The sequence below is a fragment of the [Mycobacterium] fortunisiensis genome, assembly GCF_019050325.1.
GTDB lineage: Bacteria > Actinomycetota > Actinomycetes > Mycobacteriales > Mycobacteriaceae > Mycobacterium > Mycobacterium fortunisiensis.
Window position 1 is genome coordinate 114,451 of sequence record NZ_VOMB01000004.1, and the last position, 57,485, is coordinate 171,935.

The following is a 57,485-nucleotide window of genomic DNA, read 5'->3' on the forward strand; positions in this document are numbered from 1 at the left end:
TGTGGCCGCGCAGTACATGGCGTTGGGCGAGGTGGCGGACAGCCCGGCCGCCGCAGCGGCACCGGCCGTGTCGGCGTTGTACTCACGGCAATTCGAACTCGGCGACAGCCCAGACGTCGCTGCCACGGCAGCCCAGGTGCGGAGCACGATCCAGTCATGGAACTGAGATGGTGGTGGATCGTCATCGTCGGCCTGGCGGCGCTCGTCGTCATCGTGCTGGCCGCGTTCCTGTGGCCGCTGCGTCAGCAACCGCGACGGCTGCGTCCACTGGCCTGGGTCAACCGCCTCACCGAGCTGCCCGAGTACGCGCGGGCATACCGGCGGTACCGAATCCTGTTGGCGGCCATCGCCGCAACGACGGTCGCCGTGTTGATCTGCGCGATCGTCGCGACCGCCCGCCCGGTCAGCACGCAGGCCACGGCCGCGGAGATCAACCGCGCACATCCCGAGGATGTGATGCTGTGCCTGCAGGACGATCCGGCCTCCCACGACGCCTCGGTGCTACTGTCCTACTTCGGTGAGCAGGCCGCCGAGTTCGAGTCGCAACGCCTCGGCCTCACCGCGCTCACCAGTCGGGTGATCCCGCTGACCCGCGACTACCCGTTCCTCCAAGACGAACTCGGCCGGTACGCCAGTCTGGAGCGGTTGGTGGCCACCGAGAATCCCACGCCGGAAGACACCGCCGTGCTGCGACGTGCCCAGCACGAATTCGGCAGGACGGTCAACTACTCGGACTACCAACTGACCGTGAACGACGCACTTGCCATGTGCATGAAGGGCTTTCCGGGCGTGGGGACGCCCTCGGACGCCAGGCGGTCGGTGATCTACCTGGGTCCGGCCGGCAAGTCGGAATCGCCGATCTTCTCCGATGACGCGCTCACAGCGCTGGCGAGATCGTCGGGGATTCAGGTCAATGTGCTGACCCGCACGACACTCGATGCCGCCGGTGGGCTCAACGCAGTCGCCACGGCCAGCGGCGGGCGGTTCATCAGCTACGCCGCGGCCGCCGGCGCGGGCGCTGACGGCGGCAAAGACGGCGGCAAAGACGGCGGCGACGCCGGTGGCAAAGACGACGGTGCGGAGCAGGCCAACCAGGACACCCTGGACAACGCCCTGCGCACTCACCTCGACGGCATCCGCTCGCACCCGCCCGCATTGACGAAACCTGACGGCACGATCCTGGTGGAGCAAGTGCGTGACCGGCCCAATCTGGTGCTCACCATCGGACTGCTGATCGTGATCGTCTTCTCGATCGCCCTCGCGGGGGTGCGGCGATGACATTCGAGCCGATCCTGCCCTGGTGGGCGTTCCTGTTGCTGGCCGGGCTGACCCTGGTGCTGCGGATGTACACGCTCTACCGCGTGCTCGTGGTGGTGGGCAAGGGCAGCCAGCGCAAGGTCGTGGTGCGGTGGAGCCTGCTGACGCTGGTGATCGTGTGCCTGTTCGCGGCGGCGGTGCGGCCGGGGATCGAGGCAGACCAGCAGCGGGCGAACCAGCCGGCCGCCGAGGTCGCCGCCGACAGCAACGTCAACGTCTTCTTCGTGGTCGACCGCTCGTTGAACTCCCGGGCAGAAGACTTCGGCAACAACCAGTTCCGGATGGCCGGGATCCGCGCCGACATGCAGTCGATCGTCGACCAGTATCCCGACGGACGCTTCGCAATCACCTCGTTTGCCACCAAGCCCAGGGTCGATTGGCCGCTGTCCGACGACATCTGGAGCCTGCGGGCCCTGCTCAAGGACTATTCGGCCTACGAATCGGACTTCGACTCGGTGTACCAGGTGGATGTCGGTGCGGCCGCTGACCCACTGAAGCGGCAACTGGAGCTCGCCGCCCAGCAGTATCCGGGGTCGAACAACCTGGTCTTCTATCTGGGCGAGGGGGCCGGGGTCTCGAAGCAGGCGGCCACCACGTTCGACGTCCCCGCCGAGTTGGTGGCAGGCGGCGCGGTGCTCGGCTACGGCACGACTACCGGCGGTCGGGTGGCCAGCCGGCTGGGTGACAACGGGGAACTCACCTACTTCCCGGACCCGGCAGGTGGTGGGGGAGAGTTCCTTTCGGTGCTCGACGAAGCCTCGTTGCGGACCGTGGCCGAGCAGTTGCACGTGCCGTACTTCCACCGCGGACTCGGCGACTCGACGTCCACGATCATCCCGCCGCTGGAGCCGAACTCGTCGACAGCGGTAGAGCAGGAAGTGTCGCTGCCAGGGAATCGCACCGAGTTCTACTGGATTTTCACGGCAATTGCGATGCTGTTGATGTTCTATGAGCTCTTCGCGATGGCGCGGGAGTACCGGGTTTCCCGGATGACCGGGGCGCGAGGCACATGATGGTGAAAGACCGCAGTATCAAAGAGCACGGTGTGGCGGTGTTCCGGTTGGCCGTCGCGGCGGTTCGTGCGTTCTTCTCGCAGGGGCCGAGCCGGAAAGTGCTGCGGCGACGGCTGATCCTGTTCTCCATCCTGCCCGCCGTGCTGCTGCTGGCGGTCGCCGCCAAATTGGTGACGATGGTGCACTACGGCGACTCGGCCAGGTCCCACTACCTCAGCTACGACTCTTACAGCTTGGCCGACGACGTGCGGCGGCTCAAGTCGTTCAACGTGATCGACTCCTACAAGCCATATTTCGCCGACGGCGACCGCTACGTGCTGGAAGGTAAACTCGCCGAGGCCGAATCGGAGTTCAAGAAGTCGCTGTCGCTGGTCAGCCAGGGGCGATCCTGCCCGGTGCGCATCAACCTCGAGGTGGTGCTGGAAACCCTGGGTGATCTCAAGAATGCCGACGGCCACCGGGACGAGGCGAAGACGTTCTGGACGCAGGCCCTGAAGGTGACGCAGGAGGCGCCCGGCGGCTGCTTCGACACCACCACCGAGCCCGACGAGGAGCGCCGCACGCACCTCAACGAAACCGAACAGCGACTCGAAGACAAGCTGAAGGACCCGGAGCCGCAGGAGGGTGGCGGCGGCGGTGGCGGTGGTGGCGGCGAGGGCGGCCAAGGCGGTGGCGGCGACCAGGGCGGCGGCGGCGAAGGTGGTGGCGATCAAGGCCAGGGCGGTCAGGGTGACCAAGGCCAAGGCCAGGGCGACCAGGGCCAGAACCAGGGTCAGCCGGACCAAGGCCAGGGTGGCCAGGGCCAACCCGACCAAGGCCAGCAGGGCCAGGGCCAACCCGACCAGGGGCAAGGCCAGCAAGGCCAGGGCGAGCAAGGCCAGGGCCAGCCAGACCAAGGCCAGGCGGGTCAGGCCCCCGGCGAGCCCCAAGACGAGACCACGCCGGACACCGTCGGCGCGGACCGCATCGCCACCGATTCCGGTGGTGTGGCCACCCACCAGTTGAATCCGGGGCAGGGCGACCCGGACGACGTCCTCAAACGGCTGCTGGAAGATTCCAACGCCAGCGGCACTGACCGGGAGTGATGTTTTTCGTGTCGAGTGGCCAGTTATGGCACGCGTGGGCGCCAGATGCGTGCCATAACTGGCCACTCGGCACAGCCAGCTGGCCAGCGAGCCAGCGAGCTGGCGTCAATTCTCCGACAGGACGATGCAGTCGCTTTCGCATGAGCCGGCCGGCCCTGTCGGCCCGGGACGTGACGCCTTACGGTGCAGCACCGCGCGGCTCGGCACGATGTGGTGGGTGTCCTCGTCGGATTTGCCGGCCTGGCCGCGGCCGTCCACGATCAGCGAGTATCCGCCGGGGCTACTCGGGGGCCAGACCAGGGTGACGTCTTCGTGTGCGGCGAGATTTCTACGGGTGTGCCCGCCGACCGGACCGACGTCGATGACGCCGTCGACCAGGTGTGGCTCCACCGTCACCGTGTGTGCGTGGTAGCTGTCGTCGACCGTGACGAGGTAGGCGAACGTGTAGTCCGTCAGCTTGTCGGCCAGCTGGTTGAGGTCCACTTTCACGCTCATGACGTGAGGATAGGCCGGTTGGATGTCCGGCGTGCCGGACTACCCAGACAGCCCGGACTCGCGTCACGGTGGGTGGTGTGGGTGGGGGTTGACAAGTGTGGGCGGTTCGGCCAGATTCGCCAAAGATTCTTGAGATCGCTCCGGCGCGGGGTGCTCACCGATGTGTATTCGGCTCGTGTCGAGGTGGTGCAGCGGAACGGGCGGGTCGCGGTGCTGCCGGTGCAGGACGGGGCGCGTTGATGGACGTGATGTTGTTGGGTACCGGCAGTGCCGACGGCTGGCCCAGCCCGTTCTGCCGGTGCCGGTCATGTCGGTGGGCGTTGGCGGCCGGTGAGATCCGTGGGCAGACCGCGGCGCTCGTCGATGACACCCTGATGATCGACTGCGGCCCCGAAGCGCCTCGGGCCGCGTTGCGCGCCGGGCGGTCGCTGGCCGCGGTGCGGCACATCCTGCTGACCCACGGCCATTTCGACCACGTCGGACCGGCAGCGTTGGTGATGCGGCACTGGGTGGGGCGGTCCGAGCCGCTCGACGTGCTGGGCCCACCCGGGGCGCTGGATCAGTGCCGGGACTGGGTCGGGCCGGATGACCCGATCCGGTTTCGCCCGGTACATCCGGGTGACGAGGTGGTCCTGCCGGCGCCCGCGGGCGAGTACACCGTCCGGGTGGTGGAGGCCGCGCACTCCGACGGGCTCGTCGAGGATGCGGTGCTCTACGACGTATCCCGTCGCGGGGTCAGGCTGCTGTGGGCCACCGACACCGGGCCGCTGCCGGCCGGTACGCAGTCGGCGATCGCCGGCGCCGGGTTCGACGCGGTGTTCCTCGAGGAGACTTTCGGTACCTACATCGCGCACGGCACCGACCATCACGACCTGCCGTCGTTCGCGCGGACGCTTGCCCAGTTGCGGGAATCCGGTGCGGTCCAAGGTCACACCGATGTCATCGCCGTGCACCTGAGCCATTTCAACCCGCCGGGCCCCGAACTGGCGCCGATGCTGGGGCGATACGGCGCGCGGGCCGGCCGGGACGGCGAGCTGGTGCGGTTGGGTGCTCACCGGGTCCCGGTCACCGACTCACCCTCGCGCACATTGGTTCTCGGCGGTGTGCGGTCGGGGAAGTCGGTGCATGCGGAGGCGGTGCTTGCCGGGCACGCGCAGGTGCGGTATCTGGCGGCCGGGGGTCCGCGGGAGGGCGACCCGGAATGGGATCAACGGGTCCGGCAGCACCGGGCGCGTCGACCGCCGGAATGGCAGACCATCGAAACCTCTGATGTTGCAGCGCAATTGCGTACCGCCGAGGTTCCGGTGCTGCTGGATTGCCTGGGCACCTGGCTGGCTGCGCGGATGGATCGGCACCGCTGCTGGGACGGCGGCCCGCAGGCCGCCGTGGACGAGGACATCGATGAGCTGGTAGCGGCCTGGCGCCAGTGCGCTGTCCCGGCGGTGGCGGTGAGCAACGAGGTCGGCAGCGGCGTGGTGCCAGACACCTTCTCGGGACGACTTTTCCGTGATCTGCTCGGCACGGTGAACACCCGGATCGCCGTGGAATGCGACGACGTCGTGCTCATGGTGGCGGGTGTCGCTATGCCGGTGCGCTCTGCCGCCCGCGAACCAACCGGCCCGGCCGCGCCGACGTCGGGACCCCGTTCTCGGCGATGATCTCGCCGGAGACTACGGTGGCCACGTAGCCGTCGGCGGCCTGGTCGAGTCGACGTCCGCCGCCGGGCAGGTCGTAGGCGACCACCGGCCGGTGCAGCCGCAGCGCCGCGGGGTCGATGACGTTGAGATCGGCCTTGTAGCCCACGGCAATTCGGCCGCGGTCGGCGAGCCCGGCGACCCTGGCCGGCACTGAGGTCAGCTCCCGTATGGCATCCTGGATGCTCAGCGTCCCGGCGGCCCGGTCGCGCACCCAGTGGGTCAGCAGATAGGTGGGGAAGCTGGCGTCGCAGATCATCCCGTAGTGCGCTCCGCCGTCACCGAGGCCGAGCACCACGTCGTCACGGCGGATCAGCTCGGCGACGGTGTCCAGGGAGTTGTCCCGGAAGTTGGCCAGCGTGACCAGCAGCATGGCGTGCCCGTCGTCGTCGAGCAGGCGGTCGTAGGCCTCCTCCAGTGGGCTGACATCGCGGGCCCGGGCTCGGGCGGCGATGGAGTTCGACGGATCGGGCTCGTAGTCGGGCGTTTCCCCCAGCGGGTACATGTAGTCCCAGGCCTGCACCGCGAACATCAGGGGATGCCCGTCGCTGGCCGCGGAATCGTTCAGGATCCGTTGCCGCACTTCGGGTTTACACATCTCGGTGACACGCTCGGCCAGCGGCAGGTGGGCGATCTCGCGGTAGCTGGGGTAGAGGATGAACGGATTGCCGGACAGCTCCAGGCCGAGCACGAGCCCGATCGGCCGGGGGAAGATCTGCGCAGTGATCTCACCGCCGTTGGAGTTGGCCTTTTCCACCATCCGCAATGCGTCCTCGAAGAACGCCGGACCGGCGTTGCCGATCGCCAACGTGAACGTCACCGGCAGTCCGACGTCGGCGGCCACGTCGAACACCGTCTGCAACGCCGGTTCGTAATCCCCGGCGACCAGGTCCGGCACGAACTGGATCAGGCCGCCGCCGGCATCGTCGACCCCGCGGGCGATGGCCTCGATCTCGGCGTGGCCGGCGTCGTAACTGGGGATGGGACGGCCACTCTCGGTCTTGTGGATCGTCAGCCGCGACGAGGCGAACCCCAATGCCCCGCAGTGCACGGCCTCGGCCGCGAGCTTGCGCATCAGGGCCAGATCCTCGGTGTTGGCGGGCTCTCGATCGACGCCGCGCTGTCCCATCACATACACCCGCAGTGGGGAGTGCGGCAGAAACGCGGCGACATCGATATCCCGCTGTCGCGACGAAACCGCGTCGAGGAATTCGGGGAACGTCTCCCACGTCCACGGCAGGCCGTCGACCATCACCACCCCCGGAATGTCCTCCACCCCGGCCATCACGTCGACCAGCACGTCGTGATCGGCCGCGCGGCACGGTGCGAAGCCGACGCCGCAGTTGCCCATCACGGCGGTGGTGACCCCGTGTGCCGAGGACGGGGTGAGCCGGTCCGACCAGATCGCCTGCCCGTCGTAATGCGTGTGCAGATCCACGAAGCCGGGGGTGACCAGCAGCCCGGTGGCGTCGATCTCGCGGGTGGCGGGGCCGGTGACGGACCCGACTTCGGCGATCACTCCGTCACGGACGGCGATGTCGCCGACGTAAGGTTCGCCGCCCAGGCCGTCGACAATGGTGCCGCCGCGGATACACAGGTCGTAACTCATGTCACCAACGTACGACGGCTGTCGGTGGGGCATGCCAGGATCGGGCGCGTGATCGATCACTTCGGCATCAACTGCTCCGACTTCGCCAGGGCCACCGAGTTCTATGACACCGTGCTGGGCGTCCTGGGCTACACCCGCCAGCTCGACCATGGGGTGGCCATCGGCTACGGCACCGCCGGGCACCCGGATTTCTGGATCGCCGATGCCGGTGCGGGTGAGGCGCGCGGGCCCAACCGGGAGATCCACGTGGCATTTCAGGCCGCCGATACCGACGCCGTCACCGCGTTCTACGACGCCGCGCTGAAGCTGGGCGCCGAATCACTGCACGCACCGCGGCTGTGGCCCGAGTACCACCCCGGCTATTTCGGGGCGTTCGTCCGGGATCCGGACGGCAACAATGTCGAGGCGGTGTTCCACGGGGCCGCACCGCAATAATCGTTACAGCGGCTCCAGTTCGGAGATCAGCCAGTTGCCGTCGAGGCGGGTCAGGGTGACGCGATACGCCAGCGCGTCCTTGGTTTCGGAGCCGTCGGCGGCTTCGGAGGTTTTGTCGATGAAGGCCACGACCTTGGCCTCGCCGGCGGTCAACGACTCCACCCCGGTGTTGCGGATCCGCGCGCTCTGGGTGACACCGTCGGGCTTGGTGCGAATGGTCTTGTGGTATTCGTCGTCGGCGGCGCCGGTCAGCAGCTGCGCCACCTCGTCGATGTCGCTGCGGCTGGTGGTGGGGGTGTAGCTGAGCATCTTGCCGACGTTGGCGGTGACGAATTGGGTGACCTGCTCGCGGGCCTGGTCCTCATCGGCGACGGGGACGGGCGCCGGCTGACTTTTGACCGACAACTGCCAGGAGCCGAGCCCGATCGCCACGACGATCCCGACGGCCAGCGCGATCACCGACACCAGCCAGCCGCGTGTGCGTGTCCCCATCAGTTGACGAACTCCAGTTTCGAGACCTTGTAGCTGCCGTCGACATGTTCGACGGTGACCCGGACCCGTTGCAGCGACACCACGCCGACGCGGTTGGTCGTGACGGTGACCTTGGTGTCGACGGCGACCAGCACGACCGCCTCGTCGGAGAACAGCTTTTCGAGGCCGGCTCCGGTGACGGTGCCGTCGGTCTTGACGCCCAACTCCCGGGCCTTGCGTTTGATCTGATCTGCCTGATTTTCCAGGTCGGCCCGGAACTCGTCGGTGGCGGCGTCCATGATCAGCGCGAGATCGGTGTCGGCGGTCTCCGCGTTCACCGTCACCGAGTGCAGGGCGAAGCTGCGGGCGGCTTCGACATACGGTTGCCACGCCGGAGTGCTGCGCGGCACCGGCGCGGCGCGGACAAACTGGCTGATCGCGAAGCCCACCGCAAACACGAGCAGGACGGCCAGCACGCTGGGCACCAGAACCCTTGCGGTACTGGGCTTCTGCGGGCGTAGCGGCTGGGGGACGGGTGTCGGCCCGGACCATCCTGGCGTGGCTGGGCCGGCGCTGAGCACCGGGGGAGGGGCGGTGGTGAACGTCGGCGCCGCGATCACCCGCGGCGGCTGCGTCGATATCGGCGACGGCGGCAGCGGGGCCGCAGGTCGCTGCGGCACCGGCGTGGGGGCCGCGGGTGTGGGCTGGGCGGTGGCGAGCGCCTTGGCGAAATCGCTGCATCGCGGGTAGCGGCCACCGGCGTCCTTGGCCATGCCCTTGAGCATCACGTCGTCGAGATAGGCCAGCTCCGGCCGCACGGTACGCAGGCTCGGGGGCGGCTCGTTGAGTTGCTTGCTGATGACGACGGCCGGGTTGGAGTGGTGGAACGGCGAGTGCCCGGCCAGCAGCTGAAAAGCGCTGGCCGCCAACGAGTATTGGTCGGCCCGTCCGTCCATGGACTGGCCCAGCAGTTGCTCGGGAGCTGAATAGGCCATCGATCCCACCGCCATGTTCGTGGCGGTGATGCCGCTGACGTCGTCGATGCGCCGGGCAACACCGAAGTCGGCCAACAGGATTCGGCGGCGGGCCGTCTCCGGGCCGGTCAAAAGGATGTTCGCCGGTTTGACATCGCGATGCAGCAGGTTGCGTTCGTGGGCGTAGTCGAGCGCCTCGGCGATCGCGGTGATGATCTCGACGGTTTCGGGCAGCGGCAGCCCGCCGGGATGGTGCTCGCGGACGTATCGCGCGGCGTCGGTGCCGTCGACGTAATCCATCGCGATCCACAGCTGGCCCTCGTGCTCGCCACGGTCATGCAGACCGACAATGTGGGGATGCCACAGCGAGGAGGCGATATCGGCCTCGCGGTTGAACCGGTCGCGGTACTGGGCGTCACCGGTCAACGAGGCCGGCATGATCTTCAGCGCGTCCTGGCGGGGAAGCCGGGGATGTTGGGCCAGATAGACCTCACCCATGCCGCCAGAGCCGAGTAGACGTTGAATCGTGTACCCGGCGAACACGTCACCGGTATTCAACGGCATGCCGATGATGTTAGTCGGGGCTCCGGCGGGCCGGGTGGCGAGTAGCGTCGGGGCCATGACTGTCGCTGATTCTGCTGCCGTCCGGGAATTGCTGCGCGACGCATTCACCAGGCTCATCGAACATGTCGACGATCTCACCGACGGCCTGACCGAGGAGGTCTCGAGCTACCGCCCGACCCCGCAGGCCAACAGCATCGCCTGGCTGATCTGGCACAGCGCCCGCGGCCAGGACCTGCAGTTGTGCGACATTGCCGGGGTGGAGCAGGTGTGGACCCGCGACGGCTGGGTGGAGCGGTTCGGTCTGGACCTGCCGCCCCACGACATGGGTTACGGCCACAGTCCCGAGGACGTCGCGAAGGTGCACGCCCCGGCCGACCTGCTGGCCGGGTACTACCTGGCGGTGCACAAGGCGACGCTGGCCTACATCGCCGGCGTCACCACCGAGGAGCTCGGGCGCATCGTCGACACCAACTGGAACCCGCCGGTGACGGCCAGTGCCCGGTTGGTCAGCATCGTCGATGATTGCGCTCAGCACCTGGGCCAGGCGGCGTACCTGCGCGGCATCATCCCTTGATCCTTCGGTGCTGGCCGCCGATCGGCCTCGCCGCGATGGTGCTGTTGGGCTGGGCGGTGCGCACCGGGCCGGCGCCGATCGATGACTGGTTTCAGCAGCTGGGCAGCGACATGGGGCGCTTCCGGAGTGTCTTCCTGCTGTTCAGCACGCCGATCGCGGTGGCTGTCGCATTGCTCGTCGGAGTGATCGTGGCGGTGCGGCAACACCGTCGGCAGTTGGCGCTGGCGCTGACGCTGTGCCCGCTGCTGGCCATCGGGATCGTGCGGATCTGCAAGCCCCTGTTCGGCCGGGAGAAAGGCGGTGCGCTGGCCTACCCCAGCGGCCACACCACGTTTCTCGTGACGGTGGCGAGCCTGCTGGTGGTGGTGGCCGGTGCGGCCGTGTGGGCGACTGTGCTCGCCGTCAGCCTCAGCCTGCTCGGCATGTTCGGGCAGGCCATCACCTACCACTACTTCACCGACACGATCGGCGCGGCGCTGCTGAGCACGGCCATTGCGTGTGGTGTCGCCCTGGCATGTGGGGATTCGAAAACTGAGCCGGTGGGCGGCACCGTCGGCGAACTTCGCTGAGTGATCTTGTTCCGGGCGCGGGGCGTTCGCGGCGTGGCAACGGGAATGACGGCTTCGGTGTGGACGCCGTTGGGGCTGGCGAGGCTCTAACCATCAACTAGCACTTGATGGTTCGTGCCGGTTTCAGCATTTTCACTGTTGCGTGCGGCAACACTTTTACGCCTGGTGGCGCGGCGCAGCAAACTTTCATCGGCGTCACGAGCAGCGCGAACAGCTACTCGCAGGGCTTTGCGGCAACGGCGTCGAGCCACAAGGTTGTTGCGTATGCAAATACTGCTCGAACAAACCCTGAGAAAAACCTTAGATCTTGATGAGTGCAGGGTAATTTTGCTGCGCAGGCCAACAAGCGTCCCAGCCCAAACAGCAAGACAATCAGGGAGTTTCATGAACAGTCGTGTGTCCAGCGGTCTGACCGCGTGCGTCGCGCTGGCCAGCGCCGGCGTCATCGCCATCACTCCGGTGGCGTCCCCGCCGACGCCGCCGCGCGTGGTGGAAGCGTCGGCCCAGTTGATGGCGGACTTCAGCGGCATGAACCAAGCCGAGTTGGTCGCCGAGTTCGGTAAGCGCCTTACTGAACAGGCTATTCAGGCGCCCTTGTTGCCGCTGGTGCTGGCGGCTCAACTTGCCGCCAACGACGGCAATCGGCGGCTGCAACTCCAGCTTCGGCAGATTGTCGACGCGCCGGTGTATGTGGCCGATCCCCTGATCGAGGCGATTGCCATCACGTTGCCGGAGCAGTTCGGGGGTGGATCGGACCACGTCACCAACACCACGGATGACGGCGCGTTCATGCAGTTCCGTAACAACGAACTCCTTGGTCTCCGGGACGGCATCAATGCGCAGATCGCTGACCTTCTCGGGGTGACCAACCCGTTGCCCGATCAGAACTACAACTGGGACCTCGTACAGGGTCTGATGGAATCCTCGGCCAATATTGCCAGCTTGGCGGTCCGCGCACCGCTCGGTCTGATTCCGATTGCGCAGGCTATCGCGGAAGGTAACAACGCCGCTTTGTACAGCGCCATCCGTGCGTACATCGATGGGCCGCAGTGGGCGATCGATCCAGCGATCGAAGGATTGGCGCGGGCACTGCCTGAATCGTTGGGCGGCGGCACTGACGGCAACTTCCGCGGGGACAACGGCGAAGACGGTGCGCTCATGAAGTTCCGCAACAACCAATTGATTGGTGCCCGGGACAACGCCCACCATGTCGTCGCCGGCGCGCTCGGTGTGGAACTGGATTCCCAGGACAATCCGGTGGAGCCCGACACGGACAACGCGGACGTCCAGCGCAGCACCCTGCAGGCTGCCGCGCCTGAAGTCGGCTCGCAGAACACGCCGGAAACCCGCCAGCAGAAACCGAAGCTGAACGTGGCCAATCTCAAGCCGCACGTCACCAGCGTCACCAACGTCGGCACGTCGCTCGACGACGGCAAGGCCAGGGCCGAGAAGCGTCGGGACCGGGCCAGGGCCAACCTGGACCGGGTGGTGAACAAAGCCAAGGCAGCCGCGGACAACACGTCCAAGAAGCTCGGCTTGAAGAAGAAGTCGAACTCGGACGACTGAGTTTCGGGGGTAGGCGGCGTGTGGCGACTTGGGGGGTTGCCACACGCCGTTCTTTCGTTCGCCGCAGTGCACCGTCGGCGCAAAAAACGCCGGTCCCACTTGACAGGTGTCAACCCCGGTGCGACGTGCGTCACAAACCGTGATTAACATAGGCCCCATGACAGCGACGCCAGATGTTGATCTGACCGGAGGATTCACCGGTTCCGGCACTATCTACAACCCCGCGACCGGCGCCGTCGCCGGCCAGGTGACCTGGACCGACGCCGCCGACGTGCCGCGCATCGCGGCCGGTCTGCGGGAAGCCCAGAAGGAGTGGGAAGCCCGCGGCGCCAAGGGCCGCGCCAAGGTGCTGGCCCGCTATGCCGTCTGGCTCGGGGACCACCGCGACGAGATCGAAAAGCTGCTGATCGCCGAAACTGGCAAATCAGCCATGGATGCGGCGCAAGAGGTGCCGCTGCTGATCATGATCCTGTCCTACTACATCAAGGTCGTGGAGAAGGCTATGGCGCCGGATTCCCGGCCGGCTCCGCTGCCGTTCCTGTCGATCAAGAAGATCGCCGTGCATTACCGGCCACGTCCGGTCGTCGGGATCATCGCGCCGTGGAACTACCCGGTGGCCAACGCCATGATGGACGCCATCGGGGCCCTGGCCGCCGGCTGTGCGGTGCTGCTCAAGCCGTCCGAGCGCACCCCGCTGACCGCCGAGGTGCTGCTGCGTGGCTGGCTGGATTCCGGTGCGCCCGAGGTGTTCGCGCTGGCGCAAGGTGCGCGGGCGGTGTCCGAGGCCGTCATCGACAACTCCGACTACATCCAGTTCACCGGCTCCAGCGCGACGGGCGCCAAGGTGATGGAGCGCGCCGCGCGTCGTCTCACCCCGGTCAGCCTGGAACTCGGCGGCAAGGATCCGATGATCGTGCTCGAAGACGCCGACATCGAACTGGCTGCCAACGCCGCGGTGTGGGGCGCGATGTTCAACGCCGGGCAGACCTGTGTGTCCACCGAACGCGTCTACGTGCTTGAGCCGGTGTACGACCAGTTCGTCGCCGCCACCGTCAAAGCCGTCGAGAACCTCAAGATGGGCACCGGCGAGGGCTACCACTTCGGCGCCCAGATCGACGACAGTCAGGTCGCGATCACCGAACGGCACGTCAACGAGGCCGTCGCGGCCGGCGCCAAGGCCCTCACCGGCGGCAAGCGCCCCGAAGGTGGCGGCAGCTTCTTCGAGCCCACCGTGCTCGTCGACGTCGACCACTCGATGTCCTGCATGACCGAGGAGACCTTCGGGCCGACCCTGCCGATCATGAAGGTGGCCTCGGTCGAGGAGGCGGTCCGGCTGGCCAACGACAGCCCCTACGGGCTGAGCGCCGCGGTGTTCTCCAAAGACGTCGAGCGGGCCAAAGCGATTGCCCTGCAGCTCGATTGCGGTGCCGTCAACGTCAACGACGTCATCTCCAACCTGATGTGCACCACCGCCCCGATGGGCGGCTGGAAGACCTCTGGGATCGGCGCGCGTTTCGGCGGCATCGACGGGGTGCGCAAGTTCTGCAAGCAGGAGACCGTGGTGGTGCCCCGCACCAACGTCGGCGCCGGCGGCAGCTACTACAACAACTCCGAGAAGGCGCTGGCCCGGATGAACAAGATGATGACCAAGCTGTCGTTGGCGCGTCCGCGGCGCAGGGCCAAGTAGGGCACCGGGCGTTCACCCCGGCGACACGTCGGTGTTCGCCGGGGTGGATACCTTCGGCTGGTGACTCTCGACATCACCGGGTATGCGGTCCGTGACGACGACGATGACGACCCGGAACTGCTGCGGCTGCCCGACGGCGAAGTCGTCGACACGTGGCGCGAGGGCTACCCGTACGACGAGCGGATGGCCCGCATCGACTACGAGGAACAGAAGCGGCTGCTGCAGATCGAACTGCTCAAGCTGCAGAAGTGGAGCCAGGCCCACGGGCTGAGGCACGTCATCGTGTTCGAGGGCCGTGACGCCGCCGGCAAGGGCGGCACCATCAAACGGTTCATGGAGCACCTCAACCCGCGCGGGGCGCGAATTGTCGCGCTGGAGAAACCGACCGAAAAAGAACGCACCCAGTGGTATTTCCAGCGCTATGTGGAGCACCTGCCCGCCGGCGGTGAGATCGTGCTGTTCGACCGGTCCTGGTACAACCGCGCCGGGGTGGAGCGGGTGATGGGCTACTGCACGCCCAAGCAACACGCCGAATTCATCCGCCAGGCCCCGCTGTTCGAGCAGATGCTGGTCAACGATGGCATCAGCCTGACCAAGCTGTGGTTCTCCGTCACCCAATCCGAGCAGCGCACCCGGTTCACCATCCGTCAGGTGGACCCGGTGCGGCAGTGGAAACTATCCCCCACCGACCTGGCCTCGCTGGACAAATGGGACGAGTACACCGCCGCCAAAGAGGACATGTTCGCCTGGACCGACACCGAAATCGCGCCGTGGACCGTCGTCAAGAGCAACGACAAGAAACGCGCCCGCATCAACGCGATGCGTCACGTGCTCGGTAAGTTCGACTACGACAACAAGGATTTTGACGTGGTCGGCCACGCCGATCCGCTGATCGTGGGGCGCGCCTTGTCGGACTGAGTCCGACCGCCGCCCCGGAGTAGGAGGACGGCGTGCGCTTCGTCATGACGTTGTTCCTGTGGGTCCTCACGACGATCCTGGTGGCTGTCGCGGTGCCGTCGGCGTGGGTGCAGAAGAACATCATCGACCCGCAGGGCTATTCGTCCTTCGCCGAGTCCGCGGCCACCGATCCGCAGCTGCAGCAGGCGGTGGCCGGTGAATTGACCACGCAGGTGCAATCGCTGGCCGCGCAGAACGGGTCGCAGGTGGAACCCCGCCGAATTCGCGCCGTGGCGAATGCCTACACCGCAGGTTCGGCATTCCCCCGGCAGTTCGCCCTGGCCAATCAGGTCGCCCATACCTGGATGTTCACCAACCGGTTGTCGCGCAGTGAGGACGGCAGCTGGGTGATCGACCTGGCCCCGATGCTGTCGGACCCGTCGTTCGCCGAAACCCTGTCCGGCTTCGGAGTCGAAGTACCACAAACACTTACGGTTCCGATCGCATCGTCGGCACCGGACAGCCTGCGGCCCGGAATCTTACGGCCACTGGCGGTGTGGGGTCCGTGGGTCAGTGTCGCCGTGGCGGTGCTGGCCGGTGTGTTCGCGCTGCTGACCCTGGCCGTCGCCCGTGCCCGCGGTAAAGCCCTTGCCGCCCTGGGTATTTCAGGGTTGCTGGTGGGCGCAGCCGGCTGGGCCGGGTTGGAGGCCGGCCGACGCTACCTCAACGAGGCACTCAACCACACCAGCGGAGACATCCGCCAGATGGCCGACGCCATGGTGGGCCACGCCATCGACAGCCTGCACCAATGGCTCAACCTCACCCTGGCCGCCGGCGGCGGACTGGTGCTGTTCGGGATCGTCGTCGCGGTGCTGGGTGGGTTGCGCCGCCGTTCGGACTGATCGGCTTTTGCGCTAAACCGCCACCGCAAGGGTGCTCAGCGCATCGTTTGCCATCACACTGATGTGTTGCCAGTAGATCGCATCGGCCGTCGCCGCACGCAGCGCCTCGCCGTCAGCCGCGGTGTAGGCATCGTGTAATGCCAACTCCTGCAGATGATTTGCGTAGGCAATCAAAGCCGTCAAGTGCTGTGCGGCGCGGCCGGTATCCGAACTGAGCAGCGGCCGGAACACTTCCATCATGAGATCGAACCGGCGATCCTCGGGTGGCTGCGGATCCGCCGGTGCCGGCGGCAGCATGTCGACCAGCATCGCGTCGGTGACCGCTGACAGGCGGGCAGCCACCTGCGGCGCGAGCACCTCCAGCCGAGACCGACCCTCCATCCGGCCGTTCGTCGGCAGATCCTCGGGCTGCAGCAGCACTGTGGCCACGCCGGGATCGGAATCCCGGAACTGCTCCTCGAAGCCGATCACCGCACGCAACGTCGTATCGTGCGCCTGCGCCCAACCCTGCAGCGCCAGAACGGGATACGTGGTCCAGGAGGCGCGCTCCTTGATCGGAATGGACTCGTCCACACTGGCGAACTTGACCCGGTCCGGAAGCTGAACTCCCTGCGGGATATAGCCCAGGCCGTAGTTGTTCGCCACGACGATCGTTCCGTCGACGGTCAACCCGGTCAGCCAGGTGAAGTTCAGCTCGGCGACACCGACATTGAGCGCCGCGCCGATCCTGCGGGCCAACTCCAGCGGATCCGACCCCGAACGCCGCGACGCGCTCTGGGCAGCATCGCGTTCGGCGCGTGCCGCCGAGACCGGAACGGGCGCGACCTGCGCGCCACCGGGTGGCGGTGGCGCCGCAGCCGGCGGCGGCGCGGCCGGGGGAGCAGCCGGCGGCGGGGCGCCGGCTGGAGGAGGTGTCGGGGGTGCACCCAGCGGCATACCGCCGCCGCCCATGCCGCCACCCATACCGCCGCCTGGCGTCGCGCCCGCTCCTGGGGAGCTGACCGGCGGAGCCGAAGCCGTGGCGCCGGCGGTCGAGGCGGGTGTGGCGTGCGTGGAGGCCGGAGCCGGTGACGCCGGGTGCGGGTCCGCGACATGCGGCGAGCTCATCGACGGCGACGACGATGTATTGAACGCGTTTTGCAGCGGGGACACCGGTGCCTTGGCGGCCGCGTCGGTAGCCGGGCCGGCGGCTGCCGGTGACGTTGACGGCTGGGGTGTGGCCGGGCCGGTCGGACCGGCGCCACCGGGTGCTCCTGCGGGCGAGGCGGGGCTGGCCGGCGGACTGCCAGACGTGCCCGGCATGGCAGGTCCGGGTGTCGTGCTGCCGCTCGTTGAGGGGCGCGGAGCGGACGTCGGCGGCGGGGCGGCGCCGGGGACGCCGCCGCCCATGCCTGGTGGGGGGGCTTGGGCGAGCTCTGGGGCAGTCGGCACGCCGGATCCGCCTGCGTCGTCACCTCCTGGTGTCCAGGATTCACCCGAGGCAGGTGGTTCTCCGGGTGTCGGCGTCGGGGCAGTTGGTGCGACGGATCCGCCTGCGTCGTCGCCTTCTGGTGTCCAGGATTCACCCGAGGCAGGTGGTTCTTCGGGTGTCGGCGTCGGGGCAGTTGGTGCGGCGGATCCGCCTGCGTCGTCATCGTCAGTGAATCCGGAATGAGATGCGGTGACGAACGCAGGCCCTTGCGGAGGTCCAGGTGGCCCTCCTTGCGGTGCTGTCGGCGGACCCGCTGAAGGTATGGGCGCAGCCGGCATTTGTTGCTGGTTGAGTAACTGCTCAAGCGCCTTGGGCGGCGACTTCCACGTTTCAGCAGCCGGGATCTCTCCGCTCGTGGCGGTGACCTCGCCGACATTTCGTGCGAGATAGGTGGCCAGAATCTGGTTGATGGCCAGCAATTTGAAGAGGGCGCCACCGAACCCTAAGAACTGAAGGGATTCGACGATTCCGATGAGCTTTTGCGCTTCAGCGACGTTGTCGGAGATCGTCGACTTGGCTTGCACCACGAGGCCCGCCACGTGGTTGTTCCACGTCACGACGCTGACGAGGTTGTTCTGCTGTACGGCGAACTCATCCGAGTGTGTACTGCACTTACCGTCGGCGGTATCGGATGCTGTACCGCACCAGTTATGACCGTTAAAAGTCTCGGATCGCTCGCGCTGCCACGGACCGGCCGCGCCATATGTCAACTGGCGAAGTGCCTGCGTGGCGTCATCGGCAACTTTATAGAGCATGTCCTCATCGACATCAGGCCATCCGCCTGGCTCGGTCAGCTGCTCGACGTAGTCACCGCCGGGCTTGCCCATTCCCATCAGCTAATCTCCGCCGCCTTGCAGGCAGAGGCGACCATGCCCATGCCCCGCCAGGTCGTGTCGAAAAGATACTTGTCGGCAGGACGGTAGGTTGGTAATGCTTGAACAAATGCGCGGCGATATTGGGCTACCAATAGAGCAAAGTCTTGCAGAATAGGATTACCGCTGCGCTGGCCTAGGCTGGCGAATGTGTCGGCCGATTCGCGCATCACAGGCACCACTTCGTCAGTGAGTTTTTTCTGTTCGTCAGACCATTGTCCCGCCGGGACATCCGATGGGGTCCGACGCCAAGCGGCGGAGTGGGCGATGAACTCGTTCGCTGCTGATTCCCAGTCCGGGCATACCGAGTCTGGTTCGGTAAGGAAGCGTGTCGGCTGAGCTGGGTCGCCGGCCGGTGCAATATTCGATGGTGCGGGAGCCTCCGGTACGAGCGGTGCGCGAGCAGCGCCTGAACCATACTCCGCAGCCGTACACAGCCCGCTGAGTACCGCCGCTGTACTGCCAGCGGTTCTTGCGAATTGGTCGTGCGGAGAATTGTAGTTCGGAATCGCGTCGGCGTAGGCGCGGGCGTACGCGTTGAACTGTGTGTAAAGCTCTCGCACTACCCGATGCGGCGTCAGCTTCACCAGTGGTTCGGTTTGGTCGGCAGCCGCGGTCAGAGCCTGGCCTACCTCCTGATATTGCCTACGCAGCTCGGGACTCCAGGAAGTGGCGGGAATCGATGGGTCCCGATCAAGCCACCCGTTCTTCTGGGCGTCGGCCAACGTGTTGTTGATCGGTATCCATGCCGCACACGTCGGGTCTTCGGTGATGATCGTGACTGGCCCAGTGTCGTTGGCGCTGGCGAACTCTGAGTCCGAGCCAGATGCCGTGTTGCCCCCAGCGCCGCCGTTGCCGTTGTTGTCGCGGCCGCCGAGGGTGATGGTCAGCACGACGGTGACAGCGATGACCGCCAGCAGAGCAACTCCGCCGAGTATCCACTTCAGTGCCCCGCCCTTTTTCGGGGGTGGACCGGGGTAGGGCTGATGCATAGGGCCCCATCCCGGCGGTGGTTGCTGACCAGGGGGCGGCTGCCATCCGCCCTGGGGCGGGGGCGGCGGTTGGTTGCCCCATCCGTTGGGTGGCTGGGTCATATCGTCACCTGCTCGGCGGCGCGGAAAATCACAGCAATACCTCGGTGGGGGGCTTGGGGGTGGGCTCGGTGCGCGGGGGAGCCGGTGCCGGTTGCGGCGCGGCGTGAGATTCGGGGGCCCGCTCAGTGGCGGTGGAGCCCGCACCCGCATCGGTGCGGGGGCTTTCCGCTACCGGGGCGGCGGGTCGAGCCTGCGTCTCGTCGTGGCGTTCGTCGGAACGGTCTTTGCTCGCGTCAGCCGGCGCCGAGCCATCGGCATTCTCCGGGTCCTGGTCGTCCTTGTTGTCGTTGCCGGCCATTTGGACGGCCTGCTCGACGATCTGCGTCACGGTCTCGGGGATCGATGACGCCATCCCTGCCATCTGCATGGGGATCTGCATGGCTTGGCCGGCCATCTGCATCGGCATGCTGATCAATTGGCCGAACTGGCTCATCGCATCGGCGCCGCCGCCGGCACCGGATGTTCCGACGCCGCCCGCGCCGGCGCCTGACGATGTGCCGGTCTGGCTGGCACGGGAGGCCTGCCGATCGAGGTCCTCGCTCTTACGAGTGATGTCTTGGGCAGCCTGACCGCCGGTGCCGGCGTAGGTGCTGGCGGCTTGGCTCACCGAGGCGGCGTATTGGGCGGTCTGCGCTTTGAGTGCGGGCAGGCCGGTCTCGGATGGGGCCGTCACCTTGGGGGCATACCCGGCGATCGTCGCCGCCACAGCGTCCGAACCTCCTGGGATGAACGGTTTCGGGGCCTCGGGAATCGCCTCGGACGCGGCCAAAAAGTTCTGGCCAGCTTTGGCCAAGTGCGCGGTATCGACCCGCAAGGGTTTGGGTGTCGTCACAGGATCTCGTTTCTCCTACCGACCTCGACGGGTCGTGACACAGTCATCGGTACTCGGGCGCTTACGTGGTGATCAACACCTCGAGACGAAGGATCGGGGAACTCACGATCCTGCCGCGACGTGCTTCGTCCGACCGCAAGGAGGCGCGCGGCGCCGGCAGCCGACATCTCACCTGACGCCGAGCCCATCGCACACCCCTCCCCTTGCGAGAACACCGCAGCGTGCGTTGCACGGCGTCTCCGTCACGTCACTGTCGCGAAGTTTACCGGACCCCTACGGACCCACCTGTCACAAAATTGGGCCGCGGATGGACGGTGAAAATCCAGTGGCCTCCGGTTGGCAGAGCGGCCCGACGGCTTCCTCCGTTTGTTCGACACCTCAACGTTGTCGGTGTTCGTTGTCTTTGCGCCTTACCGGCGGCGGCTCGGACGGTCAGCGGTAGACACAGCGCCCAATCTGCGCCCCGCCGCTTTTGATGTACTCCTCACGTTCTCGGATGCGGCCTCTTTCGCGGTGGAGGCACTCGTCCTAGCGCCTGCAACAGGATGAAGGACGGGAACGACGCGCGGATGTAATACCAACCTTCCAGGTCGGGACTGTGGCGGTTACCGTGAATGTAGGTCGAAGAATTCATCACATTGAGCTTGCCACCGACACAGCGCGGATGTCCGAGTCGCAGTTGGCTGAAGAGATCCGGATCATCGCAGACCTCGCTCGTCAGTAGGTGCGATCAGATGTGCGCGAGTTTGCGGTGGAGGCTGCACGATTCACGGGCCTAGACCCGACGCCGATGGGGGAGAGTCTAGGCAGGATCGGCATGCCGACTCGGGCAGAATACGAAGCAGCGAGGTCACAGATATTTACTACGCGGTATTACGGTTCTCCTGAGTGATGGTCCGGTTTGGAAGTCCGCGCCCGGTCAGTTTTGCTGGAAGCGAGGGTCAATGAACGCGCAACCGGGGTGGTACCCGTCGCCCGACGGACAACCCGCCGATCGCAACTTCGACGGAGATCAGTGGACTGATCTCACACGTAATGGGCTACCGGACGCTGCGCAACGGAGCCACGCGTCGTCGAAACGGACGTGGATCGTGCGGGCTGCGTTGGGCCTGGTTCTTGTTGTGATCGCAGGTGTCGTAGCGTCGACGTTTGTTTACTTCGGCTCACGCACTTCTACCGACGGCACTGAGTCCGGACCGACAACCGCGTCATCGCAGTCATCTTTGGTTCCCGAATTGAACCTGCCGACTGGTTCAGAGTTGGCCGATCAACACGCAGGGCAGTGGGAGCAATGGGATGTCCCAACGGAGTTCGCCCGCACGGTCGAGGCGCTGCGCGACCAATTGCCTATTGGCAGAGATTACGACGGGTTGGCGTGGTGCTCCGAATATTCGCGGCCCACGGAAATTGATGGTGTGCGGTATGACTTGACGACGTGGAGTTGGGGGGGAGAAGCAGACCTCGTATCGGTGAGTATGAATCCGGCACCGTGGGCAAAGACCCACACCGAAGTCATGGTGAGCCGTGAACCGAGCGAATCGGGCTGCGTGAAGTGACGTGCGTGCGATAGCTGCCGCTACGTCCGTTGCTCGACCCTGTCCACGGGTTATCAAAGAGTGACGGTGGGCTGCTGCTTAACGCAGTGGCCGGCGTCTACACGAATCCCAGACCACCTTGCTTCAGTTCAGCAGTCGACGCCATCGTGTTTGAACTGCTGGTCTGCCCGGCAGTCCCGGTGGGGATACGCGCCAACCGCGATGACAGCCGTGCCGCCAAAGCAACCGCACCAGTACCCGTTGAAGGCGTGTAGTGAGTCCCCGAACCCGAGTCCACCCGGCCTCACTGTCGGGTTGGTGTGATCCGGGTTCAGCTTGACCCAAGTCGGGAGTCGCACGTCAGGATCGGCCTCCGAAACGGCCTGACCGAGGACGAGATCGCCGAGGTCATCTACCACGCCAGCGGCTCGGTAATGATGCAACCTCACGACCCCCGCACCGGGGCACGTGGGATTCCTGGCACCTCGGTAGCCCCGGTGCTGGGATACTGACGGTTAACTGTCGGGGATTCCTGTCGAGGGGGACATTTCTGTGAGCGCGCTTGACGGCTTCTATTCGACGTGGAACAAAGCGCGCGAAACCTTCGGTGTGGGCACGCCCGTCGATGGCTCTGGCCACGATGGCAGCTCGCAGCTGATGCGCATGAAGGGCATGATCGAATCGGCCGCGCCCGATCATCGCTGGCAAGGCTCCGGCTCACAGGCCTACGCCGCGGCCAACAAAGAACACGCCGGCGTATACGAGAAGCTGGCAGCACTCGACAAGAAGATGGCCGCCGAGGTCACCAACGCCGCCAACATCGTCACCAGTGGGCGACAGAATCTCGACCGAACTCGCGAGTGGGTGGCGTCGCTTGCAGCATCGATGCCGGACAATAATGCCGCCAAGGGAATCATGCTGGCGGTCACAAGCAAAGGCATCGAGCAGGTCAGCAGCACCATCCAGCAATCCACCGAAGCAATGACTGAAGTCGGTCGTCGGGTTACCGGACTCAAAGGCGAGTGGGAGGCGCTGCTAAATCAGAAATTCGGGCCTGGCTCCGATAAACCCGAGGGGAAGAACGACTCCGATGCCACGGACGATCAGGAAGCCCGCGAGCGCGCCGAGGAAGACGTCCGTAAAGCCCTCGCCGGCGACCGTGAGGCAGCGCGGCGTATCGACAACGTGCTCGAATCGCTCGACGCCGCTCAACGGTCTGGAACCAAAGATCTTTCGCCTGAGCAGGGCTCATATTTGAGCCAAATGAACGCCCAAACGCATGGAATGAGCCCGAAAGAACTCGCTATCGCCGAGGGTCGACTCGGCGACTATAAGAGAATAATGGGCGACTCATGGCAACTGATGAGCAACGACGACATCCGATTTCCAAAAACAGAGACTACAGTCGGCGCCTTGGACGATCCCACCCAGACAGTAAAGGGCGGGTTTGATCAACTCCCCCAAAGCGTTCAAGACGCGATAAGCAACAAATCTTCTTACGGCACCGGGTCAGACATGATGCAAGCCGCGAATTTGGATGCTATTTCTAGCATAGTCCACGACGGTCAGCCCAAATACCAGACTGGGACGGAACTGGACCGGGAGATGATTCGGGCCGCCGATCGCCTAATGGATTTTCCCGATATTAATTCCACATCCACCGTGCAAGGCATTTTTGAAGCGTCGGGACGAGACCATCAGATCGTTCACGATCACATCCTTGGGACACATGGCGACAACGGTGATGATTTCCTACATGACGTGAATAACACGAGATGGAGGGATGATGGAACAGCAGCCGGTTCCCTTTTCAGCTGGACGCACGACAATCATCTGGAAAGCGGCATAGCTGACGCGACCGCAAGCAAGTACGCAGAATATCTTGGGAGTCACAAAGACGACCTGATGCGAATGAGCAATCCCAGCAACCCCTTCGGGCATGTAACACTCGGGCAACTCAACCCAGAGCTTGTGAAAGCCTACGCTCACGGGTTGACGCCATACATGGATGATATCGCGGGTATTACCGGGGCCAATACTGACGGAGATGGCTTCAAGTCTCTTGATGGACTGAATTCGGAACGTCCGATCGCGAAGGGATTATTCTCCGTTCTCGGTACCCAACAAGACGCTTATGTCGAATTCAATGCTGCAGCCGACAAATTAGCACTCGAGCAGGCGCATTCGTACGCCAACGACGTCGGACAGCACGCAGACGTACGGAAAGACGACCCCCGTATGCTCAACGCGGCAGTGCTCCAGGGCCTCGTGGATTCGGGAACCCACGAAGGGTTGCGCGCGATCGGCATGAGCGAGAAAGATGCATACGACATGCGGAAATTGGCATATGGCGCCGGCGTCACCGCACTGAGCACGGCCGTAGGGGCGTCACCAGCCGGACCTGCGGGGGGCGCTGCAATGTCGGTGTTCGGTTCAGCGATGGAGAGCACTATTCTCGGAGATCCGCCCAATACGAACATGCCAGCCATTCCTGATATGACCGGCGACCGTTCCGCTCGCTTCGTTCTAAACTCGCTCTTGGCCCAAGGCGTGGACGTCGATCTAAGTGGGATCGATGAGAATTTCATCAGGCAAGATGGGGTCAACCAACAGGGTCAACCTGTATACAAAATTCTCTCGTACCAAGAGATGAGTGAACTAGGCCTGCAACTTCCAGCCGACACCGACTTTCAAGGGCAGTTCAACCAGACCCTGGAGAACACGCTCGGAGCCGACCGAAATCCGGCTGGTGAGTACGCACGAAAGTACGAGCAGATCACCAAGATTCCTGATGCGAAGAAGGACAATTAAACCCGTGACAAGTATGCGAATTCTGACATCCGTCGTGGCCGCGATCTCAGCAACATTGACATCCTGCAGTGGATCCGGCCCCGCGGATAACGTCCAAAGATGGAGTGGTTTGGTAAGCGAGTTGAGATTCGATTGGACTAGCGAAGCTGGGATCGATATCGCCAGTAGTCCCGCTGTCCCCATCCGCGCATACATCGAATCGGCCATGCTAGTGCAGTATTCCGGGGACCTGAAGTTTGCATACCCGGGCTTTGCCAAGGCAGTCCCACTCGACGCTCCATCCGATAACACCGATGCAGGTAAGCGAAGCCTTCGCCCGAACACTAATTACCCACTAGAGCACCAACTGGCAGGAACTAGCCGATATCACATATTGTCAGTCGACCGCAACGAAAGCTCACAAACGGTGACGTTATGCAACTACAACTATGCAGTGGCAGCAGAGAAGACCCCGGGTGTATTCACTAGCGTTGCACAGACCGGGTATGGCGATACCGCTGGGATCTACGCAATGCGGATAACACTTACCCCTCCAACCGAGAAAATAGCCGCGCTGCCGCCACAAGTCGGACCACTTCCCGCTCCCACCGATGACGTGTTCAACGGCTGGAAGATTTCCAGCTCTTCCGGCGCACTTTCGGCGGGAAATCCTGGTTTCAACAAAGTCTGGCCGACAAACCAAGCCGACTACGCCAGCTGCGTGGCGAAGGCTCCAGATTCACCGGAACAGCGCGCATTTTTCACTAACGGTGAGCACATTCGTGACGACTTTCCCACGTCCGCCCCAACTCCCGGGTGGCCCGAGTCGTCGAGCTAGTCAACACAGCAGCCTTATTCGTATGTGAACAGCCAAGGGTGCTCAGCCCAGCGGCCGAGCACCCTCGTAAGGAACGACGCCGTCACCCGACAGTCCATCTGCACTCGGCACCGATGTCGACAATTCTGATGTCAAGTTCGACATCCAGGTTGACCGTAAGCCAATGGTGTAGTCAGACAGCTATCCCAGAGGGGAATCACAAATGGAAATCAAGGATATCGGTATGCCTCGAAAGCTGGCTGCTTCCATGCTTGCGATGACGGCGCTGCTTGGAGCATGTTCTGCGAGCGTGGAAGTCGGCAAGACGGCTGCGGTATCGAAAGAGCAATTGGACAAGACGGTCAAGGAAAAGCTGGAGGCCCAGGTGGGCGCGAAGGCGGATTCGGTCGATTGCGACGGTGACCTCGAGGGCAAGGTGGGGGCTACGCAGAGGTGTGTGCTGACTGCCGGTGGCACAAAAATGGGTGTCACGGTCACTGCCACCTCTGTAGAAGGCGACAACGTGAAGTTCGACGTCAAAGTCGACGACAAACCCATGTCTTGAGCCGAACTGATGGGTTTTCGTGACTTCTTCGGCAGCGGCAGTCGGAAGCCGGAGCCTGACGTCGTAGTTGTGGCTCCACACGAGTTATGGCAGCGGTTGATGGATTTGAACAATGCCGCTGCGCCGTGGCGTCTGAGACAGGGCACGCCTGAAGGTGTTGATCTGGTGGCGGAGTGGCGGACCGGTGATTCGCGGTGGCAGCCGATCTTTGACGAGATCAACGTCAACGAAAGCTTCATGATCCACATGCGGTTCGACCCCGAGAAGTCTGAGGTTCGGGCTAAAGATCACATGTGGGAGTGGCGGCGCGACGATGATGATCGCTTCCGGAAAATCCGGGTGGACTCAAGCGGCAACCTGCAGGTCACTGCCTCGGGGGTAGTCAACGGTTACCACTACAAATTCGACACCAACGATATAAAAAATCCGGTGAGAGACACCGTCACGGCGTCGGGTTGGACATATCGGGGTCTCTTGTACCGGAGTGTGTGACACGGTCTGGACCAACCTTCCGCGCCGACTCCGTGCGCGGCGATGCATGCACGCCGTGGATGCACCTGATCGCGCTCGCTGAAATTCCTCACCTGCCTGAAAATGCGGCTGCAGCGTCAACATCTCAAGCACCGCAAGCCCCCTCATTCCGGCCTTACCGTTCCCAGAGAGCGCGGCGTCTGACGATATGATCTTGATTTCGTGGGCGCCAGTCAGTCCCATCAGCCCGCTGCCTCACAAGCTCGGCGGATCATCCCGACTGGGATAATTCCCACGTCGTAGAGATACCTATCGGCCTTCGAATACGTCGGTAGTGCTTGCGCATAGGCGCGGCGGTACTGAGCAGCTAACTGGGCAAAGTCGTGGAACACGGGGTTTTCGCTGCGTTGACCTAGATTCTCCATCGTGTCAGCCGATTGGCGCATTAGTGGCAACACCGCGTCTGTGGCGGCTTTCTGCTCTGGCGTCCACTCGCTGATGGGGATGTTCACGTTGGTCACCTGTCGCCAGTCCGCGGTGTCGGATTCGAACTGATCTGCTGCTGCCACCCAATCTGGGCACACCGGATCCGGGCTGGTGAGAAATCGCTCAGGGTTGCTAGCGCCGCTGACCGCTGCGACGTTCGCTGGTGAGGGCGCCGCTGGCACTAGCGGAGCGCGCGAAGCGGCCGATCTGTAGGTTATCGCGTCGCAGATTGCTGTGAGAGTGTTGCTGGCTTGAGCTGAAGTCCGGGCTAGTGCATTGTCAGGCTCGGTGTATGTGGGGATCTTGTCGACGTAGGCGCTGGTGTAAGCGATGAACTGTTCGTATAGCTGGCACATGACTCTGTGCGTAGTCACTTTGATCAGTGGTTCGACTTGGTCGGTCGCGGCGCGCATAGCGTCGCCGACCTCCTGAAACTGCCTGCGCTGTTCGGGGCTCCACGCACTGGCGGGCACAGATGCGTTTCGCTCGCTCCACCCGTTCCGCTTCGAATTATCAGAGAGGGTATTGACGACGGGGCTCCACGCCGCGCACGAAGGATCTTCGGTGATGATGGTGATGGGTCCGGTGTCGTTGGCGCTGGCGAATTCTGCGTCTGAGCCTGAGGCTGTGTTGCCGCCTGCGCTGCCGTTGCCGTTGTTGTCGTGGCCGCTGAGGGTGATGGTGAGCACGACGGTGAGGGCGATGATGGCCAGCAGGGCGATGCCGCCGAGTATCCACTTGAGTGCACCGCCCTTTTTCGGGGGTGGCCCGGGGTAGGGCTGATGCATAGGGCCCCATCCCGGCGGTGGTTGCTGTCCAGGGGGTGGCTGCCATCCGCCGTGGGGCGGCGGTGGTTGGTTGCGCCATCCGTTGGGTGGCTGGGTCATGTCGTCACCTGCTCGGCGGCGCGGAAAATCACAGCAATACCTCGGTGGGGGGCTTAGGGGTGGACTCGGTGCGTGGGGAGCCGGTGCCGGTGGCGGCGCGGCGTGAGATTCGGGGGCCCGCTCGGTGGCGGTGGAGCCCGCACCCGCATCGGTGGGGGCTTTCCTGTTGGACCATCTGCATGGTTCGGCCGGCCATCTGCATTGGCATACTGATCTGCCTCCCGAACTGAAGCCTCATTGGCGTTGGAACCACCTTCGTCGGCATAGTCACTCCTCTTGCGCCGACTCGTTAGTTACTTCCAGCAGCTTCGCACGCGGCCAAGATGAAACCGGTAGTACGCCAGCCTGCTTCGTATAGATGGTTATCAGCGACGGTGTAGGTAGGTATTGCCTCGGCGAAGGCGTGACGGTACTGGGCAGCGAGCACCGCGAAATCTTGGAAGGTGGTGTTTTCAGTGCGCTGACCCAATCGCTCAAGTGAGTCGGCCGAGTCGCGCATGACCGGTACCACCGCGGCGCTAATTGCCTTCTGTGCCGGTGACCACTGACCGGCCGGAATGTCAGCGGGTATATCTCGCCAAGCCTCAGTGTCGGCGCTGAACTCATCGACTGCGGTCTTCCAGTCATGGCATAAGGGATCGGGGCCCGTGATAAACGGCGTGGGGCTCGCGGAATCAATGACTGGAGCGACATGTTCGGGTGCAGATGCTTCCGGCGCTAGTGGTGCACGCGCTGCGGCTGAACCAAACCTTATGGATTGGCAAATACTTCCAAGTACCGCTCCACTGGTATTGGCGGCGCGTGCCAACGCATCGTCTGGAGGTGTGTAAGTGGGGATCGCATCTGCATAGGCGCGGGTGAATGCGACGAATTGTTCGTAGAGTTGTCGCATCACGCGGTGAGTGGTGAGTTTGATCAGCCGTTCGGTTTGGTCTGCGGCAGCACGCATTGCCTGACCAACTTCTTGATGCTGCCTCCTCTGGTCGGGAGTCCACGCGCTTGCGGCGATCGACGGGTCCCGTTGTGGCCAGCCGTTTTTCGCGCTATCGGCGAGTGTGTCTTGGATCGGTCTCCACGGCGCGCACGATGGATCGTCGGTGATGATGGTGATAGGGCCGGTGTCGCTGGTGCTGGCGAATTCGGAGTCCGAAGCCGATGCCGTGTTGGTCCCTGCACTGTTGCTTCCATCGTTGTCGCGGCTGCTGAATGAAATGGACACGACGGCGGTGATGGCGACGATGGCCAGCAGGGCGATGCCGCCGAGTACCCACTTCAGCGCCCCACACTTTTTCGGGGGTGGCCCGGGGTAGGGCTGCTGCGGCGGACCCCATTCTGGGGGTGGTTGTTGGCCAGGGGGTGGCTGCCATCCGCCGTGGGGTGGGGGCGGTGGTTGATTGCCCCATCCGTTGGGTGGCTGGGTCATTGCATCACCTGTTCAACCTCGTAGAGTTTGCCCGCATCGACGTGGCGCCCTCATCGATCAGTTGCTCGACGAAGTCACCGCTGGGCTTACTTGATCCCATTAGCTAGGCTCTGGTGCCGCGCATGCTGCCAGAATCATGCCTGACACTTTCGTGCTCGCCGTATAGAGGTGCTCGTCGGTGGGGCTATGAGTTGGGATGGCCTGTGCATACGCACGGCGGTATTGCGCGGCCAACGTAGCGAAATCCTCAAATGTGGGATTGCTGCTGCGCTGACCAATTTTTTCGAACTTATCGGCGACATCGCGCATCACGGGAATGACTGCGTCGTTGAGGGCCTTGTCCTCAGGCGTCCACTGACCGGCAGTCACATTCGGATCGGTTTTCGCCCAATCAGTTGTGTTATTGGAGTACTCGTCGGTAGCCGCTTTCCACTCTTCGCAGGCATTCGGGCTGCCGGTTAAGAAGCGTGCCGGCTTGGCGGGGTTGCCGAGCGGTGCAATGGTCGTGGGGGTGGGCCCGGCTGCGACCATTGTCGCGCGTGCCGGTGCCGAACCAACCTTGATAGCTTGGCAAATGCCAGCGAGGACCGCCGTGGCGGAGTTGGCCGTCCTGGCCAACTGGTCGTCCACATTTGTGTAATTCGGGATCGCTTTTGCGTAGGCGCGCGCGTACGCAATGAATTGCTCATAGAGTTGGCGCACGACACGGTTGGTGGTGAGCTTAACGAGCGGTTCCGTTTGGTCGGCTGCAGCGCTCATTGCCTGGCCAACTTGTTCATGTTGGGTTCGCTGCTCAGGGCTCCAAGCGGAGGCCGGTATAGATGCATCCCTTTTATCCCACCCATTTTTCTCGGTATCGGCGAGCGTGTTGAGGATCGGAGTCCACGGTGCGCATGACGGGTCTTCGGTGATGATGGTGATGGGTCTGGTGTCGTTGGCGCTGGCGAATTCTGAGCCCGAGGCTGTGTTCTCCCCGGCACCTTCGCTGTCGTGGCCGCCGCGGCTGCTGAGTGAAATGGACACGACGGCGGTGATGGCGATGATGGCCAGCAGGGCGATGCCGCCGAGTATCCATTTCAGTGCCCCGCCTTTTTTCGGGGGTGGCCCGGGGTAGGGCTGGTGCATGGGGCCCCATACGGGTGGTGGTGGTGGTTGGCCAGGCGGTGGTTGCCATCCGCCGTGGGGTGGTGGCGGTGGTTGGTTGCCCCATCCGTTAGATGGCTGGTTCATGGAATCACCTGCTTAGCTTCGTAGATTTCGCCCTCGTCGACATCAGGCTATCTGCCTGGCTCGGTCAGTTGTTCGACGCAACCACCGCCGGGCTTGCCTATTCCCACTAGCGATCCCCGACTGCTTTGCAGGCTTCATTTACCACACCAACAGTGAAAATGCTGGCGTCGTAGAGGTGATTATCGGCGGTTGTGTACGTCGGAATTGCCTGTGCGTATGCGCGGCGATACTGGGCCGCTAGAGTGGCGAAATCCTGCAACGTTGGATTGTCGCTGCGACTGCCGAGCTCTTCCAGTTTGTCCGCGGATTGACGCATCACCGGAATCGCGGCGTCATTGATGGCCTTCTGTTCGGTCGACCATTGGCCAGCAGGAACGCTCGGGTCTATTTTCAACCAATCCGCGACGTCGGTGAGAAATTGATCGGAGGCTGCTTGCCAGTCCCGGCATACTGGGTCGGGGTTAGTGAGAAAGCGTTCTGAATGGGCGGGATCCCGAGGTTGCGCGACATCGTCGGGTGCATGCCCCTCTAGTACGAGAGGGACCCGTGCCGCTGCGGAACCGAAGGAAACGGCTTGGCAGATCGCCGAGAGAGCCTTCGTAGCGATTGTTGCTGCACGCGCCAGATGGTCATCATCTGATGTATAGGTGGGAATCGTGTCGGCGTATGTGCGGGCATACGCGATGAATTGGGCATAAAGCTCGCGCAACGCCCTGTGGGTAGTCAGCTTCACGAGTGGTTCGGTTTGATCGGCGGCGGCCCCGAGGGCGTTACCGACATCTTGGTATTGCTTTCGTTGCTCGGGAGTCCACGCGCTTGCTGGGATGGATGGGTCTCTGTCACGCCACCCGTTCTTTGTGGTGTCTACGAAAGTGTTGTTGATCGGTATCCATGCCGCGCACGATGGATCCTCGGTGATGATGGTGATGGGTCCAGTGTCGTTGGCGCTGGCGAACTCTGAATCTGAGCCCGATGCCGTGTTCGCCGTTGGGCCTTCGTTGCCGTCCTCGTCGCGGCTACTAAGTGAAATGGATACGACGGCGGTGATGGCGATGACGGCCAACATGGCAACCCCGCCGAGTACCCATTTCAGTGCGCCGACTTTTTTCGGGGGTGGCCCGGGGTAGGGCTGAATGGGGCGCCATGCGGGTGGTGGTTGTTGGCCAGGCAGTGGTTGCCATCCGCCGCGGGGGGGCGGTGATTGATTTCCCCATCCGTTGGGCGGCTGGGTCATCGCGTCACCTCGCCAGCTTCGTAGGGTTTGTCCTCGTAGGAGCGGGACCATTCGCGTGGCTCAGTCAGTTGCTCAAGGTGACTCCCGCCAGGCTTGCCAATTCCCATCATTTAGGGCCCAGCAGCCTTGCATGCCCCGATAACAAGGCCGACCGAATAGATGCTCGCGTTGTAGAGGTGCTTGTCAGCGGGTGTGTATGTGGCGAGCGCTCGTGCGTAACCGCGGCGGTACTGAGCTGAGAGAACCGCGAAATCCTGCAGGACTGGATTTTCACTGCGGTGGCCAAGCCCTTCGAGGGCGTCAGCGGACTGACGCAAGACCGGAATCGCGGCACCGTTGAGGGCCTTATCCTGCGGTGACCACTGGCCAGCGGGAACGTTCGGGTCTGTTTTCAGCCAGTCTGCGACGTCGGCAAGGAACTGGTCAGATGCGGATTGCCAGTCCGGGCATATCGGGTCGGTGGTGGTCAGGAAGCGTTCCGGATGGATAGGGTCACCAGGTGGCGCAATATCAGTGGGTGCGGCCACTTCCGGAACGAGTGGTGCCCGTGCGGCCGCTGAACCGAACGAGATGGCTTGGCAAATCCCTGACAGGGTCCTCGTGGCCATGCTTGCCGCGTGCTGCAGGCCATCGTCGTGTGGTGTGTAGCTGGGGAGGGCGTCAGCGTAGGCGCGGGCATACGCGATGAATTGCGCATAAAGTTCGCGCATCACACGGTGCGTGGTCAATTTGGCCAGAGGTTCGGCTTGATCAGCGGCAGCGCGCATAGCTTGGCCGACTTCTTCGTATTGCCTCCGGAGATCAGAATTCCACGCGCTGGCTGGGATTGACACGTCCCGATCTAGCCATCCGTTCTTCGCGCTGTCTGACAGCGTGTTGTTAACAGGTATCCACGGCGCACACGAGGGGTCCTCGGTGATGATGGCGACGGGCCCAGTGTCGTTGGCGCTGGCGAATTCTGAGTTGGAGCCGGACGCCGTGTTGGCCTCCGCGCCGCCGTTGTCATCGTCGCCGCGGCCACTGAGTGAAATGGACACGACGGCGGTGATGGCGATGACAGCCAGCAGGGCGACTCCGCCGAGTATCCACTTCAGTGCCCCGCCCTTTTTCTGGGGTGGCCCGGGGTAGGGCTGATGCATCGGGCCCCATCCCGGCGGTGGTTGCTGTCCAGGGGGTGGCTGCCACCCGCCGTGGGGCGGCGGTGGTTGGTTGCCCCATCCGTTAGGCGGCTGGGTCATATCGTCATCTGCTCGGCCGGTTGGAAAGTCACAGCAGTGTCGCGCACTGTTGAGGACCGGCATTCACATCCGACAACGCCGGTGCCAACGTCCGCCGGTCCATGCCATCCATCCAAACCATCGCCCCTACACGCGCGACACCGCTCAGCCACGGACATTTAATACGTGAAACCACGTTTGTCCAGGAAATGAGCTGTGTCTGTTCCGTCCACCCCACCGGTGTCTTGCCGGCAATCATCATAAGCGCATGAAGAAGGGGTGATTGTCGCTATTTTGGGCAGCCGTCGTAGGTTCCTGCGGCACCGTTCGGCCAGCATCGCTCACCGACGGCGAGACCGAGCAGGGCGGCCTGAGCGCCCGGGAGATTCCTCGCCGTTTCCTACACCCGGGCTGTACCGAGCGACGATCAACAGCCCAGGCGTGGAAAACGATGGACTAAACAGCAGGCACCCAACCGCTACGCGCGCTCATCCACCGTCTGCCACAGGAACTCATACATCAGCGCGGACTTGAACGCCGCCTGCTTGTTGTCCGCCGCGCCGCCGTGACCGCCCTCGATGTTCTCGTAGTACAGCACCCGGTGCCCGGCCGCCTCCAGTGCTGCCGTCATCTTCCTGGCATGCCCGGGATGCACCCGGTCGTCACGGGTCGAGGTGGTGATCAGGATCGGCGGATACGAAGCCGAAGTCGAGGCCGAAATGTTTTGGTATGGCGAGTATTTCGACATGAATTCCCAGTCGGCCAGGTCGTCGGGGTTGCCGTACTCGGCCACCCACGACGCCCCGGCGAGCAGCAGGTGGAAGCGCTTCATGTCCAGCAGTGGCACGCTGCACACCAACGCGCCGAACAGTTCTGGGTAGCGGGTCAGCATGACGCCCATCAGCAGCCCACCGTTGCTGCCGCCGGATGCGCCGAGCTGTTCGACGGTGGTGATGCCGCGGCGCACCAGATCCGCGGCGACCGCGGCGAAATCCTCGTACACCAGGTGGCGGTTCTCCCGCATCGCCTGCTTGTGCCAGCCCGGCCCGTACTCGCCGCCGCCGCGGATGTTGGCCTGCACGTAGGTGCCGCCGCGGGCCAGCCAGGCCCGGCCCGCGCCGCCGATGTAGCCCGGCGTCAGCGAATTCTGAAACCCGCCATAGCCATACAGGTGGGTGGGGCTGGGCTCGTCGCGGCGCCCGACGACGAAGTACGGCACCTGGGTGCCGTCGGCAGACGTGGCGAAGAACTGCTCGACGCGGATGCCGTCGGCGTCGAAGAACTCCGGCGCGGACTTGACCTCGACCAGCGGACCGCCGGCCGTCCCGTACAAGAGCCGCGACGGCGTGGTGAATCCGCTTGAGTTGTAGAACACTTCGTCGCCCAGGTGGTCACAGTCGACGACGATGGTGTCCGTCGCCGGCGGAATGTCCGGGGCGTCGCGGTGCTCCCACGTCCCGGGAGTGACGATCTCGACGTGGCTGGCGACGTCCCGCAGCGTGATCAGTATCAGCTTGTCGCGTGTCCATTGCACACTCGACAGGCTGCTGTGTGCGTCGGGCTCGTAGATCATCGCCAGATTGACTGTCCCGGACAGGAAATCGTCGAAATTGGTGCCCAGCAGCGCGCCCGCGGGGTAGGTGACGTCACCCACCTGCCAATCGGACCGCAGTGAGATCAGCAGCCACTCGCGGTGCAACGACAGCGACGAATCGGTGGGAACCTTGATCTCGATCAGCTCGCCGTCGCGCAGCTCGTAGCGGACGCGGTGGTAGAAATCGGTGTAGCGCCCCAGCCGGGTGTGCTCGAACCCCGGGGTCCGGTCGATGGAGGCGATCACCCGCACATCGGTCGGCTCGGCCTCGTACACCGTCTCGGCCTCGGCCAACGGCTGTCCCCGGCGCCAGCGCTTGGCGATCCGCGGATAGCCGGATTCGGTCATCGACCCTTCACCGAAGTCGGTGCAGACCAACAGGGTGTCCTCGTCCTCCCAGGACACCGAGGACTTGGCTTCGGCCAGCTCGAACCCGTCGATGACGAATTCCCGTGTCCGCATGTCGAACTCGCGCACCACCGTGGCATCGGCACCACCGCGGGACAGGCTGATCATGGCCAGGGTGTGGTCCGGCTCGATCACCTCGGGCCCGGCCCACACCCAGTTCTCGTCCTCGGCGCGGGCCAGCTCGTCCAGGTCGAAGATCACGTCCCAGTCGGGCTCCTCGGTGCGGTAGCTGTCCAGCGTGGTGCGTCGCCACAGGCCGCGCGGGTTGGCCTCGTCGCGCCAGAAGTTGTACAGGTACTCGCCGCGCCGGCCCGGGTAGGGGATACGGGCATCGGTGTCGAGGACCTCCAGGATCTCCGAGCGGATCGCCTCGAACCGGTCACCGCTCAACAGCTCCAGCGTCGGCTCGTTGTGGGCCCGCACCCACGCCAGCGCGTCGTCGCCGGAGATGTCCTCAAGCCACAGGTACGGATCCTCAGGATGCTGTGCCACCCGTCCATTGTGACCGCGCGCGTAATGTGAGCTGAACACCACCTGCGCGGCGACGGAATGAGGACGGGATGGGCCAAGCACCGCCGAGGGCCCTGATCACCGCGGCCGCCGCCGACCTGCTGGCCCAGCTGCAGCAGCGCCACGGAGCCCTGATGTTCCATCAGTCCGGCGGCTGCTGCGACGGGTCGTCACCGATGTGTTACCCCGACGGCGAGTTCATCGTCGGTGACCGCGATGTCCTGCTGGCCGTGTTCGACGTCGGTACCGGCGTCCCGGTGTGGATCTCCGGACCGCAGTTCGACGCCTGGAAACACACCCAGCTGGTGATCGACGTCGTCCCCGGCCGCGGTGGTGGGTTCAGCCTGGAAGCCCCCGAAGGCATGCGATTTTTATCCCGCGGTCGGGCGTTCACCGACGCCGAGAACGCGCTCCTGGCCGAGCAGCCCGCGCTGACCGGCGCGCAGTACAGCGCCGGTGCCCGCCCACCCGACACCGGCAGCCACATCGTCGGCGAAGCCGTCGACGCCTGTCCGGTACCCGGGGGACGCGCCGCGCAGATGTAGCGGGCCCTGTCGGGTCGCGGCGTTATCGTCAAAGAGTGATTCCGCTGCCACGGGCGTGGCTGCTGACCGGTGCCATGTCGGTCGGCATAGCCGTCGGGCTGCTAGCCGGGATCGCCACCACCCTGCTGGTGACGGTCACCGTCCGGCCCGATGTGGTGATCGCGCTCGTCCTCGGCGTGCCCGGTGTGCTCGGGATCCTCACGGTCCTGGTCGCAGGCCGACGCTGGGTCACCACACTCGGGGCGTTCATCCTGGCCATCGCGCCCGGCTGGTTCGGAGCGCTGACCATCATCCAGGTGGCATCTCATGCCTGACGACACCAACACCTCCACCGCAGACTTCACCCCGCTGTTCGACACCGGGGAAAACGAGATCCTCGATGAGGAGCTGTCAGCCGACGCATTGCCCGACGTCCCCGCCGAGGACATGACGCCCGACGAGCCGGCACCCGACGCAGCCACTGACGACGCACCGTCGGAGCCCCTGCCCGCCCCGGCCCCGCCCATCGTGGTCGAAGGCACCTACCAGTCCGTGAAGTGGTGGACGTTCGTGGGCGTGCTGGCCGCGGTGTGGTTCGTGTCCGCGGCGGCCGGCGCCGGCCTGTACTACTACTGGTATCAGTCGGTGGACAAGACCTGGCCGGTGTTCGTCGTGCTCGTCTACCTCGTCGTCACCACCGTCGGCGCCCTGGTGGCCTCCACCGCACAACGCAAACCGGTGGTATCGGCCCTGGCCATCGCGTTGATGTCGGCGCCGCTGGCCGCAATGGCTGCCGCCGCGGTGTTCTACGGCGCCTACGTGTTCGGCTGGATCGCCCGCTAGGACCATTGCGCGGCCCATTAGGGTGGGGACGTGACCCACTTTGACGTCGTCGTTCTCGGAGCTGGTCCCGGTGGATACGTCGCGGCCATTCGTGCCGCCCAACTGGGGCTGAACACCGCAATTGTCGAACCCAAGTACTGGGGCGGCGTGTGCCTCAACGTCGGGTGCATCCCGTCCAAGGCGCTGCTGCGCAATGCCGAGATCGCGCACATCTTCACCAAGGAAGCCAAGACCTTCGGCATCAGCGGGGAGGCCACCTTCGATTACGGTGCCGCCTTCGATCGCAGCCGCAAGGTCGCCGACGGCCGCGTGGCCGGCGTGCACTTCCTGATGAAGAAGAACAAGATCACCGAGATCCACGGCTACGGTTCCTTCACCGGGCCCAAGTCGATGTCGGTGAAATTGAATGAGGAGGGCGGCGCTGGAGGTTCGGAAGAGCTCACCTTCGACAACGCCATCATCGCCACCGGGTCGTCCACCCGCCTGGTGCCGGGCACCTCCCTGTCCGACAACGTCGTCACCTACGAAACCCAGATCCTCACGCGCGAGCTGCCGGGCTCGATCATCATCGCCGGGGCCGGTGCCATCGGCATGGAGTTCGCCTACGTGCTGAAGAACTACGGCGTCGACGTCACCATCGTCGAGTTCCTGCCGCGCGCCCTGCCCAACGAGGACGCCGAGGTCTCCAAGGAGATCGAGAAGCAGTACAAGAAGCTGGGCGTCAAGATCCTCACCGGCACCAAGGTCGAGGGCATCTTGGACAAAGGTGGCGACGGGTCCGTTGTCGTCACGGTCAGCAAGGACGGCAAGACCGAAGAGCTCAAGGCCGACAAGGTGCTGCAGGCCATCGGGTTTGCGCCCAATGTCGACGGTTACGGACTGGAAGCCGCCGGGGTGGCGCTCACCGACCGCAAGGCCATCGCCATCGACGACCACATGCGCACCAACGTGCCGGGGATCTATGCCATCGGCGACGTCACCAGCAAGCTGCAGCTGGCCCACGTGGCCGAGGCGCAGGCCGTGGTGGCCGCCGAAACCATCGGCGGCGCAGAGACTCTGACGCTCGGTGACTACCGGATGATGCCGCGCGCCACCTTCTGCCAGCCGCAGGTGGCCAGCTTCGGGCTGACCGAAGAGCAGGCCAAGGACGAGGGCTACGACGTTGTCGTCGCCAAGTTCCCGTTCACCGCCAACGGCAAGGCACACGGCCTGGCCGACCCGACCGGCTTCGTGAAGCTGATCGCCGACAAGAAGCACCTCGAACTGATCGGCGGGCACCTGATCGGGCCGGATGTGTCCGAGCTGTTGCCGGAACTGACCCTGGCTCAGAAGTGGGACCTGACCGCCAACGAGCTGGCCCGCAACGTGCACACCCACCCGACCCTGTCGGAGGCGCTGCAGGAGTGCTTCCACGGGCTGACCGGCCACATGATCAACTTTTGAGAAACGAAATCGTCGCCGGCATAGCCGGATTGGTGGCCGGCCACATCCTGTGGCTGGCTGCCATCACGTTGGCTACGGAGGGCTCCCGGGTCACCATCTGGGCGCTGCTGGTGGCTCTGCTGTCCGTCATCGGTGGTGCGCTCGGCGGCTACTTCGGGTGGCGCAAGTACCAGCAGAAGTCGATGGAGTGGGCGGTGTTCCTGTGGGCGCTGCCGGTCTCCCCGGTGGTGTTCTCGCTGGTGTTGTTGGGCGTCACGTACCTCTAGCCCCACCAAACCTAGCCGCGCCGACACTACGGTTTGTGCTGCGATTTCGTCGTTTTTCCGACACAAACCGTAGTCTCGGCGGGGCTCAGTCCGGGAAGTCCAGCGGGATCCGCAGCGTCGTCATGGTGGCCGCCAGACCGTCGTATTGGCTTGCCAGCATGCAGAATTCGATGATCTGCTGCTTGCTGAGAATCGCCGAGAGCGCCGCCCAGGTTTCCGCCGAGATGGACCGGGTGATGACGAACTCGTCGGTCGCGGTGATCAACACCCGCTGCCGGTCGGTCAGCCCTTCGGCGTCAGGCCCCTCGAAGATGCGGGCCTGCGTCTCGGCGTTCACGCCGCGGCTGCGGGCCAGCCGGCGGTGCTGCTGCAGTTCGTACTCGCAGTCCCGCAGGTGCCCGATCCGCAGGATGACCAGCTCGGCATCTTGGCGGGGCAGCTTGCCCAATGGGCCGAGCAGCAGCCCGGAATACGGCAGCCAGGCCAAGAACAGCAGCTTGTGTTGGCCCAGCACGTTCATCAGGGTGAACCGCGGCGCTCGGATGGCCCTGGCGCCCACCTTGGCGATGGCCCAGTTCAGCGGGCCCAGCTCACGGAATCCGCCCGGCGCGATGCGGGCCGGCTCGAGTGCACTCACCTCGCCGAGTCTGGCACAGGTGGTAGGGGCGGGTGGGCGACACCGCGTTCTACACCTGGGCTGTTGATCGAAGACCGCCACCGCCCTGCGGTAGAAACCGACGCAAAAGCCGACCGCAAAAGCCGACCGCAAAAGCCGACCGCAAACCTACGGCTGGCGCACCAGATACGGCGACACCGTCGAGCGGTGCTCGTTGAGGTCCAGCGCCTTGCCCAGCGCCGGGAAGGCACGTTGCGGGCAGTTGTCGCGCTCACACACCCGGCACCCCGACCCGATGGGGGTGGCCACTTCGCCGGACAGATCCAGGCCTTCGGAGTACACCAGCCGATGGGCATGGCGCAGTTCGCATCCCAGCCCGATCGCGAATGTCTTGCCGGGCTGGCCGTAGCGTGACGGGCGTCGCTCCACGGTGCGGGCCACCCACATGTAGTTGCGGCCGTCCGGCATCTGGGCGATCTGCACGCCGATCTTGCCGGGATTGCCGAAGGTCTCGTAAACGTTCCACAGCGGGCAGGTGCCGCCAGAGGAGGAGAAGTGAAAACCGGTGGCGGACTGTCGTTTTGACATGTTACCGGCCCGGTCCACCCGGACGAACGAGAACGGCACCCCGCGCATCGACGGCCGCTGCAGGGTGGACAGCCGGTGACAGATGGTCTCGTAGCTCACCGAGTAGAACGCCGAGAGCCGCTCCACGTCGTATCGGAAGTTCTCGGTCACATCGTGGAATTGGCGGTAGGGCAGCACGGTGGCCGCAGCGAAGTAGTTGGCCAGCCCGAGCCGGGCCAGGGTGTGCGACTCCGTGCTGGTGAACTTGCCTTCGTCGACCAGTTTGTCGATGAGGTCGCCGAATTCCAGGAACGCCAGCTCGGCAGCCATCTTGAACACCTGCTGGCCGCTGGAGAGGTGATTGCCCATCTCCAGGGTTTTGGTGGCCGGGTCGTAGCGGTGCAGCACGGTGTCACCCAGATCGATGCGCCGCACGATCCGTACCCCGTGCTCGGTGGTCAGGCGGTTGGCCAGCTCGCCGGGCAGTTCACCGCGGTGCATGCGCATCTTGACGGTGAGATCCTCGGCGGCAGTGTCGAGCTCGTGCAGGTAGTTCTGCCGTTGGTAGAAGTAGTCGCGCACTTCCTCGTGCGGCATGGTGATCGAACCGCTGCCGCTGCCGTCGGAGTAGCGGTCCTCGGTGGCTGCGGCCAGTTGCGTGGTGGTGAGCCGGTAGCGCCGGTGCAGGTTGACCATCGCGCGGGCGAAGTTCGGGTAGGCCGCCACCATGTCGGCGACGTCGGCGACGTCCATGTCGACACCCAGGTCGCGGTCCAGCGTCACCTCGCGCATCTCGGCGACCAACCGGGTGTCGTCCTGGGGTGCGAAGAACGTCGCATCCACCCCGAACACCTCGGTGATGCGCAGCAGCACGGCCACGGTCAGTGGACGGACGTCGTGCTCGATTTGGTTGAGGTAGCTGGGGGAGATCTCCAGCATCTGGGCGAGTGCCGCCTGGCTGAATCCACGCTCGCTCCGCAGTTGCCGCACTCGCGAACCGACGAACGTTTTTGCCACGTCAAACAGCCTACAAGCCTGTGAAGGCGGCCTTTGCAGGCTTGGCATTCAAGCGCTACTGGCATTATCGGGCTGCCTGGCATGATCGGCTCAGGCGATAGCGACTGGGAGAGCACCATGACGGGAACCGCGGACACGACGACCACCGGGCTGAACAAGGTGATGATGCCCGTGCCCGACCCCCATCCCGACGTCTTCGACCGGGAATGGCCGCTGCGGGTCGGTGACATCGACCGGGCGGGCCGGTTGCGGTTCGACGCCGCGGCCCGCCACATCCAGGACATCGGCTCCGACCATCTGCGTGAGCTCGGCTTCGAGGAAACCCACCCGCTGTGGATCGTGCGGCGCACGATGATCGATCTGATCCGCCCGATCGAGTTCCAGGACATGCTGCGGATGCGGCGGTGGTGCTCGGGCACCTCCAACCGGTGGTGTGAGATGCGGGTGCGGATCGACGGTCGCAAGGGCGGGCTGATGGAATCCGAGGCGTTCTGGATCAACATCAACCGCGAGACCCAAGGGCCGGCGCGCATCTCCGACGACTTCCTGGCCGGCCTGCGCCGCACCACCGACGAGGCCCGGCTGCGCTGGAAGTCCTACTTGAAGGCGGGCAGCCGCGAGGATGCCGACGAGATCCGCGAGTACCCGGTGCGGGTGTCCGACATCGACCTGTTCGACCACATGAACAACTCGGTGTACTGGACCGTGATCGAGGATTACCTGTACTCACATCCGGAACTCCTGGAGACGCCGCTGCGGGTGACCATCGAGCACGACGCCGCCGTCGCCCTCGGCGAGAAACTCGAGATTCTCTCGCACGTTCACCCGGCCGGGTCGACCGACAAATTCGGGACCGGGCTCACAGATCGCACTGTTAGAACGCTCACATATGCCGTCGGCGACGAGACGAAAGCGATCGCCTCGCTGTTCTCGCTCTGACCCCTCCGGGTTTAACAGTACGGGCGTACTGACCTGCGCCTTTGGGTTACTGGCGGGTAGCTTCTGAACCGGTACAGCCATCATATTTCTTCGCAACCTTTGCAAGTTAACGAAGCGCTTTAGCGAAAGTTGGCAACTGAAACGGGTGGACCTGCGGATATGTGCTGTGCCATCGTCGGATTAGCACAACAGTGAAGTTGCCGGATTGTTAGCAAGATCCGGTGACCGAACAAGGCGACAGAACAACCGAAGGAGCAGTCCTATGTCGACCGTGGGCACCCCCAAGTCACCGGAGCAGATCCAGCACGATTGGGACCACAACCCCCGCTGGAAGGGCATCACCCGTACCTACACCCCGGCCGACGTCGTCGCCCTGCAGGGTTCCGTCGTCGAGGAGGCCACCCTGGCCCGCCGCGGCGCCGAGGTGCTGTGGGAGCAGCTGCACGACATGGACTTCGTCAACGCGCTCGGCGCGCTGACCGGCAACATGGCCGTCCAGCAGGTCCGCGCCGGCCTCAAGGCCATCTACCTGTCGGGTTGGCAGGTCGCCGGTGACGCCAACCTGTCCGGCCACACCTACCCCGACCAGAGCCTGTACCCGGCCAACTCGGTGCCGCAGGTGGTCCGCCGCATCAACAACGCGCTGCTGCGCGCCGACGAGATCGCCAAGGTCGAGGGCGACACCTCGGTCGAGAACTGGCTCGCCCCGATCGTCGCCGACGGTGAGGCCGGCTTCGGTGGCGCGCTCAACGTCTACGAGCTGCAGAAGGCCATGATCGCCGCCGGTGTCGCCGGTTCGCACTGGGAAGACCAGCTGGCCTCGGAGAAGAAGTGCGGCCACCTCGGTGGCAAGGTGCTGATCCCCACCCAGCAGCACATCCGCACCCTGACCTCGGCGCGCCTGGCCGCGGACGTCGCTGACGTTCCTACCGTCGTCATCGCCCGCACCGACGCCGAGGCCGCCACCCTGATCACCTCCGATGTCGACGAGCGGGACCGCCCGTTCATCACCGGTGAGCGCACCTCCGAGGGCTTCTACCACGTGAAGAACGGCCTGGAGCCCTGCATCGCCCGCGCCAAGGCCTACGCGCCGTACTCCGACCTGATCTGGATGGAGACCGGCACCCCGGACCTGGAGCTGGCCAAGAAGTTCGCCGAGGGCGTCAAGAGCGAGTTCCCCGACCAGATGCTGGCCTACAACTGCTCGCCTTCGTTCAACTGGAAGGCCCACCTGGACGACGACACCATCGCCAAGTTCCAGCGCGAGCTGGGCGCGATGGGCTTCAAGTTCCAGTTCATCACGCTGGCCGGCTTCCACGCCCTCAACTACTCGATGTTCGACCTGGCTCACGGCTACGCCCGCGAGCAGATGAAGGCCTACGTCGAGCTGCAGGAGCGCGAGTTCGCCGCCGAGGAGCGCGGCTACACCGCCACCAAGCACCAGCGTGAGGTCGGCGCCGGCTACTTCGACCGGATCGCCACCACGGTTGACCCGAACAGCTCGACCACCGCGCTGTCCGGTTCCACCGAAGAGGGTCAGTTCCACTGAGCTTGCGAAGTGGAACCGACTAGCCAGGGTCACTAGGCCCAGTGGCTTGACAGCACAGGCCCCGCTCAGCAGTTTTGGGCGGGGCCTGTCTGCGTATAGAAAGAGAACCTGTGAGCAATCAAATCGAACGAGTAGGTGTGATCGGTGCCGGCCAGATGGGCGCGGGCATCGCCGAGGTGTCCGCCCGTGCCGGTGTGGACGTGCTGGTGTTCGAGACGTCGGACGCGTTGGTCACCGCGGGACGCAATCGCATCACCAAGTCCCTCGAGCGCGCCGTCAGCTCCGGCAAGGTCACCGAGCGGGAGAAAGACGCCGCCCTGGGCAAGCTGAAGTTCACCACCACCCTGGCCGATCTGGCCGACCGCCAGCTGGTCATCGAGGCCGTCATCGAGGACGAGAACGTCAAGGCGAAGATCTTCGCCGACCTGGATGCGGTCATCACCGACCCCGACGCGGTGCTGGCTTCCAACACCTCCAGCATTCCGATCATGAAACTCGCAGCTGCTACACAGAATCCTGCCAGGGTTCTCGGCCTGCACTTTTTCAACCCGGTTCCGGTGTTGCCGCTGGTCGAATTGGTCAGCACCCTGGTGACCTCCGATGCTGCCGCCGCGCGGGTCGAGGAATTCGCCGGCACGGTTCTCGGAAAACAGGTCGTGCGTTGTTCTGACCGGTCCGGTTTCGTGGTCAACGCGTTGCTGGTTCCCTACCTGCTGTCGGCGGTCCGGATGGTCGAGGGCGGGTTTGCCACGATCGAGGATGTGGACAAGGCAGTGGTGGCCGGGTTGTCACACCCGATGGGCCCGCTGCGGCTGTCCGATCTGGTCGGTCTGGACACCCTGAAGCTCATCGCTGACAAGATGTTTGACGAGTTCAAAGAGCCTTTGTACGCCGCGCCGCCGCTGTTGCTGCGGATGGTGGAAGCCGGCCAGCTGGGCAAGAAATCGGGCCAGGGCTTCTACACATACTGAATCGACCCGCGCTGGCACTATGGCCGAGGCTTAGCTAGTCTACCCACAGTAGGGCCTGCCGGCTCGCTCTATAGAGTCTGCGTGTAAAACACATGTCGGCCCCCAAACTGTTGGTCGTCAGCAGCAAAAAACGCAAAGAGGTAATTTTTCGCATGTCTAACGTCGAGTCCGATCTGGCGCCGTATTACGAGGAATCTCAGTCGATCTACGACATCTCCAATGATTTCTATGCCCTCTTCCTCGGGCCGACCATGGGCTACACCTGCGGTTACTACGAGCGCGAGGACATGAACCTCGAGGAGTCGCAGAACGCCAAGTTCGACCTCGCGTTGGGCAAGCTGGACCTCAAGCCGGGCATGACGCTGCTCGACATCGGCTGTGGCTGGGGCGGTGCGTTGGAGCGGGCGTTGCTCAACTACGACGTCAACGTCATCGGGATCACGCTGAGCAAGGAACAGTCGGACTACGCACGCAAGCGGCTGGCCAAGATCGACACCAACCGCAACGTCGAGATCCGACTGCAGGGTTGGGAAGAGTTCAACGAGCCCGTCGACCGCATCGTGTCGATCGGTGCGTTCGAGGCGTTCAAGCAGGAGCGCTACCCGATCTTCTTCGAGCGGGCCTACAACATCCTGCCGGACAACGGCGGCCGGATGCTGCTGCACACCATCCTGGCGCACAACCAGGCGTACTTCCGGGAAAACGGCATCAAGCTGACGATCAGCGACCTGAAGTTCATGAAGTTCATCGGTGAGGAGATCTTCCCCGGTGGGCAGCTGCCGGCCGTCGAGGACATCGAGAAGCTGGCCGCCGATTCAGGCTTCGACCTGCAGCGCACCCACCTGCTGCGCCCGCATTACGCGCGCACGCTGGACATGTGGGCCGCCAACCTGGAGGCCAAGAAGGACGAGGCCATCGCGCTGCAGGGCCAGGAGGTCTACGACCGGTTCATGAAGTACCTGACCGGTTGCGCCGACTTCTTCCGTCGCGGCATCACCAACATCGGCCAGTTCACGCTCGTCAAGTAGTTCCTTTTCTTTTCCCGCCGAGACTACGGTTTCTGGTGCGATTTCTCTGATTTCGCGCCAGAAACCGTAGTCTCGGCGCATTTGTAGGGTGTGTAACCGGCCCCGCGCAACGCTACCCAGGCGCGGCTGATCACCTCTGGCCCGCGAAACTCCAGTTGACGGGCGCTGACCCGCACGATTGTCCATCCCCGGGCCGCCAGAAACTCCAACCGGACGATGTCGTTCTCCTGGGCCTCGGGCGTGGTCCAGTGCTGGTCCCCGTCGTACTCGATGCCCACCATCCACTCCGGCCAGCCCATGTCGATCCGGCGCCGGACCCGGCCCGATTCGTCAGCGACCGGTATCTGGGTGACCGGACGCGGCAGCCCAGCACGGATGAGCAGCAACCGCAGCCTGGTCTCCTGCGGGGATTCCGCCCCGGCGTCGGCCAGATCCAGCGCTTGGCGGAGCCGACGGATACGCCGCGCCCCCGGATAGCGTTCGGCGATCGAAGCGACGTCGGCGGTGGTCCCGCGGGTGCTGTTGAGTAGCGCGTCGATCCTGATGATCGCGGTGTCGAGCGGTTGGAATCGCCCGATGTCGTAACAGGTGCGGGCGATGGTGGTGCAGGCCATGTCGCCGACCGCGGTGACCTCGTCGTCAGCGATGACGCCGGTGTGGATCAGGATGCCCGGCGGGGCCGGGTGCCGGAAGCGGGCCAGTTCGGCCGGCGCCTTCTCGGGAACCCACTTGCTACCCAGGACCGCTGCCGCGGAATACCCGGCCAGTGTCGCGCAGCGCCGCGACCACAGCCACGCGGCCCGAGCGCGGTTATGCGGGTCGAGAGTGAAATCTCTTGGTACATAGATATTCTGATGAAGCTTGCGATACCGCGTCCGCAGCGCATGCCGAGTCAGCGTCCCGGCAGCGAGCGCCTCGGTCGCCACCACAAGGTCTCCCGCGCCAAAATTCCCCACACCGATGTTCGACGCAGCAGGCGGGCATCCGGTTCCCCTTGACGCCGACACGACGCCTTGTGGCGCCAAAATGCCGAAATCACGTCATAAAGCGTCGTCTCGGCGCAACCAGAAAGAGGGCTAAGCCTCAGCCAACCGCTTCTTCTCGGTCTTGACGTCGAAGTCCGGTGGCGGCCAGGACATGTTGAGGCCTTTGAGCGCCTCGATCAACAGCTCGGTGATGGCCAGCCGGCTGTACCACTTCTTGTCGCACGGCACGATGTGCCAGGGCGCGTAGTCGGTCGAGGTCTTCTCCAACATGACCTGATAGGCCTCTTGGTATTTGGGCCACAGCAGCCGCTCGTCGATGTCGGCCGGGTTGTACTTCCAGTACTTGTCGGGCCGCTCCAGTCGCTCGGCCAGCCGGGCCTTCTGCTCGGCGAGCGAGACGAACATCGCCACCTTCACCAGCGTGGTGCCGCCGTCGACCAATTCCCGTTCGAACGCGTTGATCTCGTCGTAGCGGGCGCCCCAGACATCGGGCGGCACCAGGTTGTGCACCCGCACCACGAGCACGTCCTCGTAGTGTGAACGGTCGAATACCCCGATGTGTCCGCCCGGCGGCAGCGCGTTGCGGATCCGCCACAGGTAGTGGTGGGCCCGCTCCTCCTCGGTCGGCTTGCCGAAGCTGGTGTACCGGACGCCTTGTGGATTTGCCGCGCCCACAACGTGTTTGACGATCCCGCCCTTGCCGGCGGTGTCCATGCCCTGCAGGATCAGCAGCACCGAACGATTGTCGTCACCGCTCTTGGACCGGGCGTAGAGCATTTCCTGCAGTGAGGCCAGCCGCAGGTTGCGCTCGGTCTGCAGCGTCGGCGCATCGCTCTTGTTGCCGCGGAACCCCGGCGTGCTGTTGGTGTCGATGCGCGAGACCTGATCACCGGGGCGGAATGCCAGGTGGGTGTGGGGTTCGTGGGTCCACAGGGCAGGCAGGTCGCGATCGGTCACCCGTTCAGTCAAGCAGCTGCCGCGGCAGAATCGGGGACGGGTGCGGCTGCGAGTTGAACTTCTCCAGCGACCCGCCGACTTCCACGATGCCGCACAGGGCGTTCCACGACAGCATGGTCAGGTAGTCGATCAGCTCGTCGGCGGTCATCCGCGGGTTGGACATCCAGGAGTGGGTGGCCAGCTGGACGCCACCGACGGTGTGGAAGGCCCACGGTTCGGCGCCGCGGGTGTCCATGCCCACGCTGGCCATCCGGCGCCGCAGCATCACCGCCAGCATGCGGGCGATGATCTGCTCGGAGTCGGCGACGGCCTTGCTTTTGCTCGCCGAATTGTTGGCCATCACGAACGGATAGATCTCGGGCTCGGCGGCGACGGTTTCCACGTACACCTTGATGATCTCGCGGGTCAGGTCGAACCCGTCGAGGTTCGACGACAGCGCCGCGGCCATGTTGGGGATCAGGGTGGTCTGGGCGAACCGCATCATCACCGCGGTGGTGAGGTCGTTCTTGTCGACGAAATAGCGGTAGAGCACGGTCTTGGAGACCCCGATCTCGGCGGCGATCTCGTCCATGCTGACATTGCTGCCACGCCGACGGATCGCTTCCAGGGTGCCGTCTACCAGCTCGTTACGCCGCTCCACCTTGTGCTGGTGCCAGCGCCGTTTGCGTCCATCGGTCTTCACCGTCACCGGCGGAGTCTGCTGTGCCACAGTCGCAGTAGTCCCATTCCCTAGTTCCGCTTAATACTACGGCGGATCGCCGGCTGCCGACCTCTGGGTGCGACGCCGAATTGGCGCGGTTGTGGATGATGGATACGTGGCACATCGATCCGACGCCGGTTTGCGAGCGCTTGGCGCCCCACGGCAGAGTTTTGCCGAGGCGCTGGCCGGTGCGGACAGCGCCGCCGACGCCGAACGTCAGCGGGGTTTGCGGCGGATGAAGCTGGTGGCGCTGGGCTTCCTGGTCGGTGCCACAGTGGTCTTCCTGGTGTGTACCTGGGCACAGTCCCGGGGTGCGACGGCCGGCGGCGCGGCGCCCTGGATCGGCTACGTGCGGGCCGCGGCCGAGGCGGGCATGGTCGGTGCGCTGGCCGACTGGTTCGCCGTCACGGCGCTGTTCAAGCATCCGCTGGGGGTGCCGATCCCGCACACGGCGATCATCAAACGCAAGAAGGACCAACTGGGCGAGGGACTGGGCACCTTCGTCCGGGAGAACTTCATGTCTCCCGAGGTGATCGCCACCAAGCTGCGCGACGCCCAGGTGGCCGGCCGGCTCGGGAAATGGTTGTCCGACCGTCCCCACGCCGAGCGGGTCGCCGCCGAGGCGTCGACCGTGCTGCGGGTCGGGGTGGAGATGCTGCGTGACGAGGACGTCCAACATGTGCTGGACCGGATGATCGTCAAGCGCATCGCCGAGCCCAAGTGGGGTCCGCCGATCGGCCGGGTGCTGTCCACGCTGCTGCAGGAGGGCCGCCAGGAAGCCCTGATCCAGTTGTTGTGCGACCGGGCGTTCCAGTGGTCGCTCAATTCCGGTGAGGTGATCGAGCGGGTCATCGAGCGGGATTCGCCGACGTGGTCTCCGCGCTGGGTGGATCACCTGGTGGGCGACCGGATCCACCGCGAGCTGATGGACTTCACCGACAAGGTGCGGCGCAACCCCGATCATGAGCTGCGCCGCTCGGCGACGCGGTTCCTGTTCGAGTTCGCCGACGACCTGCAGCACGACGAGGCGACGATCCAGCGGGCCGAGAACGTCAAGGAACAGCTGATGGGCCGCGACGAGGTGACCCGGGCGGCCGAAACGGCGTGGGCGGCGGCCAAGCGGATCATCCTGGAGTCGGTGGACGACCCGTCGTCGGCGCTGCGGACCCGGATCGCCGACTCGGTGATGCGCATCGGTGAGTCGGTGCGCGACGACGCCGAGCTACGCGACAAGGTCGACAGTTGGATCATCCGGGCGGCGAAACACCTGGTCGGCGAGTATGGGACCGAGATCACAGCAATCATCACCGAGACCATCGAACGCTGGGACGCCGACGAGGCCAGCCGACGCATCGAGCTGCACGTGGGCCGTGACCTGCAGTTCATCCGGATCAACGGCACCGTGGTGGGGTCACTGGCCGGCCTGGTCATCTATTCGATAGCCCAACTACTCTTCTGACCTGCGCTAACTAGTGCTTGCAAAAGTTAGCACCCCGTCGTAGCGTGAATTTTGTCGTTAACGGATACCCGTGCTACGAGGGGACTGACATGGCGCAAGACGAGAATCTCGCGGCTGTTGTGTCCAACGCTGCGCAGGACATCGGAAGCTTCATCCGAGCCCAGCGTGAGGCGGCACAGGTATCGGTGCGGCAGTTGGCCGAGAAGGCCGGCGTCAGCAATCCCTACCTGAGCCAGATCGAACGGGGATTGCGCAAACCCTCCGCCGACGTGCTCAACCAGATCGCGAAGGCGCTGCGGGTGTCCGCGGAAGTCCTCTACGTGCGCGCCGGGATCTTGGAGCCCAGCGAGCCGAACGAGGTGCGCGACGCCATCGTCAACGACGTGGGGATCACCGAACGGCAGAAGCAGGTGCTGCTCGACATCTACACGTCGTTCCGTCAGCAGAACGAAGCCGAAGCAGGTGAGGAGCCGGGAACTGACTGACATCCCACCAACTGCCCGATAACAACTCGCACGAAAACCCCAGCTCGAGAAAGGAACTCGGATGACCGAGAAGAACCAGCCCACCATCGAAGACCTCAAGGCCCCGCTGCTGGCCGCCGTCGGCGCCGCCGACCTGGCCCTGGCCACCGTCAACGAGATCGTCGCCAGCCTGCGTGAGCGCGCCGAGGATGCCCGTACCGACGCCCAGGAGCGCGTCGAGGAGAGCCGCGCCCGGCTGACCAAGCTGCAGGAAGACCTGCCCACCCAGTTCGAGGAACTGCGCGACCGGTTCACCTCTGAGGAACTGCGCAAGGCCGCCGAGGGCTACGCCGATCAGGCCACCGCGACCTACAACAAGCTCGTCGAGCGCGGCGAGGCCGCGCTGGAGCGGCTGCGCAACCAGCCGGGGATCGAGGAAGCCGCCAGCCGGGTCGAGGAGTACACCGACCAGGCCGTCGAGTTGACCCAGGAAGCCCTGGGCACCGTGGCGACCCAGACCCGCGCGGTCGGCGAGCGGGCCGCCAAGCTGGTGGGCGTTGAGCTGCCGAAGAAGGTCGAGAAGGCCACCGAGAAGGCCGACGCCCAGGTGACCGCGGCGGCCAAGAAGGCTGCCGCCCCCGCCAAGAAGGCCGCCCCGGCCAAGTCGGCACCGGCCAAGGCCACCCCGGCGAAGAAGACCACCCCGGCCGCCAAGAAGGCCACCCCGGCCAAGAAGGTCACCCAGAAGTAAGACCGGCCTCGACCGCGGATGTACAGGCCGCGGTCGACGCTGACGATGACGCCCGCATAGGCTGGTGAGGTGCAACTCGCCAACCTTGCGGGCGTCATTGTCTTCGTCCTCGTCGCCGCTGTCTTCTTCGTGGGCGTCTACGCGCTCGTGCACGCCGCCATGCAGCGTCCGGACGCCTACACGGCCACCGGCAAGCTCACCAAGCCAGTCTGGCTGGCGATCCTCGGGGTGGGTCTGCTGCTGTCGCTGCTGCTGCGCGACGTGTTCGGGGCCGCGATCCTGGCCTGCGCCGCCGGTGTCTACCTCATCGACGTCCGGCCGAAACTGCTGGAGATCCAGGGAAAGTCGCGCTGAGGCGATGCGCTTTCGCTCCGCTGCGCTCGGCGCAGCAGGTGTGCTGCTCGGCGCGGCGCTGACCTGGTGCCCGACGGCGGCCGCCGACCCGGCCTACATCGATCACGTGACCTGGGCCAAATGGGGCGACCTGTCCAGCCTGCGGGTCTATCCGACCGACGCCGCCCGCGCGGTGACCCGCCAACCCGCTGCCGGCGCCGCGGCCGACGCGGCCTGGGCCGAGGTGCTGGCGCTGGCCCCGGAGGCCGACCTGCCCGGGATGCGTGACCAGTTCCTGTGCCACTGGACCTTCGCCGAGCTGACCGAGCCCGGCAAGGTCAGCTGGAACCTGGAGCCATGGCGACCCGAGGTCAGCCCCGAGGTGATGTTGGGCAGCGGCTGCAACCCCGGCGGCAGTGAGGAACCTTTCTGATGGGCAGTTACCCCCGCGCGCAGGTCGCGGCCCTGGTCGATCACACCCTGCTCAAGCCCGAGGCCACCGCGGCCGACGTCGAGAAGCTGGTGGCCGAGGCGGCCGACCTCCGCGTGTTCTCGGTGTGCGTGTCGCCGACGCTGGTATCCGCCGCGGCGAGGGTCCGCCCGGCCGGGCTGGCGGTGGCCGCGGTGGCCGGCTTCCCGTCGGGCAAGCATCTGGCCGAGATCAAGGCCCGCGAATCGCAGTTGGCCGTTGCCGCCGGTGCCGCCGAGATCGACATGGTGATCGACGTCGGCACCGCGCTGGCCGGCGATCTGGCGGCCACCGCCGCCGAGGTGGCCGCGGTGCGCGCCGCCGTACCCGAGGCCACACTGAAGGTGATCGTCGAGTCCGCCGCCCTGCTGGAGTTCGGCGGTGAGGCGGTGCTGGGGGAGGTGTGCCGGGCCGTCGTCGGCGCCGGGGCCGACTTCGTCAAAACCTCCACCGGTTTTCATCCCAGCGGCGGGGCCTCAGCGCGTGCCGTGGAGCTGATGGCCCGCGCGGTGGGCCCCGGGATCGGGGTCAAGGCCAGCGGCGGCATCCGGACTGCCGAGGCCGCGGTCACGATGCTCGACGCCGGAGCCACCAGGCTGGGGCTGTCCGGCACCCGGGCTGTGCTCGACGGCCTGGCTTAGCGCGAGAAGCTACAGGTTGGCGAAGCAGGGATCTTCCTGCGCCTTGGGCATCTCGGCGTTCTGCGTGGAGAACTTGGCCACCACGCCGCTGTCGGTGACCTGCACGCTGTCGGCGTGGATGCCCATCGGGTAGTTCTCGGTGATCTGGGCGGTGAACTTGTCCAGGATCGGCTGCAGGGTCTCCCGCGGCCAGGACAGGCCGATGGCGCTCAGGTCGATGATCTGCAGTGAGATGCCCTTGTTGACCACCGTGGGCTTGGCGGTGATGGTGCCCAGCAGGCCCTTGAGCTCGATCGTCCCCTGCGACGGGTTGGTCCGCACATCCGAGATCGCCGAGCCGACGAACGGCAGCTGGACCATGTCGGCCACGGTCTGGCGGATACCGTCGGTGTTCCAGGTGATGTCGGCGACCATCGAGCCCACGGTGCCGCTGGCATCGGCGGTTTCCTTGATCCGCACATCCTCGATGCCGATCTTGACCTTCATGCCCTTGGCGTCGCGGATCTGGTTGCCCGCGGTTTCGATGTTGATGTTGGTGTAGTGCCCGGTCATGTGCTGCATCAGAAACGGTGGCAGCGGGTCGAACGAGGCCTTGGCGCCGTCCTGCACGATGCATTCCACGATCGAGGCGACGATCTTGTCGGCCCGGTTGCGGGCGTACAGCTCACCGCCGAGCACCCCGGCGGCGACCAGGGCCAGCACGATCACCACGACCAGTACCACCGACAGCGGGTCCGACAGCAGCTTCTTGACCTTGGCCAGCGCCGATGGGCCCTGGGGCTCGGGCGCGCCCGGACCGGGCTGGCCGGCCTGCACCGGCTGCTCCGGCGGCACCGGCTGGCCCGGCTGACCTGGGGGCGGCGGTGGCACCTCGGACGACGGGGCCGGCGGGGACTGGTCGGTTGGGCGAGCCCAGGGATCGGTCACCCCAGCGATTGTGCCTTACCCAACTGAGCGAACGGTGAGCGGTTCTGCAGCACCGCGATGGTGTCCCGGACCCGGCTGGCGGCGTCGAGATCGACGTCGACCACCAGCAACTGCGGGTCGGATCCGGCCGCGGCGAGGACCTCGCCGGTGGGGGAGGCCAGCAGGCTGCCGCCCACCCCGGTCGGCCCGGCCTTGGCGATCTCGTCGCCCGGATAGGCCTGGTCCACCGCGGCGACGAAGCCGGTGGTGTCCAGCGCCCGGGCCCGCGCCAGCAGGGTCCACTGCTCGAGTTTGCCCGGGCCGGACCCCCACGAGGCGTGCACGGTGATCAACTGGGCGCCGCGCCGGGCCAGCTCCACGTAGAGCTCCGGGAACCGGATGTCGTAACAGGTGGTGATCCCCACCGTGACCCCGTCGACGGTGATCGTCGCCGGGTCGAAACCCGGTGCCACAGTGCGTGATTCGCTGAAACCGAAAGCATCGTAGAGATGGATCTTGTGGTAGTGGGTGTCGACACCGGGGCCGGTGGCGAGCAGGGTGTTGGTGACCCGGCCGTCGGCGTGGGGGGTGAACATCCCGGCCACCACGACGACGCCGGCCCGCGCGGCGATCTCGCGTACCGCCATCGCCCACGGCCCGTCCAGCTTCTCGGCGACCGGGCGCAGCGGCACCCCGAACCGGCACATGGTGGCCTCGGGGAACAACACCAGCCGCGCGCCGTCCTGGGCTGCGCGCCGGGTGTACTCCGCGACGAGCTCCAGATTCTCGGCCGGGTCGGTGCCGGTGGCGATCTGCGCCAAGGCGGTACGCATAAGGTCAGCCTAGTGGCGGGACGCGGCTTAATTTGTGGCCGGCGCCACGGTGCTCAATGCGTGGCGGGGGCCACGGAAGACCAGGGCACCGTCAGCACCCCGTCGCGCAGCCGTCGTCGCGGCGCGGCCACCGGATGGCCCTCGGCGCGCAGCAACTCCACCATGGCCCGCCACCGCACCCGCGGTCCGAACACCCCGTGCCCGGCCGCGCTGGCCCAGGCCCGGTCGGCCGCGGACAGCAGCGTGTGGATCGGCCGGCCGGCCACGTTGTGATGGATCAGGACCTTGGGCAGCCGTTCGGCCAGATCCGACGGCTGCTCAATGTTGAACGGGTCGCAGGCCAGCGTCAGGCTCACCGGTCCGTCGGCATCCAGCAGCACCCAGCAGCAGCGGCGGCCCAGCTCGTCACAGGTGCCGTCGACGATCAGCCCGCCCGGGGCCAGCCGGCGCATCATCGTGGCCCAGGCGTCGGGCACCGCCTCCACCGGGTACTGGCGCAGCACGTTGAACGCCCGCACCAGCACCGGACGCAGCCCGGCGAGCTCGAACCCGCCGAGCGCGAACCGCACCGCGCCCTGCTCATCGGTCAGCGCCTGCGCGGTGGCCACCCGCTCGGGATGGATCTCCAGCCCGACGACGCGCACGTCGGGGCGCACCGTCTGCAGCCGCGAGGACAGTTCGACCGTGGTGACCGGCAGCGCCCCGTAGCCGAGGTCGACCACCAGCGGATCGGCCGCGGCCCGCAACGCGGTGCGTACCCGCGGGGAGTGCACCAGCCAGCGGTCGCTGCGGCGCAGCCGGTTGTACCCGGTGGTGCCCCGGGTGATCGCCCCGACGGGTCTAGACGTGCCGGTCAGCGCGCAACGCCCCCTCGACGACGGCCGCGCGGCACCCGATCATGCGTGATCGGTGATCCACACCGAGGTGAACCGCTGCTCGGCGATCAGCAGGTCGGCCAGCTGGTTGCCGATGAAGCCCTCGATCTTGCCGCCCACCAACGGCACCTTCACCTCGACGGTGAGGTGCACCGACAGCCGGGATCCGGTGTCGGTGGCCGACAGTGTCGCGGTACCGGACAGTGCCACCGGCGCCCCGGAGACCGAGCCCCGGACCGTGCCATGGGACATGCCGTCGTGGACCGGCTGCCACTGCTCCTCGCGTTGGATGCTCAGATCGCCGCGGTGAAACTGTGACACCAGCCCGGGCAGCCGGTCGGCGCGCAGGACCTGGGTGGTGACCACGTCGAGGGAGCCGTCGGCGCCGACATCGAGGGTGTCCAGGGTGGTTTCGTCGGCCCCGGAATCGGCCAGTCGGGCCAGCCAGTAGCGCTCGTCGGCGAATGCCCGGTGGACCTGTTCGACGCTGCCTTCGTAGTCGGTGGCCATGTCGAATGATCGCGGCATAGCTGGTCAGGCTACCGTTACGGGCCGTGGTCAGTTCGTATGTCGCCGGTGTGGCACTCGCCGAAAATGTGCCGCTGGCTCCGTTGACCACGCTGCGGGTCGGTCCGGTGGCACCCCGGGTGCTCACCTGCACCAGCACCGATGACCTCGTCAATGTGCTGCGCGCGGTGGCCGAGCCGATCCTGGTGCTGGCCGGCGGGTCGAATGTGGTGCTGGCCGACGACCTGGCCGCGACCAGACCCGACCTCACGGTGGTGCGGGTGGCCAACACCGCCGTCACGGTCGAGGGCAACCTGGTGCGCGCCGAGGCCGGCGCGGTGTTCGACGACGTCGTCGTCACCGCCCTGCGCCACGGCCTGGGCGGGCTGGAATGTCTGTCCGGAATACCCGGATCGGCCGGGGCCACCCCGGTGCAGAACGTCGGCGCCTACGGGGCTGAGGTCGCCGACACCATCACCCGGGTACGGCTGCTGGACCGCCGTACCGGCGAAGACCGTTGGGCCGCACCGGAAGAGCTCAAGTTCGGCTACCGCACCAGCATTCTCAAACACTCTGATGCCGTCATCGTGCTCGAGGTCGAGTTCGCCCTGGAAGCGGATGGGGCCCGGGACCGCAGAAGCGCACCGCTGCGCTACCGCGAGCTGGCCACCGCGCTGGGGGTCGAGCCGGGTGAGCGGGCCGACCCGATGCGAGTTCGCCACACCGTGCTGAGGTTGCGGGCGGGCAAAGGGATGGTGCTCGACGCCGAGGACCATGACACCTGGAGCGTGGGGTCGTTCTTCACCAACCCGGTGGTGTCGCAGGCCGAGTTCGAGCGGGTGCAGGCGGTGTTCCGGGGCGACGCCGGGCCCGACGCGGGAGCTGTGCCGCACTACCCGGCGCCCGACGGGGTCAAGCTGGCCGCCGGCTGGCTCGTCGAACGGGCCGGCTTCGGCAAGGGCTACCCCGGTGCGGACGCGCCCGCACGGCTGTCCACCAAGCACGCACTGGCGCTGACCAACCGCGGCCAGGCAACCAGTGCCGACGTGATCGCGCTGGCCAGGACGGTGCAAGCCGGGGTCGCGGAGCGCTTCGGGATCACCTTGCAGCCTGAGCCGATTCTGATTGGGTGCGATCTATCGGTACCCTAGGTCCACGTGAGCGCTGCCGGTGATATAGAGGCCAACGCGCCGTTGTTCAATCGGCGGCGCGCCCTGACGGTGCTGACCGTCGGCGTGGGAGCCGGACTGCTGGCTGCATGTTCGGGCGAGACGCCCCTTTCCGCCCCCGAGGACGACGCTCCGGTCGAGCCGACGGTGACCTACGAGCCGGCCGGCGGCGCCGAAGATGTGCTGCCGACCGCGGCGGTCGGGGTCACGGTCGAGAACGGGTGGTTCCAGCGGATCAGCCTGACCAACGCCAACGGCAAGGTGGTGGCCGGCAAATTCAACAGCGACCGCACCGCGTTCACTGTTACCGAACCGCTCGGTTACGACGCCACCTACACGTGGGCCGGTTCGGTGGTCGGCAAGGACGGCAAGGCGCAACCGGTGCAGGGCAAGTTCACCACCGTGGCCCCGCGCAAGCAGGTCAGTGGCCAGTTCCAGCTGGCCGACGGCCAGGTGGTCGGGGTGGCCGCGCCGATCATCCTGCAGTTCGACGCCGTGATCGACGACGAGTACCGGGCGACGGTCGAGAAAGCCCTGCAGGTCACCACCACCCCGCCGGTCGAGGGCAGCTGGGCCTGGCTGCCCGACGAGGCCGGCGGCTCGCGGGTGCACTGGCGCACCCGGGAGTACTACCCGGCCGGGACCAAGGTCAGTGTCAAGGCCCCGTTGTACGGGGTGAATTTCGGCGAGGACGCCTATGGTGCGGCCGATTCCACGCTCGACATCGAGATCGGTCGTCGGCAGGTGGTCAAGGCCGAGGCCTCCAGCCATCGGATCCAGGTGCTCGACGGGTCGGGCGCGGTGATCATGGACTTCCCCTGCAGCTACGGCGAGGGCGATCTGGACCGCAACGTCACCCGCAGCGGCATCCACGTGGTCACCGAGAAGTACGAGGACTTCTGGATGACCAACCCGGCCGCCGGGTACTCCAACGTGCACGAACGCTTCGCGGTGCGGATCTCCAACAATGGCGAGTTCATCCACTGCAACCCGAACAGCATCGGTTCGCAGGGCAACACCAACGTCACCAACGGCTGCATCAACCTGAACCTGGAGAACTCGCAGCAGTACTTCAACAGCGCGATCTACGGCGACCCGGTCGAGGTCACCGGCACCCGCATCCAGCTGTCCTACGCCGACGGCGACATCTGGGACTGGGCGGTGGACTGGAGCGAATGGAAGGCCATGTCGGCGCTGTCCTCGCAGGACGCCCCGTCGAACCTGCCCGCCTCCGCGCCGGCCACCCCGACGGATGCGCCGACGCTGTCGGGCACGCCGACCACCACCACCCCGCCGAAGCCCGCGCCGGGCGGCTAGTGTCCTGAGTCATTAATTCGTCGGCAGTAGTTGGCGATGCTGGCCAGGATTTGGTCGGCGGTCTTGG

The 57,485-nt window shown here is 65.3% G+C and carries 55 protein-coding genes and 1 pseudogene (1 of these 56 running past the window's edge); 34 read left to right on the forward strand and 22 right to left on the reverse strand.

Going from position 1 to position 57,485, the window contains the following annotated elements; genetic code table 11:
* The 4 genes in view from FR943_RS03465 to FR943_RS03480 are tightly spaced (at most 2 nt apart) and all read left to right on the forward strand, a layout consistent with a single transcriptional unit that may run on beyond the window.
* A protein-coding gene (locus tag FR943_RS03465; protein WP_217154920.1) for a hypothetical protein crosses the window boundary here: on the forward strand, window positions 1–166 show its end. It extends 308 nt beyond the left edge of the window; only the last 166 of its 474 coding nucleotides appear in the window; its start codon lies off the left edge, out of view; it ends in the stop codon at window positions 164–166.
* A complete protein-coding gene (locus FR943_RS03470) occupies window positions 157–1,278 on the forward strand; it encodes a hypothetical protein (protein ID WP_217154921.1) in 1,122 nt (373 codons plus the stop codon). The genes FR943_RS03465 and FR943_RS03470 overlap by 10 nt, the downstream gene beginning before the upstream one ends.
* Window positions 1,275–2,330, forward strand: a complete 1,056-nt coding sequence (locus FR943_RS03475; protein WP_217154922.1) for a vWA domain-containing protein — start codon at window positions 1,275–1,277, stop codon at window positions 2,328–2,330. Before FR943_RS03470 ends, FR943_RS03475 begins: the two co-directional genes overlap by 4 nt.
* 2 nt (window positions 2,331–2,332) lie before the next feature.
* The gene (locus tag FR943_RS03480; RefSeq protein WP_372448068.1) at window positions 2,333–3,415 is read left to right on the forward strand and encodes a hypothetical protein; all 1,083 of its coding nucleotides are present in this window, start codon (window positions 2,333–2,335) and stop codon (window positions 3,413–3,415) included.
* Between the two features lie 105 nt (window positions 3,416–3,520).
* Here FR943_RS03480 and FR943_RS03485 read toward each other — a convergent pair whose 3' ends face one another.
* Window positions 3,521–3,910: a pyridoxamine 5'-phosphate oxidase family protein gene (locus FR943_RS03485; protein WP_217154923.1), complete on the reverse strand. Its 390-nt coding sequence runs from the start codon at window positions 3,908–3,910 to the stop codon at window positions 3,521–3,523.
* 239 nt (window positions 3,911–4,149) lie between these two features.
* On the opposite strand from FR943_RS03485, the gene FR943_RS03490 reads away from it, so the two are divergent.
* A complete protein-coding gene (locus FR943_RS03490; RefSeq protein ID WP_217154924.1) occupies window positions 4,150–5,568 on the forward strand; it encodes a bifunctional adenosylcobinamide kinase/adenosylcobinamide-phosphate guanylyltransferase in 1,419 nt (472 codons plus the stop codon).
* Here FR943_RS03490 and FR943_RS03495 read toward each other — a convergent pair.
* Window positions 5,492–7,213: an N-acyl-D-amino-acid deacylase family protein gene (locus FR943_RS03495; RefSeq protein ID WP_217154925.1), complete on the reverse strand. Its 1,722-nt coding sequence runs from the start codon at window positions 7,211–7,213 to the stop codon at window positions 5,492–5,494. The genes FR943_RS03490 and FR943_RS03495 overlap by 77 nt on opposite strands.
* 48 nt (window positions 7,214–7,261) lie before the next feature.
* On the opposite strand from FR943_RS03495, the gene FR943_RS03500 reads away from it, so the two are divergent.
* On the forward strand, window positions 7,262–7,648 hold the full coding sequence (locus FR943_RS03500; protein ID WP_217154926.1) for a VOC family protein: 387 nt from the start codon (window positions 7,262–7,264) through the stop codon (window positions 7,646–7,648).
* 3 nt (window positions 7,649–7,651) lie between these two features.
* On the opposite strand, the gene FR943_RS03505 is transcribed toward FR943_RS03500, so the two are convergent.
* Both FR943_RS03505 and FR943_RS03510 read right to left on the reverse strand, forming a co-directional pair.
* Entirely contained in the window at window positions 7,652–8,140 is a 489-nt protein-coding gene (locus FR943_RS03505) for a hypothetical protein (protein ID WP_217154927.1), read from the reverse strand.
* Window positions 8,140–9,657, reverse strand: coding sequence for a serine/threonine-protein kinase (locus tag FR943_RS03510; RefSeq protein ID WP_217154928.1), 1,518 nt, complete (start codon window positions 9,655–9,657; stop codon window positions 8,140–8,142). Before FR943_RS03510 ends, FR943_RS03505 begins: the two co-directional genes overlap by 1 nt.
* Window positions 9,658–9,712: 55 nt before the next feature.
* Here FR943_RS03510 and FR943_RS03515 point away from each other — a divergent pair, with 55 nt between their 5' ends.
* The 6 genes from FR943_RS03515 to FR943_RS03540 all read left to right on the forward strand — a co-directional run bounded on the left by FR943_RS03515 (window position 9,713) and on the right by FR943_RS03540 (window position 15,852).
* Window positions 9,713–10,231, forward strand: a complete 519-nt coding sequence (locus tag FR943_RS03515; RefSeq protein WP_217154929.1) for a mycothiol transferase — start codon at window positions 9,713–9,715, stop codon at window positions 10,229–10,231.
* Window positions 10,228–10,800, forward strand: a complete 573-nt coding sequence (locus FR943_RS03520) for a phosphatase PAP2 family protein (RefSeq protein ID WP_246584805.1) — start codon at window positions 10,228–10,230, stop codon at window positions 10,798–10,800. Before FR943_RS03515 ends, FR943_RS03520 begins: the two co-directional genes overlap by 4 nt.
* Before the next feature lie 384 nt (window positions 10,801–11,184).
* Complete coding sequence (locus FR943_RS03525) at window positions 11,185–12,366, forward strand: hypothetical protein (protein ID WP_217154930.1); 1,182 nt, start codon at window positions 11,185–11,187, stop codon at window positions 12,364–12,366.
* A 157-nt stretch (window positions 12,367–12,523) separates the two neighbouring features.
* Entirely contained in the window at window positions 12,524–14,053 is a 1,530-nt protein-coding gene (locus FR943_RS03530) for an aldehyde dehydrogenase family protein (RefSeq protein ID WP_217154931.1), read from the forward strand.
* A gap of 57 nt (window positions 14,054–14,110) precedes the next feature.
* Window positions 14,111–14,971 (forward strand): polyphosphate kinase 2, encoded by an 861-nt coding sequence (gene ppk2, locus FR943_RS03535; RefSeq protein WP_218045254.1) that lies wholly within the window; start codon window positions 14,111–14,113, stop codon window positions 14,969–14,971.
* A 32-nt stretch (window positions 14,972–15,003) separates the two neighbouring features.
* Window positions 15,004–15,852 carry a hypothetical protein gene (locus FR943_RS03540; protein ID WP_217154933.1) on the forward strand — a complete coding sequence of 283 codons (849 nt, stop codon included), beginning with the start codon at window positions 15,004–15,006 and terminating at the stop codon, window positions 15,850–15,852.
* Window positions 15,853–15,864: 12 nt separating this feature from the next.
* On the opposite strand, the gene FR943_RS03545 is transcribed toward FR943_RS03540, so the two are convergent.
* From FR943_RS03545 to FR943_RS03555, 3 genes are all read right to left on the reverse strand, one after another.
* Window positions 15,865–16,959 carry an EspK C-terminal domain-containing protein gene (locus FR943_RS03545; protein WP_217154934.1) on the reverse strand — a complete coding sequence of 365 codons (1,095 nt, stop codon included), beginning with the start codon at window positions 16,957–16,959 and terminating at the stop codon, window positions 15,865–15,867.
* A 1,196-nt stretch (window positions 16,960–18,155) separates the two neighbouring features.
* Window positions 18,156–19,187, reverse strand: a complete 1,032-nt coding sequence (locus tag FR943_RS03550; protein WP_246584806.1) for an ESX-1 system-associated protein — start codon at window positions 19,185–19,187, stop codon at window positions 18,156–18,158.
* Window positions 19,188–19,317: 130 nt separating this feature from the next.
* Window positions 19,318–20,121, reverse strand: coding sequence for a hypothetical protein (locus FR943_RS03555; RefSeq protein WP_217154936.1), 804 nt, complete (start codon window positions 20,119–20,121; stop codon window positions 19,318–19,320).
* A 944-nt stretch (window positions 20,122–21,065) separates the two neighbouring features.
* Between FR943_RS03555 and FR943_RS26820 the strand changes: the two are divergent.
* The 5 genes and pseudogenes from FR943_RS26820 to FR943_RS03575 all read left to right on the forward strand — a co-directional run.
* Window positions 21,066–21,155, forward strand: a pseudogene (locus FR943_RS26820) (DUF2510 domain-containing protein); the annotation flags it as partial.
* A gap of 57 nt (window positions 21,156–21,212) precedes the next feature.
* Window positions 21,213–21,677, forward strand: coding sequence for a DUF2510 domain-containing protein (locus FR943_RS03560; RefSeq protein WP_246584807.1), 465 nt, complete (start codon window positions 21,213–21,215; stop codon window positions 21,675–21,677).
* Between the two features lie 531 nt (window positions 21,678–22,208).
* Entirely contained in the window at window positions 22,209–24,467 is a 2,259-nt protein-coding gene (locus FR943_RS03565) for a TPR repeat domain-containing protein (RefSeq protein ID WP_217154938.1), read from the forward strand.
* A gap of 1,019 nt (window positions 24,468–25,486) precedes the next feature.
* Window positions 25,487–25,828 carry a DUF4333 domain-containing protein gene (locus FR943_RS03570; RefSeq protein ID WP_246584808.1) on the forward strand — a complete coding sequence of 114 codons (342 nt, stop codon included), beginning with the start codon at window positions 25,487–25,489 and terminating at the stop codon, window positions 25,826–25,828.
* A gap of 99 nt (window positions 25,829–25,927) precedes the next feature.
* A complete protein-coding gene (locus tag FR943_RS03575; protein WP_217154939.1) occupies window positions 25,928–26,320 on the forward strand; it encodes a hypothetical protein in 393 nt (130 codons plus the stop codon).
* A 221-nt stretch (window positions 26,321–26,541) separates the two neighbouring features.
* Here FR943_RS03575 and FR943_RS03580 read toward each other — a convergent pair whose 3' ends face one another.
* From FR943_RS03580 to FR943_RS03605, 6 genes are all read right to left on the reverse strand, one after another.
* Window positions 26,542–27,573, reverse strand: coding sequence for an ESX-1 system-associated protein (locus FR943_RS03580; protein WP_217154940.1), 1,032 nt, complete (start codon window positions 27,571–27,573; stop codon window positions 26,542–26,544).
* Between the two features lie 388 nt (window positions 27,574–27,961).
* Window positions 27,962–28,891, reverse strand: coding sequence for an ESX-1 system-associated protein (locus FR943_RS03585; RefSeq protein WP_308170442.1), 930 nt, complete (start codon window positions 28,889–28,891; stop codon window positions 27,962–27,964).
* 303 nt (window positions 28,892–29,194) lie between these two features.
* The gene (locus tag FR943_RS03590; protein ID WP_217154942.1) at window positions 29,195–30,220 is read right to left on the reverse strand and encodes an ESX-1 system-associated protein; all 1,026 of its coding nucleotides are present in this window, start codon (window positions 30,218–30,220) and stop codon (window positions 29,195–29,197) included.
* A gap of 211 nt (window positions 30,221–30,431) precedes the next feature.
* Window positions 30,432–31,559 carry an ESX-1 system-associated protein gene (locus tag FR943_RS03595; RefSeq protein ID WP_246584809.1) on the reverse strand — a complete coding sequence of 376 codons (1,128 nt, stop codon included), beginning with the start codon at window positions 31,557–31,559 and terminating at the stop codon, window positions 30,432–30,434.
* Between the two features lie 110 nt (window positions 31,560–31,669).
* Window positions 31,670–32,698, reverse strand: a complete 1,029-nt coding sequence (locus FR943_RS03600; RefSeq protein WP_217154943.1) for an ESX-1 system-associated protein — start codon at window positions 32,696–32,698, stop codon at window positions 31,670–31,672.
* Between the two features lie 556 nt (window positions 32,699–33,254).
* On the reverse strand, window positions 33,255–35,270 hold the full coding sequence (locus tag FR943_RS03605) for a prolyl oligopeptidase family serine peptidase (RefSeq protein ID WP_217154944.1): 2,016 nt from the start codon (window positions 35,268–35,270) through the stop codon (window positions 33,255–33,257).
* Window positions 35,271–35,338: 68 nt separating this feature from the next.
* Here FR943_RS03605 and FR943_RS03610 point away from each other — a divergent pair, with 68 nt between their 5' ends.
* From FR943_RS03610 to FR943_RS03630, 5 genes are read left to right on the forward strand one after another with little or no spacing between them, the layout of a single operon-like run.
* On the forward strand, window positions 35,339–35,833 hold the full coding sequence (locus tag FR943_RS03610) for a DUF779 domain-containing protein (protein ID WP_217154945.1): 495 nt from the start codon (window positions 35,339–35,341) through the stop codon (window positions 35,831–35,833).
* Window positions 35,834–35,868: 35 nt separating this feature from the next.
* Window positions 35,869–36,147, forward strand: coding sequence for a putative holin (locus FR943_RS03615; RefSeq protein WP_217154946.1), 279 nt, complete (start codon window positions 35,869–35,871; stop codon window positions 36,145–36,147).
* The gene (locus FR943_RS03620; RefSeq protein ID WP_246584810.1) at window positions 36,140–36,655 is read left to right on the forward strand and encodes a hypothetical protein; all 516 of its coding nucleotides are present in this window, start codon (window positions 36,140–36,142) and stop codon (window positions 36,653–36,655) included. Before FR943_RS03615 ends, FR943_RS03620 begins: the two co-directional genes overlap by 8 nt.
* 30 nt (window positions 36,656–36,685) lie before the next feature.
* Entirely contained in the window at window positions 36,686–38,098 is a 1,413-nt protein-coding gene (gene lpdA / locus FR943_RS03625) for a dihydrolipoyl dehydrogenase (protein WP_217154947.1), read from the forward strand.
* Window positions 38,095–38,364: a flagellar basal body-associated FliL family protein gene (locus FR943_RS03630; protein WP_217154948.1), complete on the forward strand. Its 270-nt coding sequence runs from the start codon at window positions 38,095–38,097 to the stop codon at window positions 38,362–38,364. Before lpdA ends, FR943_RS03630 begins: the two co-directional genes overlap by 4 nt.
* Before the next feature lie 85 nt (window positions 38,365–38,449).
* Here FR943_RS03630 and FR943_RS03635 read toward each other — a convergent pair whose 3' ends face one another.
* The gene (locus FR943_RS03635) at window positions 38,450–39,001 is read right to left on the reverse strand and encodes a carboxymuconolactone decarboxylase family protein (RefSeq protein ID WP_217154949.1); all 552 of its coding nucleotides are present in this window, start codon (window positions 38,999–39,001) and stop codon (window positions 38,450–38,452) included.
* Window positions 39,002–39,148: 147 nt separating this feature from the next.
* Window positions 39,149–40,564: an acetate metabolism transcriptional regulator RamB gene (gene ramB, locus FR943_RS03640; RefSeq protein WP_217154950.1), complete on the reverse strand. Its 1,416-nt coding sequence runs from the start codon at window positions 40,562–40,564 to the stop codon at window positions 39,149–39,151.
* Between the two features lie 117 nt (window positions 40,565–40,681).
* Here ramB and FR943_RS03645 point away from each other — a divergent pair, with 117 nt between their 5' ends.
* The 4 genes from FR943_RS03645 to FR943_RS03660 all read left to right on the forward strand — a co-directional run bounded on the left by FR943_RS03645 (window position 40,682) and on the right by FR943_RS03660 (window position 45,051).
* Complete coding sequence (locus FR943_RS03645) at window positions 40,682–41,503, forward strand: acyl-[acyl-carrier-protein] thioesterase (protein ID WP_217154951.1); 822 nt, start codon at window positions 40,682–40,684, stop codon at window positions 41,501–41,503.
* Between the two features lie 262 nt (window positions 41,504–41,765).
* Complete coding sequence (gene aceA, locus FR943_RS03650) at window positions 41,766–43,052, forward strand: isocitrate lyase (protein ID WP_217154952.1); 1,287 nt, start codon at window positions 41,766–41,768, stop codon at window positions 43,050–43,052.
* 110 nt (window positions 43,053–43,162) lie between these two features.
* Entirely contained in the window at window positions 43,163–44,023 is an 861-nt protein-coding gene (locus tag FR943_RS03655; RefSeq protein ID WP_217154953.1) for a 3-hydroxybutyryl-CoA dehydrogenase, read from the forward strand.
* A 152-nt stretch (window positions 44,024–44,175) separates the two neighbouring features.
* Window positions 44,176–45,051, forward strand: a complete 876-nt coding sequence (locus FR943_RS03660) for a cyclopropane mycolic acid synthase family methyltransferase (protein WP_217154954.1) — start codon at window positions 44,176–44,178, stop codon at window positions 45,049–45,051.
* 23 nt (window positions 45,052–45,074) lie between these two features.
* Here FR943_RS03660 and FR943_RS03665 read toward each other — a convergent pair whose 3' ends face one another.
* From FR943_RS03665 to FR943_RS03675, 3 genes are all read right to left on the reverse strand, one after another.
* On the reverse strand, window positions 45,075–45,977 hold the full coding sequence (locus FR943_RS03665) for an endonuclease domain-containing protein (RefSeq protein ID WP_308170446.1): 903 nt from the start codon (window positions 45,975–45,977) through the stop codon (window positions 45,075–45,077).
* Window positions 45,978–46,127: 150 nt separating this feature from the next.
* Window positions 46,128–46,994 (reverse strand): polyphosphate kinase 2 family protein, encoded by an 867-nt coding sequence (locus tag FR943_RS03670; protein WP_217154955.1) that lies wholly within the window; start codon window positions 46,992–46,994, stop codon window positions 46,128–46,130.
* Between the two features lie 4 nt (window positions 46,995–46,998).
* The gene (locus FR943_RS03675; protein ID WP_217154956.1) at window positions 46,999–47,703 is read right to left on the reverse strand and encodes a TetR/AcrR family transcriptional regulator; all 705 of its coding nucleotides are present in this window, start codon (window positions 47,701–47,703) and stop codon (window positions 46,999–47,001) included.
* 106 nt (window positions 47,704–47,809) lie between these two features.
* On the opposite strand from FR943_RS03675, the gene FR943_RS03680 reads away from it, so the two are divergent.
* The 6 genes from FR943_RS03680 to deoC all read left to right on the forward strand — a co-directional run bounded on the left by FR943_RS03680 (window position 47,810) and on the right by deoC (window position 51,811).
* Window positions 47,810–49,153, forward strand: a complete 1,344-nt coding sequence (locus tag FR943_RS03680; RefSeq protein WP_217154957.1) for a DUF445 domain-containing protein — start codon at window positions 47,810–47,812, stop codon at window positions 49,151–49,153.
* A gap of 89 nt (window positions 49,154–49,242) precedes the next feature.
* The gene (locus FR943_RS03685) at window positions 49,243–49,638 is read left to right on the forward strand and encodes a helix-turn-helix domain-containing protein (protein ID WP_217154958.1); all 396 of its coding nucleotides are present in this window, start codon (window positions 49,243–49,245) and stop codon (window positions 49,636–49,638) included.
* 61 nt (window positions 49,639–49,699) lie between these two features.
* Complete coding sequence (locus FR943_RS03690; protein ID WP_217154959.1) at window positions 49,700–50,368, forward strand: heparin-binding hemagglutinin; 669 nt, start codon at window positions 49,700–49,702, stop codon at window positions 50,366–50,368.
* Between the two features lie 69 nt (window positions 50,369–50,437).
* Window positions 50,438–50,722 (forward strand): DUF2516 family protein, encoded by a 285-nt coding sequence (locus FR943_RS03695; protein WP_217154960.1) that lies wholly within the window; start codon window positions 50,438–50,440, stop codon window positions 50,720–50,722.
* 4 nt (window positions 50,723–50,726) lie between these two features.
* On the forward strand, window positions 50,727–51,134 hold the full coding sequence (locus FR943_RS03700) for a DUF2599 domain-containing protein (protein WP_217154961.1): 408 nt from the start codon (window positions 50,727–50,729) through the stop codon (window positions 51,132–51,134).
* The gene (deoC, locus tag FR943_RS03705) at window positions 51,134–51,811 is read left to right on the forward strand and encodes a deoxyribose-phosphate aldolase (RefSeq protein WP_217154962.1); all 678 of its coding nucleotides are present in this window, start codon (window positions 51,134–51,136) and stop codon (window positions 51,809–51,811) included. Before FR943_RS03700 ends, deoC begins: the two co-directional genes overlap by 1 nt.
* 9 nt (window positions 51,812–51,820) lie before the next feature.
* Here deoC and FR943_RS03710 read toward each other — a convergent pair whose 3' ends face one another.
* From FR943_RS03710 to FR943_RS03725, 4 genes are read right to left on the reverse strand one after another with little or no spacing between them, the layout of a single operon-like run.
* Entirely contained in the window at window positions 51,821–52,738 is a 918-nt protein-coding gene (locus tag FR943_RS03710; RefSeq protein WP_217154963.1) for an LmeA family phospholipid-binding protein, read from the reverse strand.
* Window positions 52,735–53,550, reverse strand: coding sequence for a carbon-nitrogen hydrolase family protein (locus FR943_RS03715; protein WP_217154964.1), 816 nt, complete (start codon window positions 53,548–53,550; stop codon window positions 52,735–52,737). The genes FR943_RS03710 and FR943_RS03715 overlap by 4 nt, the downstream gene beginning before the upstream one ends.
* Before the next feature lie 53 nt (window positions 53,551–53,603).
* Window positions 53,604–54,407, reverse strand: a complete 804-nt coding sequence (locus FR943_RS03720; protein WP_217154980.1) for a class I SAM-dependent methyltransferase — start codon at window positions 54,405–54,407, stop codon at window positions 53,604–53,606.
* Between the two features lie 39 nt (window positions 54,408–54,446).
* Window positions 54,447–54,953, reverse strand: coding sequence for a DUF2505 domain-containing protein (locus tag FR943_RS03725; protein WP_217154965.1), 507 nt, complete (start codon window positions 54,951–54,953; stop codon window positions 54,447–54,449).
* Between the two features lie 26 nt (window positions 54,954–54,979).
* On the opposite strand from FR943_RS03725, the gene FR943_RS03730 reads away from it, so the two are divergent.
* Window positions 54,980–56,083 carry a UDP-N-acetylmuramate dehydrogenase gene (locus FR943_RS03730; protein WP_217154966.1) on the forward strand — a complete coding sequence of 368 codons (1,104 nt, stop codon included), beginning with the start codon at window positions 54,980–54,982 and terminating at the stop codon, window positions 56,081–56,083.
* A gap of 6 nt (window positions 56,084–56,089) precedes the next feature.
* Window positions 56,090–57,418, forward strand: a complete 1,329-nt coding sequence (locus tag FR943_RS03735; RefSeq protein WP_217154967.1) for a L,D-transpeptidase — start codon at window positions 56,090–56,092, stop codon at window positions 57,416–57,418.
* Window positions 57,419–57,485: the final 67 nt, after the last annotated feature.

What these genes read in the sequence shown, in the direction of transcription:
- FR943_RS03470 (WP_217154921.1), top strand. Translation starts at nt 157, where the DNA reads ATGGAACTGAGATGGTGGTGGATCGTCATCGTCGGCCTGGCGGCGCTC.
- FR943_RS03475 (WP_217154922.1), top strand. Translation starts at nt 1,275, where the DNA reads ATGACATTCGAGCCGATCCTGCCCTGGTGGGCGTTCCTGTTGCTGGCC.
- FR943_RS03485 (WP_217154923.1), bottom strand. Translation starts at nt 3,910, where the DNA reads ATGAGCGTGAAAGTGGACCTCAACCAGCTGGCCGACAAGCTGACGGAC.
- FR943_RS03490 (WP_217154924.1), top strand. Translation starts at nt 4,150, where the DNA reads ATGGACGTGATGTTGTTGGGTACCGGCAGTGCCGACGGCTGGCCCAGC.
- FR943_RS03495 (WP_217154925.1), bottom strand. Translation starts at nt 7,213, where the DNA reads ATGAGTTACGACCTGTGTATCCGCGGCGGCACCATTGTCGACGGCCTG.
- FR943_RS03505 (WP_217154927.1), bottom strand. Translation starts at nt 8,140, where the DNA reads ATGGGGACACGCACACGCGGCTGGCTGGTGTCGGTGATCGCGCTGGCC.
- FR943_RS03510 (WP_217154928.1), bottom strand. Translation starts at nt 9,657, where the DNA reads ATGCCGTTGAATACCGGTGACGTGTTCGCCGGGTACACGATTCAACGT.
- FR943_RS03515 (WP_217154929.1), top strand. Translation starts at nt 9,713, where the DNA reads ATGACTGTCGCTGATTCTGCTGCCGTCCGGGAATTGCTGCGCGACGCA.
- FR943_RS03525 (WP_217154930.1), top strand. Translation starts at nt 11,185, where the DNA reads ATGAACAGTCGTGTGTCCAGCGGTCTGACCGCGTGCGTCGCGCTGGCC.
- FR943_RS03530 (WP_217154931.1), top strand. Translation starts at nt 12,524, where the DNA reads ATGACAGCGACGCCAGATGTTGATCTGACCGGAGGATTCACCGGTTCC.
- FR943_RS03545 (WP_217154934.1), bottom strand. Translation starts at nt 16,959, where the DNA reads ATGAGCTCGCCGCATGTCGCGGACCCGCACCCGGCGTCACCGGCTCCG.
- FR943_RS03550 (WP_246584806.1), bottom strand. Translation starts at nt 19,187, where the DNA reads ATGCATCAGCCCTACCCCGGTCCACCCCCGAAAAAGGGCGGGGCACTG.
- FR943_RS03570 (WP_246584808.1), top strand. Translation starts at nt 25,487, where the DNA reads ATGGAAATCAAGGATATCGGTATGCCTCGAAAGCTGGCTGCTTCCATG.
- FR943_RS03575 (WP_217154939.1), top strand. Translation starts at nt 25,928, where the DNA reads ATGGATTTGAACAATGCCGCTGCGCCGTGGCGTCTGAGACAGGGCACG.
- FR943_RS03580 (WP_217154940.1), bottom strand. Translation starts at nt 27,573, where the DNA reads ATGCATCAGCCCTACCCCGGGCCACCCCCGAAAAAGGGCGGTGCACTC.
- FR943_RS03590 (WP_217154942.1), bottom strand. Translation starts at nt 30,220, where the DNA reads ATGCACCAGCCCTACCCCGGGCCACCCCCGAAAAAAGGCGGGGCACTG.
- FR943_RS03595 (WP_246584809.1), bottom strand. Translation starts at nt 31,559, where the DNA reads ATGACCCAGCCGCCCAACGGATGGGGAAATCAATCACCGCCCCCCCGC.
- FR943_RS03600 (WP_217154943.1), bottom strand. Translation starts at nt 32,698, where the DNA reads ATGCATCAGCCCTACCCCGGGCCACCCCAGAAAAAGGGCGGGGCACTG.
- FR943_RS03610 (WP_217154945.1), top strand. Translation starts at nt 35,339, where the DNA reads ATGGGCCAAGCACCGCCGAGGGCCCTGATCACCGCGGCCGCCGCCGAC.
- FR943_RS03620 (WP_246584810.1), top strand. Translation starts at nt 36,140, where the DNA reads ATGCCTGACGACACCAACACCTCCACCGCAGACTTCACCCCGCTGTTC.
- FR943_RS03645 (WP_217154951.1), top strand. Translation starts at nt 40,682, where the DNA reads ATGACGGGAACCGCGGACACGACGACCACCGGGCTGAACAAGGTGATG.
- aceA (WP_217154952.1), top strand. Translation starts at nt 41,766, where the DNA reads ATGTCGACCGTGGGCACCCCCAAGTCACCGGAGCAGATCCAGCACGAT.
- FR943_RS03660 (WP_217154954.1), top strand. Translation starts at nt 44,176, where the DNA reads ATGTCTAACGTCGAGTCCGATCTGGCGCCGTATTACGAGGAATCTCAG.
- FR943_RS03685 (WP_217154958.1), top strand. Translation starts at nt 49,243, where the DNA reads ATGGCGCAAGACGAGAATCTCGCGGCTGTTGTGTCCAACGCTGCGCAG.
- FR943_RS03690 (WP_217154959.1), top strand. Translation starts at nt 49,700, where the DNA reads ATGACCGAGAAGAACCAGCCCACCATCGAAGACCTCAAGGCCCCGCTG.
- FR943_RS03700 (WP_217154961.1), top strand. Translation starts at nt 50,727, where the DNA reads ATGCGCTTTCGCTCCGCTGCGCTCGGCGCAGCAGGTGTGCTGCTCGGC.
- deoC (WP_217154962.1), top strand. Translation starts at nt 51,134, where the DNA reads ATGGGCAGTTACCCCCGCGCGCAGGTCGCGGCCCTGGTCGATCACACC.
- FR943_RS03715 (WP_217154964.1), bottom strand. Translation starts at nt 53,550, where the DNA reads ATGCGTACCGCCTTGGCGCAGATCGCCACCGGCACCGACCCGGCCGAG.
- FR943_RS03725 (WP_217154965.1), bottom strand. Translation starts at nt 54,953, where the DNA reads ATGCCGCGATCATTCGACATGGCCACCGACTACGAAGGCAGCGTCGAA.